The organism is Nocardioides lentus (assembly GCF_039529515.1).
GTDB lineage: Bacteria > Actinomycetota > Actinomycetes > Propionibacteriales > Nocardioidaceae > Nocardioides > Nocardioides lentus.
On sequence record NZ_BAAAMY010000003.1, the window covers coordinates 12,202 to 62,433 of the forward strand.

Sequence of the window (50,232 nt, forward strand, 5' to 3'; positions counted from 1 at the left end):
GCCGACTCGGTGTCGGTACGACGTGCCCGGGCCGACCGGGCGCGGACGTCGCGGGTGCTCGTGCCGGGTCAGCCGGTGGCGCGGGCGGCGCGACGGGCGGCAAGCTCGTCGCCCGCGCTCGGGGCCGCCGGGGCCTCGACCACCGGGTCCTCGGCGGTGCGCTCGCTGGGCAGGTCGGCGAGGGTGCCCTCGATCTCGCGCCAGACGCCGCCGATGGCGATGCCGAAGACGCCCTGGCCGCCCTGCAGCAGGTCGATGACCTCGTGGTCGGAGGTGCACTCGTAGACCGAGGCGCCGTCGCTCATCAGGGTGACGCGGGTCAGGTCGTCGGTGCCGCGCTCGCGCAGGTGCTGCACGGCCGCGCGGATCTGCTGCAGCGAGATGCCGGCGTCCAGCAGTCGCTTGATCACCTTGAGGAGCAGGATGTCGCGGAAGGAGTACAGACGCTGCGAGCCGGAGCCCTTGGCGCCGCGCACGGTGGGCTCGACGAGCCCGGTCCGGGCCCAGTAGTCGAGCTGGCGGTAGGTGATGCCGGCGGCGTTGCACGCGGTCGGGCCGCGGTACCCGGTGTCGCTGGGCAGGGGCGAGACGTCGTCGGTGAACAGCAGACCCTGCTCGTCGGCGGCCGCGGCGGCGCTCTCGATCTCCTCGGTGCCTGCCTGCGCGGCCGTCTCGGCCGGCTGGTCCTCGGTGCCCACGGGGTCCTCCATCGTTGTCCCTCCGTGTGGCGTCACTCCCGGGAACCGCGCGGCGAGGGGTCGAACCACGGCGGTGGAGTTACAACGGAGACTCTTCAAGGTAGGCCGGGGGGCGGAAGGGGTCAACGCGGGGACCCGGCGTGTCGGTCACGAGTCTCACCCTGAAGTTGAGGGTGAGACCGGTGGTGCCACCGGGGCGGCGCCGTCGCTCAGGACTCGAAGTCCTCCGGCGTGACCTGGTCGAGGAACTCGCGGAACTTCTCGACCTCGTCCTCCTGCTCGGCGGGCACGGCGAGCCCCGCCTCGTCGAGCACGGACTCGGCGCAGACGATCTTGGTGCCGGTGCGGAGGGCCAGGGCGATCGAGTCGGAGGGCCGCGCGCTCACCTCGGTGCCGCCGTCCAGCACGAGGGTGGCGTAGAAGACGCCCTCGCGCATGTCGTCGATGCGGACCTCGGTCAGGGGCCGGCCGGTCGCCTCCAGCACGTCCTTGAGCAGGTCGTGGGTCAGCGGGCGCGGCGGCACGACGCCCTGCTGGGCGAAGGCGATCGCGGTGGCCTCGACGGCCCCGATCCAGATCGGCAGGTACCGCTCGCCCGTGACCTCGCGCAGCAGCACGATCGGCTGGTTCGACGGCATCTCGACCCGCACCCCGATGACATCGACCTCACGCATGCCCCGACCCTACCCCGGGCCGGTGCGGCCTAGGTCCGGCGCAGCCCGGCCTTCACCAGCGTCGCGTGGAGCCGCACCGAGAGCGCGGCGACCTGGCCCAGGGTCTCCTCCGTGCGCGCCCGTGCGCCGGCGTCGCGGCCCGCGCGCAGCGGGGCGAGGACCTGCTCGACCAGGCCGACCTCGCGGTCCGCGGCCGTGCGGAACGCGCGCAGGTGGCGGGGCTCGAGGCCGAACTCCGCGAGGTCGCGGGCCGTGCGCGCCACGAGGACCGCGTCGGTGTCGTAGAGCGCGGAGCCCGTCAGCGGCCGGACGAGGCCGTGCTGCTCGAGCTCGGCCAGCAGCGCCTCGTCGACCTCGGCGACCTTGAGCAGCTCGCGTCGCGACAGCCGCAGGCCGTCGGCGCGCGTGAACGACTCCGGGCTCGGCATCCCGTCCTCGGACAGCGCGACCACCGGCACGCTCGGCACCGCGGTCTCCGGCACGACCGGGTCGAGGCCCGCGTCCATCGCGTCCAGCTGCTCGCCGATCACGCGCAGCGGCAGGTAGTGGTCGCGCTGCATCCGCAGCACGTGGCGCAGCCGCTCGACGTCGGCGTCGGAGAACTTGCGGTAGCCCGACGCCGTGCGCTCGGGCTTGACCAGACCCTTGTCCTCGAGGAACCGGATCTTGGGGATGGTGACCCCCGGGAAGTCCCCGCGGAGCTCCTCCAGGACCTGCCCGATGGTCATGCGGGGGCCCGGGGAGGCCGCCTCGGACGAGCGTGCGGGCATCAGCCCTGCGGCTGGCCGGTGAAGAACACGAGGCGGTACTTGCCGATCTGCACCTCGTCGCCGTCGGTCAGGTCCAGCTCGTCGATCCGGTCCCGGTTGACGTAGGTGCCGTTGAGGCTGCCCACGTCGCTGACCCGGAACGTCGTCGCCGTGCGACGGAAGTCGGCGTGGCGTCGCGACACCGTGACGTCGTCGAGGAAGATCTCGCTCTCCGGGTGGCGACCGGCGCTGACCAGGTCCTGGTCGAGCAGGAAGCGGCTGCCGGCCCCGGGGCCGCGCTGGACCACGAGCAGCGCGCTGCCCGGCGGCAGCGCGTCGACCGCGGCCGCGTCGACGGGGCTCAGCTGACGGTCCGAGCTCTCCTTCTCGGGAGCGCCGAAGGTGATGGTCGCGGTGGCGTCGACCGGCTCGGCACCCGGCGTCACGGGGGCCGTGGCGGGGTGGCTGCCGGTGGCGGTGACGTCCGTCGCCAGTCGGGTGCCGCACTGGGCGCAGAACCGGGCGTCGTCCGGGTTCTGGCGACCACAGGCTGTGCAGAACGGCATCGGTGTGTCTCCTGGTGTGCGGGTGTCGGTGCAGGTGTCGACGTCGCGGGGACCCCGAACCTACCAGTCAGGACGAGGTGGTCCCCGCGTACGTCGCGGCGTCCATCAGGTCGCCCATGGAGGCCTCGTCCGCGAGCCGGACCTCGAACAGCCAGCCCTCGCCGTACGGGTCGGAGTTGACGAGCTCGGGGGTGGCCTCGAGGGCCTCGTTGACCGCCGTGACGGCCCCGGTGACGGGCGCGTAGACGTCGCTGACCGACTTGGTCGACTCGAGCTCGCCGCAGGTGCTGCCGGCCTCCAGCTCGGTGCCGACCTCGGGCAGCTCGGCGAACACGATGTCGCCCAGCTCGCCCTGCGCGAAGTCCGTGATCCCGATCCGCACGGTGCCGGCCGAGTCGGGCCCGCGGACCCACTCGTGCTCGGCGGTGTAGCGGAGGTCCTCGGGCGTCGTCGTCATGTCGCGCAGGCTAGTCGACGCCGACCGCGACGTCGGGCGCGGCGTCGTCCACCACGCTGTCGACCTCGACCGACTCCAGCTGCTCGACCACGATCGTCGCCCCGTCGTCCTCCAGCGAGTCCTCGGGTCCGCCGGGGAAGCTCAGCGCGCCACGCAGGCCCGACGGCTCACCGATCGCCTCCAGCACGTACGGCGGGCCGAGCAGCTCGCCGTCGACGACCAGGCCCGCCTCGGTCGCCTCGAAGGAGGACTGCGCCACGAGGCGCACCCGGTCGTTGACCTCCAGGGCCTCGGCACCGGCGCTGCGCAGCTCCTGCACGAGGTCGAGCATCGAGTCGATGCTGACCGTGCCGTCGATCTCGATCCGGACGCCGGGCCCGCGGACGGGCACCAGGCCGGCGAGGATCGCGAGGGTGTCGGACTCCTCCTGCGCCTGCTCGAGCGCCGAGCGGCGGCTCTCGCTGCGGTCGAGCAGGTCGCTGCGCGACTCCTCCAGCCGCGCGATCTCCGAGCGGGCCCGCTCCGAGGCCCCGGCGAGACCGGACAGCACGTCGATGAGGTCCTGCTGGCGGTAGCCGGTGTAGGAGTCGTCCTCCTCGGTGGCGTTGACCTGGGTGACCGCGCCGAAGCCGACGGCCGCGAGCAGCACGGCCACCACCACCTGCCCGCGTCCGGGGCTGCGGAACGCCTCGCGCAGCCGCTGGCGCCCGGTCGGCTCCGCCGCGGGGCGCTCCCCGGCCCGCTCCCCGGCCTGCTCGTCCGGCCGCTCGTCCGGCCGCTCGTCCGGCTGGTCGTCCGGCCGGTCCTCGGGCTCAGGCATGGAACAGGTGGCGGCGGATGGCCGCGACGTTGGAGAAGATGCGGATCCCGAGCACGACGATCACCCCGGTGGACAGCTGGCCCCCGACCCCCAGGCGGTCGCCGATGTAGACGATGCCGGCGGCGATCACCACGTTGGAGACGAACGAGACCACGAAGACCTTGTCGTCGAAGATCCCGTCGAGGAAGGCGCGCAGGCCGCCGAAGGCCGCGTCGAGCGCGGCCACGACCGCGATGGGCAGGTAGGGCTCCAGCCCGACGGGCACGTCGGGCTGGAGCACCAGGCCCAGCAGGACGCCGCCGAGCAGGCCGAGCACGGCGATCACGAGCCGCTCCTCTCTGGGAGGTCGTCGTCGGGGGCGAGCAGCGGGCGGGCCGTGAGCCCGCTCGGCGCCGTGGCGGCGGGCAGCTCGACCTCCTCGACCCCGGTGATCTCGAAGCCGAACAGCAGGGTGTCGGCCAGGGCGGTGAACGCCGCCCCCGAGCTCGACTCCGCGAACCGGGCCTGCAGCGTGTCCGGGTCGCCCACCACGTCCAGCTCGTACGGCGGGACCAGGCTGCGGCCGTCGAGGCTCACCGCCGGCCCCGTGCTGGCGACGCGGGTCAGCGCGGTGATGCGGCGGCCGTCGACGGCGATGCCCTCCGCGCCGGCGTTCCACAGCCCGTCGAGCAGCAGCGTCATGTCGTCGGCCGGGTCGCCGCCGGGCGGCTCGTCGACGTCCACGCGGATCCCGGGTCCGCGGACGGCGCCGTAGCCCGTGATGGTGCGGAGGCGGCGCAGCCGGTCGTCGACCGACTCCTGCCGCTCCGCGAGGTCGGTCAGGGCGGCGCTCTCGGCCAGGTTGGCGTCCCGCAGCTCGGCGAGGCGGGTCTGCTGGTCGGCCAGCAGGTCGCGGCGCGAGCGCGCCTCGGCCACCAGCGACGCCCGGCCCTGCTCGCGGGCGCCGCGGTCGGCCGACGTCTCCACGGCCGCCACCGCCAGCAGCAGCCCGAGCACCGCCACCGCGGCGAGGGCGGGCACCCCCGCCCGCCGCGACGGCCCGGGACGGACCCCTGCGTCGGCGCGACGCTCGGCCGCGCGGCGGTAGTCCTCCTCGAGCGCCTGCTCGGTCACCAGCGACAGCAGGGGCGTCGTGACGTGCCGGGGCAGGGGCCCGGCCGACCCGCGGGGCGTCCCGCTCCCGCCCTCAGCCACGGCCGGTCACCCGTCGCTCGGTGGTCTGCAGGAGTCGGCGCACCTGCCAGGCGTACAGGATCCCGGCCCACCAGTACAGCCCGATCCCCCACAGCGCGAACGCCCACCCGAAGACCAGGGCGAGCGTCGCGACGACGCCCTCGCCGTCGCCGAGCAGCAGCAGCGGGAACGCGTAGAGCAGGTTGAACGTGGCCGCCTTGCCGAGGAAGTGCACCGGCAGCGAGCTGTAGCCGCGGGTGCGCAGCAGCGGGACCAGACCCCACAGCAGCGCGTCGCGCAGCGGCAGCGCGATCGCCACCCACCACGGGATCACGTCGCGCAGCGCGAGGCCCACGATGACGGCGAGGATGTAGAGCCGGTCGGCGACGGGGTCGAGGATCTCGCCCACCGTCGAGTGCTGGCCGAGGCGGCGGGCGAGGTAGCCGTCGAGGAAGTCCGTCACCCCGGAGACGGCCAGCACCAGCAGCGCCCAGCCGTCCGCCTCGGGCACCAGCACCAGCCAGAGGAACAGCGGCACCCCGGCGAGGCGGAGCATGCTGAGGACGTTGGGCACCGTCCACACGCGATGCGTGCGCGTCACCTCGTCCTGCTGTCCCTCGACCACGGCTGAACCCTACGGCGCCGTGACCCCGCGGCTCCGACCCCCGCGAGCCGAGCGCGACCCGCCCGCCGACGGCGCCGCGTCCGGCGCCCTCCGCTTGCGGGGATCTTGAGGCGATCCGAGGACGGCGAGGGTGGTGCGGACCTAGCCTCCCTGCTATGAGCTCCCCCCTCGCGCCGAGTCGTCGGACCCTCGTCGCCGGGGCCGGCGGAGCGGCTCTCGCCGGGGCCGGCGGGGCCGTCGTGCACGCCGCCGCACCGGCCGCGGCCGCCCGGTCGACGTACGCGCCGGCGACGTACGCCGCGACCCCGGTGCTGCCCGCGGCGCAGCGCCACCTCGTCTCCCGGTTCTCCTACGGCCTGACCCCGGCGCTGGCCGCCCAGGTCCGCCGCTCCGGCGGGGCGGCCGCCTGGTTCGAGAAGCAGCTGCGGCCCTCGGCGGTCGCCGACGGCATGCCGTCGGGCTTCGGGTCGTGGTGGCCGTCGCTGTCGCGCGGCCCGAAGGAGCTGTGGGACCGCCAGGCGCAGGAGGTCGAGGGCGGCTGGGTGGTGATGCAGAACTACCAGCGGTGGGTCCTGATGCGCCGCACCTTCACCCAGCGCCAGGTCGCGGAGGTGATGACCGAGTTCTGGGAGAACCACTTCAACGTCCCGGTCAACGGCGACCTCGCCTTCACCCACCGCGCGGCCTACGGGTCGGTCGTCCGCGCCCGGGCGCTCGGCCGCTTCGAGGACCTGCTCCTCGCCGTGACCACCCACCCGGCGATGCTGATCTACCTCGACGGCGCCCGGTCGACGAAGGCGCGCCCCAACGAGAACCTCGCCCGCGAGCTGCTGGAGCTGCACACCGTCGGCCGCGGCACGTACGGCGAGGACGACGTCAAGGCGTCCGCGCGCATCCTCACCGGCTGGTGGGTCGACCTGTTCGGGTCCTGGGAGGCGGGCTACCGCACCGAGGCGCACGCCACCGGTCCGGTGCGGGTCATGGACTTCGCCGACGACAACGCCTCGCCCGACGGCCGCGACCTGACCCGTCGCTACCTCTCCCACCTCGCGCACCACCCGGCCACCGCCGCGCGGATCTGCCGCAAGCTCGCGCTCAAGTTCGTCAGCGACGAGCCCTCCGAGGCCCTCGTCGCCTCGCTGGCGCGGGTCTACCTCGCCAACGACACCGCGATCGTGCCGGTGCTGCGCGCCCTCGTGGCCAGCGCGGAGTTCCGCGGCTCCGCGGGCCGCAAGGTCCGCGACCCGGGCGAGGACGTGGTCGCGACCTACCGCGCGCTGGGGCTGAAGGTGGGACCGCCCACGCAGGGCGACGCCGCCGTCAACGCCATGCTGTGGCAGGTCGCCAACCTCGGCACGACGCCGCTGGCGTGGCCCCGGCCCGACGGCGCCCCGCTCACCGGCGACGCCTGGTCCTCGCCGTCGCGCGTGCTCGCGTCCTTCGAGGCGCACTGGGTGCTCGCCGGCGGCTGGTGGCCCAAGGTCGGCGTCACCTACCGCCGCCCACCCGCCTGGGTCCCCCGCTTCCCGATCACGTTCCGCCTGCTGGTCGACCACCTCAGCCGCACCGTGCTGCAGCGACCGTCCACCGCGGCCCTGCTGGAGGCCTGCTGCCTGGCCACCGGCATCGCGCCCGGCGAGCGGATCACCCGCGACCACCACCTCGTGCGGTGGAACATGCACCGGCTCCTCGCCACGCTGCTCGACTCCCCCGCCCACCTGACCCGGTAGGAACCGCCATGACCGCCGACCCCGTCGGGGGCGCCGCCCCCTGCTGCGACGAGTACGCCCGCCTGTCCCGCCGCGGCCTGTTCCGCTCCGCCGCGTTGCTCGGCGCCACCGCCACCTTCGGCTCGGCGGTGGTGACCACCAGCGGGTCGGCCCCGGCCGCCGCGGCCACCCGCTCGGCCCGCAACGTGCTGGTGGTGCTGTCGCTGCGCGGGGCCTGCGACGGCCTGAACCTGGTCGTCCCGCACGCGGACCCGGCGTACTACACGGCGCGGAAGCGGATCGGGGTCCCCAAGGAGCGGCTGCTGGCCGTCGACGACATGTTCGGCCTGCACCCCGCGCTCGCCCCCCTGCTGCCGCTGTGGGACTCCGGGCGGCTCGCCGCGGTCCACGCCACCGGGCTGCCCGCGCCCAACCGCTCCCACTTCTCCGCGATGGAGGAGATCGAGGACGCCGACCCCGGCTCCGCCGTCCGCTCGGGCTGGCTCAACCGCTTCCTCGGCGCCGACTCCTACACCTCCCCGCTGCAGGGCGTGCACGTCGGCGGGGGCGTGCCACCCGCCTCGATGTACGGCGCCCACGACGTGATGAGCGCCCGCAACGTCGACTCGGTGGGCATCGCCGGCGACGACCAGTGGGTCGTCGACGACGGCCGCAAGCGCTCGCTGGACCTGCTCTGGCGCGGCAACGCCGGCCCGCTGGGCCGCACCGTGCGCAGCAGCTTCGCCGCGGTGGCCGACTTCGCCCCGGTCCACGCGGTCCCGTCGGGGCCCCGCAACGGCGCCCGCTACCCCCAGGGCGACCTGGGCTCGGCCATGAAGGAGGTCGCCCGGGTGCTGCGGGGCGACGTCGGCGTCGAGGTCGTCACCGTCGATCACGGCGACTGGGACATGCACTCCGACATGGGCAACCTGGAGTGGGGGCGGATGAGGAGCAACACCACCGAGCTCGCCGAGGCCGTCGCGGCCTTCTTCACCGACCTGGGCCCCGCGGCCGCCAACGTCACCCTGGTGACGCTCAGCGAGTTCGGGCGGCGCGTCCGCGAGAACGACAACTGGGGCACCGACCACGGCTTCGGCAACGTCATGTTCCTCGCCGGCGCGGGGGTGCGGGGCGGCCGCTACCACGGGCGCTGGCCGGGCCTGACGGACGCGCCGGACGCCGACCTCCTGGTCACCACCGACTACCGCAGCGTCCTGTCCGAGGTCGTCTCCCGACGCTTCGGCACCAGCAGCGCGCAGGTGTTCCCCGGCTTCAGCCCCGAGACCGTCGGGGTCATGGCCTGAGGGTCCCCGCCGGGGCGGCCCCGCGATGATGGACGGGTGAGCGGCACCCCTCCCCCGGAGCCCCTGCCCCCCGGCGTCCGGATCGTCGGCCACCTCGTCGACCGCGTGCCCGGGCTGCGCGTCGCGTCGCTGTCTCCCGAGCGGCTGACGCGGATGCAGGACCGCGGGCTGCCCGACCGCGGGCCCGCCGGCTGGGCCGTCGGGCTCGCCGTGGGCCACCGACGGCGGGGCACCGTGGTGCAGCGGACCGCGGTGAGCACGCCGGCCGGGCCGCTGCCGGTGCGGGTGCACCGTCCCGCCGGCCCGGCGCGCGTCCCCCGACCGGTCGTGCTCGCCCTCCACGGCGGCGGGTTCGTCGTGGGCAGCGCGCGCCAGTCCGACTTCACCGCGAGCTGGGTGGCCCGCGCGCTGGGGGCCGTCGTGGTCGCGCCGGACTACCGGCTCGCACCCCGCCACCGGTTCCCCGCCGCGGTCGAGGACTGTCGGGCCGCGCTGGGCTGGACCCACGCGCACGCCGCCGACCTGGGCGGGGACCCCGAGCGGCTGGGGGTGCTCGGGGAGAGCGCGGGCGGCAACCTCGCCGCCGTCACCACCCTGTCCGCCGCTGCGGAGGACGGCCCCCGCGTGCGGGCGCAGGCCCTGCTCTACCCCGCCACGGACCTCACCGAGGACGTCGGCGCGACCCCGTCGTACGTCGAGCACGCGTCGGCGCCGGTGCTGACCGCCGAGGGCCTGCGGTTCTTCCGTGACAGCTACGTCGGTGACGACGGCGACCCGGCCGACTGGCGCTTCTCACCCGTGCGCTCCCCGGACCTGGCGACCCAGCCGCCGACCCTGGTCGTGCTCGCCGGCCACGACCCGCTGCGCGACACCGGCGCGGCGTACGCCGACGCCCTCGCCGCGGCCGGCGCCGACGTCGCGGTCCGCGAGTTCCCCGCGATGCCCCACGGCTTCGTGGGCTTCCCCTACCTCGCCCGCGACGCGACCACCGCCCTGCGCACCGTGGTCGCCCACCTCCGCACCCACCTCGCCTGACCCGGCCCCGCAGGTCGTGGCGGCTCAGCCCTCGGGCAGCCGGGGCGCCTCGAGACCGCACTCGTCCCGCGCGTGGGCGGCGATGGCCTCGTTGGCGTCGGCGAAGTCCTCGGTGTTGAGCGCCTGGAGGTCCGTGCCCAGGGTGGTGAGGTCGTCCTCGGTGGTGCCGTCGGGCAGGTCGCCCCCCGGGCCGAGGGACGCGAGGTCGCTCCACGTGAGGCCCGCGTCGGCGAGCACCTGCTCGCGCTCGTCGAGGTTGTCGTTGACGACCTGCCAGTCGTCCGCGACGGCCTCGGGCGCGGCGTCGCCGAGGTCGCGGAAGGTCGCGATGCTCGACTCGATGGCCGCGGCGTCGGGCGCGGCGTCGCCCTCGCCGGTGATGCCGGCGAAGTCCTGCTGGGCGGTCTCCAGGTCCGCGCAGTAGGCCTCCGTGCCACCGCCGACGACACCCTCGACGGCGCCGCAGCCCGCCAGCAGCGCCCCGGCCGCCAGCACGGTCACCACCGGTCCCGTCGTGCGTCGCATCGCGTCGTTCCCTCTCGTCGGTCGTCGCCTCCAGCATGCCGGAGGCTCCCGTGGCAGGCTGGAGGCCCCTGTCGAGGAGGTTGCATGTCCATCTCGGGACCCACCCAGCCCACCCGCCGCGGAGTGCTCGCCGGCACCATGGCCGGCACCACCGTCGGCGCCGCCGCCGCGCTCGCCCCGTCCGCGCAGGCCGCGCCCGCCGACGGTCGCTCCCCCGGCCCCGGCCGCGACGACGACTGGCCGGCCGGGCCCGGCCGCCGGCTCCGACCGCAGCCGGTCGACCGTGAGCTGCGGGCGATCCTCCGTGAGGTCGACCCACGCCGCATCGAGCGCACCGTCCGCCGGCTCGCGGCGTTCGGGACCCGCCACACCCTGTCGTCGCAAAACGACCCGCAGCGCGGCATCGGCGCCGCCCGCGACTGGATCGCCGAGCAGATGCGGGGCTACGCCCGCGCCTCCGGCGGCCGGATGACGGTCACCCTCCCGTCGTACGTGCAGGAGCCGGCGCCCCGGATCCCGGTCCCGACCCGCATCAGCAACGTCGTGGCCCGCCTCGAGGGCAGCACCGACCCGGGCCGCGTGTACGTCGTCTCCGGCCACTACGACTCGCGCGCCACCGACGTGATGGACGCCGAGAGCGACGCCCCCGGCGCCGACGACGACGCCTCGGGCGTCGCGATCGCGATGGAGCTGGCCCGCATCATGGCGACCCGACGGCCCGCGGCGACCATCCTGTTCGCGGCCGTGGCCGGCGAGGAGCAGGGCCTGTACGGCGCGGCCTTCCTCGCGCGCAGCCTCAAGGCGGAGGGCGTCGACGTGCAGGCGATGTTCACCGACGACATCGTCGGCGCCAGCCGCGCCGACGACGGCACCCGCGACCCGCGCAGCGTGCGGCTGTTCGTGCAGGGCCTGCCGAGCTCGGAGAGCGCCGAGGAGATCGAGCAGCGCGGCACGCTCGGCGGCGAGAACGACTCCCCCGCGCGCCAGCTGGGCCGGTTCGTCACCGAGGTCGCCGACCCCGCCGCGACCGGGATGCAGGTCCGGCTGGTCTACCGGCTCGACCGCTACCTGCGCGGCGGCGACCACCGCCCGTTCCTCGAGGAGGGCTATCCCGCCGCCCGGTTCACCGAGCCGAACGAGGACTACGCCCACCAGCACCAGGACGTCCGCGTCGAGGACGGACAGCAGTACGGCGACCTGCCCGAGTTCTGCGACTTCGAGTACATCGCGCGGGTCGCGAGGGTCAACGCGGCCGCCGTGTGGTCGCTGGCCCAGGCGCCGGGCACCCCGGTCGACGTCACCGTCGACACCACCCAGCTCACCAACGACACCACGCTGACGTGGTCGCCGGGGACGGGGGGCGCGACCTCCTACGAGGTGGTGTGGCGGCCCACCGAGGAGCCGCTGTGGGAGAAGGTCATCGACGTCGGCGACACGACGACCGCGACCGTCGACCTGTCGAAGGACAACGTGGTGTTCGGCGTCCGGTCCGTGGGCCCCGGCGGCCACCGCAGCCCCGCCGTGTTCCCCGTCCCCGGCTGACCCGTCCCGGCCGAGCGGCCCGCGGCTCAGCCCAGCCGGGTCAGCCCAGCCGGGCGCGGAGCCGGTCCGCGCCCGGACCCGTCAGCTCCGCCGCGACCCCGCGGCGACCGGCGAGCGTCATCAGCACGGCCTCGCCGGTCCCGCGGGCCTCGGGGCCCCGGCCGTGGGCGAAGTCGACGTCCGTGGCCACGACCCGGACCCCGCGCACGGCCCAGAACCCGCGCAGCGGCGGGGCGGTGACGGCGAAGCCGAGGCAGTGACGCAGGCGCGGCGCCGGGATCGCGCGCGGTCGGGCCAGCGGTCGGCGGACGTCCTGGGCGTGGATCACGCCGTCGACGAGGCCGACGCTGCCGCCGAGCGCGGCCGTCAGCCCGGTCGGGCGCGGGAACGCGTCGAGCCGGGCGCGCAGCTCGGCGGGCCCCGCGTCCGCCCAGCGGGCCAGGGCGACCGCGTTGGTGCCGGCGACGGTCCGTCCGCGCAGCAGCGTGGCCGCGACGACACGCGGGCCGAGGCCCTCGAAGGACAGCAGGTGGGCGACCACGTCGCGCACGGTCCACCCGGCGCACAGCGACGGGGCGGCCCACTCCCCGTCGTCCAGGTCGGCGAGCAGCGCGGCGAGGTCGCGCCGCTCCGCCTCGGCCTCGGCCATCACGTCGATGTCGGTCACGGGCGCCGCCGGCGGTCTCAGAGGTGGTCGGGGACGATCAGGGCGTCGGGGTCCTGGCGCACCGGCATCGCCGCGACCGCGGCGCGGGCCAGGCGGGCGGTGACGGCGACCAGGCGCTTGCGGGCCTTCGGGGTCTGCTCGCCGCGGGCGTCGGCCGCCTCGCCCGCCGCGGCGTCGTACTCCTCGGCGGTGAAGGCCGGCGTCGCCCCGACGGTGGGTCGCTCGGGCAGCGCGAGGAGCACCGGCAGCACGAGGTCGCCGGCGGCCGAGAGCTTCTCGTAGCGCTCGATCGGCGCCAGCCGGTCCCAGCGGGCGTCGACGCTGCCACGCCCCAGGGGGCGGGTCGCGAGCATGAGCTGCTGTGCGACGGCCTTGACGGCGACGGTCATCTCACGTTCGGTGAACTTCATCGCGCGCCAGTATGACGGTCCAGGCGCCCGTCGGCCGGCCGGAGCCGCCCGCGGTGGCCGCGCAGGAACGCCTGGACGTCGTCGACGAGGGCCGCCGGCTGCTCCAGCGCGGCGAAGTGGCCACCGACCTCCATCTCGGTCCAGCGCCGCAGGTCGTAGCGCGGCTCGGCGGCCTCCCGGGACGCGGCGAAGGGCTCCGCCGGGAAGTGCGCCACGGCCGTCGGCACCGTGACCGGTGGCAGGGCCCGGGCCTGCTCGTCGCGGGCGTGCTCGAGGTAGAGCCTCGCCGCGCTCGGGGCGGAGCCGGGGACCCAGTAGAGCATCAGGTTCGTCACCAGGTCGTCGACGTCGTACGTCGCGAGGAGGTCGCCGCCGTCGAGGTCGCTCCAGCCGTGGAACTTCTCGAGGACCCACGCCGCGAGCCCGGCGGGCGAGTCGTGCTGGGCGAGGGTGAGCGAGTCGGGCTTGGTGCGCTGCACGTGGTGGTACGCCGACTCCCGCGCGCGGTGCTCGCGCATCCGGCGCTGCCGCTCCGCCTCCTCCGGCGAGGGGTCCGCGGGCGCGGGGGCGACGGGCATCGTCGTGTGGAGCAGCCGACAGGAGTCGGGGTGCAGCGCCGCGAGCTGCGAGCCGACGATGCCGCCCCAGTCACCGCCGTGCACGGCGTAGGCCTCGTGGCCGAGGCCGCGCATGAGCGCGTCGAGGGCGTGCGCGATCCGTGTCGGACCCCACCCTCGCTCGGCGGGCGCGGAGGAGAAGCCGAAACCGGGCAGCGAGGGGACGACCAGCTCGACGGCGTCCCCGGCGTCGCCGCCGTGGGCGGCGGGGTCGCTCAGCGGCCCGAGGAGCCGCACGAACTCCCACACCGAGCCGGGCCAGCCGTGCAGCAGGAGCAGCGCCGGCGGTGGAGGCCCGTCGGCGGGGCCGACGCCCGGCACGCGGAGCAGGTGCAGGTCGACGCCGTCGACGGCCACGAGGTGCTGCGGCACGGCGTTGAGCACGGCCTCGGCGGCACGCCAGTCGTAGTGGTGCCGCCAGTGCTCGCAGACCTCCCGGACCACGCCCAGGTCCGCGCCGTGCTCCCACCCGACGCCCGGGACCTGCGCGGGCCACCGGGTGCGGTCGAGACGCTCGCGGAGGTCGGCGAGGACCGCCTCGTCGACGTCGACGGTGAACGGTCGCAGCTCGAGGGCCGCCACCTCAGGTCCCGCAGTATGTCGTGTACGCCCCGAAGGACGCCGGGGCCGGCTCGCGGTAGCGCGCGTCGACGTCGCCCACCTCGTACGGCGAGGTGACGGCCTCGAGCAGCCGCCGCAACGGGTCGAGATCCCCCGCGGTGGCGGCCTCCAGGGCCTCCTCGACGAGGTGGTTGCGCGGCACGTGGACGGGGTTGGCCCGGTCCATCGCGTCGGCGTCCGGGTCGAGCGCCCGCCAGGTGGCGACCCACTCGTCGAACGCCGCGACGTCCAGCACGCGGTCCCGCGCCGGCGCCACGTCGCCGCGGGCGGCGGCGGAGAGGTCGCGGAAGAAGCCGGTGTGGTCGACCGGCGGACCGCCCTCGCCGCCGCGGACGAGCGCCATCAGGTCCTCCCCCAGGGGCGCGAGAGCGTCGTCGGACAGGCCCGCGGGCAGGCCTAGCTTGGCGCGGAGCACGTCGTGCCAGGCCGCGGCGTACGACGTGGCGAACCGCGAGAGCGACGCGGTGGCGAGCTCGACCGCGCCGTCGGTGTCCACCCCCGCGTCCTCGGCGATCAGCGGCAGCAGGCTCTCGGCGAGCCGGGCCAGGTTCCAGCCGGTGACCGCGGGCTGGTTGCCCCAGGCGTAGCGGCCCTGGTGGTCGATGGAGCTGAAGACGGCGCCCGGGTCGGCCGCGTCGAGGAACGCGCACGGCCCGTAGTCGATGCTCTCCCCCGAGATGGTGACGTTGTCGGTGTTGAGCACGCCGTGGACGAACCCGACCCCCATCCACTGGGCGACCAGCCGCGCCTGGGCGTTGCGGACGGCCTCGAAGAGCGCGAGCGCCGGCGCGTCGGACTGCGCGGCCGCGGGGTGGTGGCGGGCGATCGCCTGCTCGGCGAGCCGGCGCAGCAGGGCCGGGTCGTCGAGGGCGCGCGCGTACTGGAAGGTCCCGACGCGGAGGTGGCTGCGCGCGACCCGGGCCAGCACCGCGCCCGGGAGGGTGCCGTCCTCGCGCACCACCGGCCGGCCGGTCGCCACGACCGCCAGCGAGCGGGTCGTCGGGATACCGAGGGCGTGCATCGCCTCGCTGACGACGTGCTCGCGCAGCATCGGGCCGAGGACGGCCCGTCCGTCGCCGCCGCGGGCGTACGGCGTGCGTCCGGACCCCTTGAGGTGCAGGTCGCGCAGCGCGCCGTCCTCGGTGGTGATCTCGCCGAGCAGGAGCGCCCGGCCGTCGCCGAGCCGCGGCGAGTAGCCGCCGAACTGGTGCCCGGCGTAGACCTGCGCGACCGGTCGTGCGCCGTCGGGCACGTGGGCGCCGAGCAGGAACCGCACGCCCTCCTCGCCGCGCAGCCACGCCGGGTCCAGCCCGAGCGAGGCGGCGAGGGGCTCGTTGAGGACCACAAGACCCGGGTCGAGGGGCTCCTCGGCCCGCCAGTCCGTCACCAGCTCGGGCAGCGCGTCGGCGTAGGTGTGCCCCAGCCGGGGCTCGGCGCGGGTGGAGGTCGTCACCCCTCCACGCTACTGAGGCGTCCCACCGCGCGGGGGCCGGTCGCGGGCCGACCCCGCCGGGGGCAGGATGGGCCCATGAGCGCCTACTGGATCGCCCTGTACCGCGAGATCTCCGACCCCGCGAAGGTCGCGGCGTACGCCGAGATCGCCGGGCCCGCCATCAAGGCCGGCGGCGGCCGATTCGTGGTCCGCGGCCTCCCGGAGCAGGTCTACGAGGCCGGCGTGACCGAGCGCTGCGTCGTCATCGAGTTCGACTCCGTGGAGGCGGCCCGCGCCACCCACGACAGCGACGAGTACGCCCGTGCCCTCGAGGCGCTCGGCGACGGCGCCGTGCGCGACATGCGCATCGCGCCCGGCACCGACTACTGAGACCGACGACCGGGACGGACTACCGGGAGCGGCCCGTCCGGATCTCCTCGGCGTCGCCCGCGATCGCGCACCGCACCAGCGCGGCGCCGAGCACCGAGAGGTCGTCGTCCCCGGTCGCGTCGGCCAGCCCGCGGGCGGTGTGCGGCAGGTGCAGGTCCCGGGCCGCGTCGGCCATCCGGTCGTCGCAGCACGGGCGCAGCCCGGGCCACACCGCTTGCGCCTCCCGGCAGAAGATGGCGGCGCCGACCTCGCCGATGCCGGGCATCGCGGTGACCAGGTCGGCGACCCCCGTCGCGGTGCCGTCGGAGGTGTCGCGCAGGCGCCGCAGGTCGCCGTCGTAGTCGTCGACCACCAGCGCCGCCGTCCTCCCGAGGAGCTCGGCGGTCCGGCGCTTGCGCAGGAAGCGGGCCTCGCTCAGCACCGCGTGCCGGTCGTCGTCCGAGGCCGCGGCCATCGCCTCGGCCGTGCGGTACTGCCGGGTCATCGCGCGGGCGGCCCGCACCCCGAGGTCGGCCGAGAGGTTCGCCGAGAGCAGGTGGGCGAGCACCAGCAGCCCGAACAGCGGCGCCGGGGTGTCCCTCAGCCGCAGGCCGGCCTCGTCGGCGTACGTCCGCCCGTGGCGGTCGAGGAGGCGGGCGAGGACGTCGTCGTGGCTCACGCGCGGCCCGGTACCCCTGGGCGCGGCAGGCGATCCTTGGCATCATGCGCCGGGTGAGCGACGACCTGCCTGCGGGCGGTACCGGGCAGGGACCGTCTCGATGAGGATGGACGAGGTCACAGCCCGCGACCGACTCGCCGCGCAGGTGCACGGCGTGCTGTGCACGCTGCACCCCGAGCGCGGCCCGGACCCGCAGCCGGTGGTCTACGCCGTGAGCGCCGACGGCCACGTCGGGGTGCCGATCGACACGGTCAAGCCCAAGTCGCGCTCCCGGCTCCAGCGCGAGGACAACCTCGACGCCGACCCGCGCGGTTCTCTGCTGGTCGACCACTGGGACGCGGTGGACTGGTCGCGGCTGTGGTGGGTGCGCGCCGACCTCGAGCACGTCGGGTCCCCGTCGCAGGAGCTGCTCGACGAGCTGGGCGACCGCCTGGCCGGGACCGTGCCGCAGTACGCGGACAAGCCCTTCCACCGGGTGCTGGTGTGCCGGATCGTGAACCTCCGGGGCTGGGCTGCGAGCGAGGACTAGGACGTGGACGGTCCCCGGCCGGTCATCCTCGAGCTCGCCGTCAACGGCTCGACGCCGCGCAGCGCCAACCGCCACGTGCCCCGCACGCCAGCGGAGGTCACGACGGCGATGCTCGACGGCGTGGCGGGCGGCGCGTCCGTGCTGCACAACCACACCGACGACCCCATGTTCACCGCGTCCGGCGTCCACGCCCTCGCCCCCTACCTCGAGGCGTGGACGCCGGTCCTCGAGCGCCACCCCGGGGTGCTGCTCTACCCGACGATGGCCGCGGGCGCCCGCGGCGTCGCGGTGACCGAGCGCTGGGGCCACGTCGAGGCGCTGGCGCCGCTGGGCGGGCTCGCCCTGGTGGACCCGGGCTCGGTCAACGTCGGTCTCACCGAGGACGGCGAGGTGCCCGACGACGCCGCGCCCGGGCCGTACGCCAACTCCTACGCCGACACCGCCCACATGTTCGCGCGGGCCGCGGCGCTGGGGGTGGGGTCGAGCATCTCGGTCTTCGAGCCGGGGTTCCTGCGCACGACGCTGGCCTGGCAGCGGGCGGGCCGGCTCCCGGCCGGGGCGATGGTGAAGCTCTACTTCGGCGGCCGGCTCGCGTTCGGGCTGCCGCCCACGGTCGCCGGGCTCGAGGCCTACCTCGAGCTGCTCGAGCCGTCCGGCCTGCCGTGGTCGGTGGCCGTGCTGGGCGGCGACGTCGTGGCGTCCGGTCTCGCCGCCCTCGCGCTGGAGCGGGGAGGCCACCTGCGGGTCGGGCTCGAGGACCACGCCGGCCCCGGGGAGCCGACGAACGCGGAGCTGCTCGCCGACGCGGTGGCCCTGGTCGAGGACCACGGCCACCGCGCCGCCACGCCGGCCGAGACACGGACCCTGCTGGGCCTGGCCCCGGCCTGACCCCGGCCTGACCCCGGCCTGACCCCGGCCTGCGAGGGTCTCAGCCGGCCTGGCCGCCGTGCGCCTCGAGGGCGACCGGCTGCCACTCGCGCCAGGTCGCGAGCCGCTGCTCGTAGTCCGCGGTCGCGACGTCGAGCGGCGCCCGGCCGAAGAACACCCGCAGCGGCGGCTGCTCGGCGTCGACGACCTTGAGGATCGCCGAGCGGGTCGCGGTCGGGTCGCCGGGGTCGTTGGCGGTGGGCCGCTTCGAGGCCGCCTCGCGGACCTCGGCGTACGCCCCGATCTCGTCGCTGCGGACCGCGGAGGGACCGGACCAGTCGGTGGAGAAGCCGCCGGGCTCCACCAGCGTCACGTGGATCCCGAAGCCGGCGACCTCCTGCGACAGCGACTGGGAGAGCCCCTCGAGCGCCCACTTCGACGCGTGGTAGGCGCCGACCGTCGGGAAGGCGCTGATGCCGCCGATGCTGGAGACCTGCACGACGTGCCCGGAGCCCTGGGCGCGCATCACCTCGACCGCGGCCTGGGTGACCCAGACGGCGCCGAAGAAGTTGGTCTCCATCTGGGCCCGCAGCTCGGCCTCGGAGACCTCCTCGACCATCCCGAAGTGGCCGTACCCGGCGTTGTTGACGACCACGTCGAGGCGCCCGAAGTGCTCCGCGGCGCGGGCGACGGCGGCGCGGTCGGCCTCGCGGTCGTCGACGTCCAGCTGCAGCGGCAGGACCGCGTCGCCGTAGACCTCCACGAGCGCGTCCAGGGTCTCGGGCCGACGTGCCGTAGCGGCCACGCGGTCACCGCGCTCCAGGGCGGCCTCCGCCCACTCGCGCCCGAAGCCCTTCGACGCCCCGGTGATGAACCAGACCTTGCTCATGTCACATCTCCTCGTCTCGTCCCACGTCCGTACGGCAGGTCCAACATCGCCCGGGCGCCCGGACTTCCGCGCCCCGGCGCCCGCGGGCACCCTGACGGCGGCGGAACCCCCTCCTCGGGGGGCGACACCCGGGGAGGACCGACCTACCCTGGACGCAGGAGCACCGCCGGTCGGGGCTCCACTCGACGATCGGGCGCGGGTGTGCACTTCCACGTGAGGGAGCAGGTCGTGGGTGAGTCGTCCCACGAGCTCGGGGGCGCGCGCGCCTTCGACTACCCGAGCCGTCGCCCGGCCTTCGACTGCGTCGACGACGCGCAGCGGGCCGTCGGCTCCGCGGCCCACGCGCACTGGGGCGCGGCGGCGGAGCTGCACGTGGAGTTCGCCCTCGCACAGGCGCTCCGCGACGCCAACGTCGACGGCCACGAGGGCGCGCTCACGGGCTGGTGGGAGTCCGACAGCGAGGGAGCCGTGTGGGCGCTCGACGCCTGCGACTGCGCCGACGGTGCCTTGGCGCAGCTGTTCAGCACCGGGCGCAACTGACCGGGCGGGGCGACCCGCTCGCACGGCCCTAGCCGACCGGGTCGGGCCCGCCGCGAGCGCGGGGCAGCCGCAGCGTCACCGCGGCGCCGCCCTCGGGGGAGCCGTCGATCTCGAGACCGCCGTCGTGGGCCTCGACGATCTCGCGGACCAGGGCGAGCCCGAGGCCCAGACGGTGCTCCCCCTCGCCGTCGGGCACCAGCCCGCGCGCGAAGCGCCGCGTCAGGTGGTCCGCCTCGGCGGGGTCCAGGCCGGTGCCGTCGTCGAGCACGGCGAGCCGGGCGCCGTCCGCGTCGACCACGACCCGGAGCCGCACCGAGCCGCCGGCCGAGACGTGGGCCAGCGCGTTGTCGACCAACGCGGTGACCGCCCGTCGCAGGGCCACCGGTGCGCCCGCGACCTCGACGACGCGGTCCTCGGCCTCGACCCGCAGGTCGACCCCGGCGTCCGCGGCGGTGGCGGCGAAGGCGTCGCGCACGGCGCGGGCGACCGCGACCAGGTCCACCGCCTCGTACGTCGGGCGCCGGTCGCGCAGCCGCGTCACCAGCAGCAGGTCGTCGACGACGTCGCCCATGACCCGGGCGTCCTGGACGAGCAGCCGCAGCTCCTCGTGCTGCGGGTCCTCGGCCGGCGTCGTGCGGGCGAGCATCTGCGCGCGCGTCTGCAGGATCGCCAGCGGCGTCCGGAGCTCGTGGCTCGCGTCGGCGACGAAGCGGCGCTGCAGCGACAGCGCCGCACCGAGCGGGCGGACCGCACGGCGCGCGGACACCCACCCGAGCGCCGCGGCGGCGAGGACGCCCACCAGCCCCGCGAAGAGGGACAGCTGCGCCAGGCGTCGGGTCTCGTCGCGCTGCTCGACGAAGCTGACGACGGCCGCGGTGCGCGCGCCGTCCGCCTCCTCGACGTAGCCGAGGAACGGCCCGCCGCAGACCTCGAACCAGGTCTCCCCGACCCCCAGCCCGTCCGCCGCGGCGTCGACCTCGCTCTCCGGGCACTCCGAGGGCAGGCCGTCGGCGACGACGGAGCCCGCCTCCCCCGCCGCGAGGGCGGCGGCGACCTTGCCCTGCGCCTTGGACTCCGTGGCGTCGCGGCGGGCCTCGAGGCTGGTCAGGTAGACCAGACCCACGACGACGGCGACGACGACCGCCACCGCCGCGCCCGTCTGGACCGCGACCCTGCGCGTCGCGCGCCGCAGCAGCCTGCTGTCGTCGTCGCTCACACGGCCCCCATCTGGTAGCCGAGGCCCCGCACGGTCCGGATCACGTCGCGCCCCAGCTTGCGGCGCAGGTAGTAGACGTAGGTGTCGACGGCGTTGTCGCTGTCGGTCTCGGCGAAGACCAGCGCGCGCAGCTCCTCGCGACCGAAGACCCGGCGGGGGCTGCCGGCGACGACCTGCAGCAGCTCGCACTCGCGCGCCGACAGGTCGACCGCGCCGGCGCTGTCGAGCACGACCCGACGGCTGGCGAGGTCGAGGTGGCCGCCGCCGAGGTCGAGCACGTCGGCGGTGTCGGTGTGACGACGAAGGAGTGCACGCAGACGCGCCAGCAGCTCGTCGAGGTCGAACGGCTTGACCAGGTAGTCCTCGGCGCCGGCGTCGAGGCCGGTGACCCGGTCCTCGGGCTCGCCGCGCGCCGTGAGCAGCAGGATCGGCGCCACCACCCCGCGGGAGCGCAGGCGCCGGACGAGGTCCACGCCCTCGACGGCCGGGAGCATCCGGTCGAGCACGAGGAGGTCGAAACGCGCCGAGAGCCCCTGGTGCAGCCCGGCCTGGCCGTCGTGGACGACGGTCACGTCGTACCCCTCGCCGGTGAGGAGGCGCTGCAGCAGTCCCGCCATCCGGCGGTCGTCCTCGACGAGCAGCAGCCGGGGCGCGCCGGCGGCGGTCTCCGCCGCCTCGACCCCGGTGTCCGCGTGCCTGTCGACCATGCCGCGGATCCTCGCACGCACGCTCTGAGGTGGCTCTGAGGTTCGCGGCCCAGCCTGGAGGGACCCACGCACCATCCCCTCCGTGCAGGAGCCCACGATGACCGACCAGCTCGACCCCCTCGACATGCTCGCCGTCCCGACACCGCCGGCGGGTGACGTGGAGCTCGTCGCGCTGGGCGGCGAGCACGCTCGCTGGGTGGCCGCCACCCACGTCGCCGAGCTGCCCCACGGCCTCTTCCCCCGGCTCGGACGCGGCTTCGTGCGCCGCTGGCACGCCGCGCACGTCGCCTCCCCGCACGGCACGGCGTACGTCGCGCTGCGCGGGGGCGAGCCCGTCGGCTTCCTGCTCGGATCGACCGACCGCCGGGCCGGGGTCGCCTGGCTGCTCGAGCACCGCCGCGGACCACTGGTGCGCGCGGCGGCGCGGGCGTTCGCCACTCGACCGCGCCTGCTCGCGGAGTTCGCGGCCACCCGGGCGGGCCGCTACCTGAGGCGGCTCCGGGGTCGCCCCGCCGCGGGCACCGCGGGGACGCCCTCGGCGGAGCGGATCGCCGTCCTCGAGGCCATCGTGGTCGCGCCGTCGGCCCGGGGCAACGGGATCGGTACCCGGCTCGTGGCCCGCTTCCTCGACGACACCACCACCGCCGGTGCGGACCGCGTCGAGCTGGTCACCAAGGCCGGCGCCGAGGGCGCGGCCGCGTTCTACGAGCGGGTCGGCTGGACCCGTGTGGGCAGCCACGTCGACCGCGACGGCGACACCGTGCTGACCTACCGCGCCCCGGCCGTCGCGGGTCGATGACGCGCGCAGCTCGCGCCTGGACCCGGCGGGGCCTGCTGGTCGTCGGCGGCCTCGGGCTGGTGGGCTGCGCCGGCATCGGGGACGGCGACCCGGGCGCCCGGCCCTCCCCCGCCGGGTCCGGCGCACCGGCGGCACCGCGCGACCCGTCGAGCGACCCGTCGAGCAGCCCGGCGCCCTCCGGACCGGAGCCGCTGCCGCGGGCGACACCCTGGCGGCCGACCTCCGAGGAGGTCGAGCCGGACGCGAAGGTGGTCGCGGCCCGCGAGGTGGAGCGTCGCGGACGCGGCCGCGGCCGCGGCCGCGTCACCCAGGTCGTCTACCCCCAGTACGGCGGGCTGGAGGCCACCACCGCCAGCGTCATGGTCGTCGCCCGCGAGACCCGGCGCGACGGGGCGGCGCTGCGCCGCACCCTGCGCACCACCGACGTCCGCCTCGCCCGCGGGGGCACGGGATGGCGCGTGACCGAGGTGATCCCGGCGCCCGACCGTCGGGCCGGCCGCCTCGGCCGGTCGGCCCGGCGCCTGGTCGACGACCCACGGGTGCAGCTGCCGGCGCCCGCCGTCGCGGACCTGCGTGCGGGGACCGTCGAGCCCCTCGTCGTGGACGTGCTGCTGGGCCTGGCCGAGGAGTTCTCGATGTCCGTCGCGGTCTTCGCCTCCGGCCACCCGCCGACCGTGTTCGGCACCGACGGGCTGTCGAACCACACCCGGGGGCGGGCCGTCGACGTCTGGGCCGTGGACGGCCGGCCCGTGGTCGAGATGCCGCTCGACGACCCCCTCCTGATCCGGTTCCTCGACGCCGCCCGCGAGCTGGGCAGCACCGAGATCGGCGGCCCGGTCGTCCCGCCGGGCGACACCGGCGTGCACTTCGCCAACGCGCTGCACCGCGACCACGTCCACGTCGGCTTCGACCTCTGACCGGCCCCGGTCGCGCCACCGCGTGGCGCCGTTGACCCGCGACCCGCGGTCGCCGATGATGCAACCGTGGTTTCACCTCCGGACGTCACGTGGGTCTGCCTGGTCTACCGGGTCCCGCGCGAGCCGTCGACGCCCCGCATCGCCGTGTGGCGCCGCCTGCGCGCCCTCGGGGTCGCGCAGCTCGGCGACGGGGTGGTCGCGCTGCCGGAGGACCCCCGGACCCGCGAGCACCTCGAGTGGGTGGCCGACCGGGTGCTCGGCGCCGGCGGCACCGCGCTGCTGCTGCAGGCGCGGACGCTGACCCGGCACGACGAGCGGGAGCTGGCCCGGACGATGGCCCGCGCCCGGGCGCAGGAGTACCGCGACCTCGCGCGCGAGGCCGACGTCGCCGCGCGGACCGGTCTGGTCGCGGGCGACGCCACGCGCACGGCGACGCGGCTGCGGCGGGCGCTGCGTGCCGTCCAGCGTCGCGACTACTTCCCCCCACCCGAGCGGGACGAGGCGGTCCGCGCCGTCCGCGAGGCCGTCGACCTGCTGCGGGAGCCCGTGACCCCTGCGGCCGCCCGGAGCACGCCCGGCGCCGGCGGTCCCGCGTGAGGTGGGCGACCCGCGCGGGCATCCACATCGACCGCGCGGCCTGCGCCTGGCTGATCCGCCGCTACGTCGACGACGAGGCGGAGTTCGTGTTCGTCGACGACCGGCACGACGTGCCCGCCGACGCCACGCCGTTCGACATGCGCGGCGTCGAGTACGGCCACCACGGCGACGACTGCACCTTCGAGACCATCCTGCGCCGCCACGACCTCGACGACCCGGTCCTGTGGCGCATCGCGGCGATCGTGCACGAGGCCGACCTCGAGGACGACCGCTACGACGCGCCCGAGGCCGCCGGCCTCGACGTCGTCCTGCGCGGGCTGTCGATGACGCAGGACGACCACACGGTCCTCGCCCTCACCGGATCCGTCTTCGACGGGCTCCGGCACTACTACCGCCGCGGCTTCATCCTCGACAGGAGCGCACCGTCATGAGCCAGGGCACCGCCCCGCGTCCCTCCCACGACGTCGTCCCGCTGCGGGAGGCCACCCGTGCGTGGTTCGCGATCTCGCTGCAGACCTTCGGCGGGCCCGCTGGCCAGATCGCCGTCATGCAGCGGACCCTCGTCGACGAGAAGCGCTGGATCGGCCAGCAGCGGTTCCTGTTCGCCCTGTCCTACTGCACCCTGCTGCCGGGGCCGGAGGCCCAGCAGCTCGCGACGTACGTCGGGTGGCTGCTCAACGGCGTCCGCGGCGCGCTCGTCGCGGGCGTGCTGTTCGTGCTCCCCGGCGTGGTGGCGCTGCTCGCGCTCTCGGGTGTCTACGTCGCCTACGGCGAGACCACCGTCGTCCGCTCGCTGTTCCTCGGCCTCGCCCCCGCGGTGATCGCGATCGTCCTCGAGGCGGTGATCCGCGTCAGCCGCAAGGGCCTGGGCCACCCCGCTCTGGTGGGACTGGCGGTCGCCTCGTTCGTCGCGCTGACCGCCTTCGCGGTCCCGTTCCCCGCGGTGATCGCGGTGGCCGCGGGCGCGGGCTGGCTGCTGGGGCGGCTCATCCCGGACCTGACCCGTCCGGCGAAGGCCGCCGCCGCCGACGGGCCCACCCCGCTGATCAGCGACGACGCGCTGCACAGCGCACGTCCGTCCGCCCGGCGCAGCGCCAGCACCCTGGTGGTCGGGCTGGCCCTGTGGGCGGCTCCCGTCGTCGCCGCGGCGGTCGTGTTCGGCCGCTCCAGCGTGTTCGTCGACCAGGGCCTGTTCTTCTCCGGCGCCGCGGTGATCACCTTCGGCGGCGCCTACGCCGTCCTCGCCTACGTCGCCCAGCAGGCCGTCGAGGTGTACGGCTGGCTGGCTCCCGGGGAGATGGTCCGCGGTCTGGCGCTCGCCGAGACCACCCCCGGTCCGCTCGTGATGGTGGTGCAGTTCGTCGCCTTCGTCGGCGCCTACCGCTCGCCCGGCGACCTCGACCCCTGGGTGGCGGCGGTCGTCGCCGCGCTCGTCACCACCTGGGTGACGTTCGTGCCCAGCTTCCTGTTCATCCTGCTCGGGGCGCCCTACGTCGAGCGCCTGCGCGGCAACCGCACGCTCGCGACGGCCCTGACCGGGATCACCGCCGCCGTCGTCGGCGTCATCGGCAGCCTCGCGGTCTTCTTCGCGGTGCACACCCTGTTCGCGGGCACCGGCCGGCTCACCTCCGGCCCGCTCGACCTGGAGTACCCCGTCCTCGACACGGTGCAGTGGGCCCCGCTGGCGATCACCGTCCTCGCCTGCGCCCTGGTCTTCTGGCGCGGCTGGTCGGTGCTGCGCACCCTCGGCGCCTGCGCGCTCGTGGGCGTCGCCGCGGGGCTGGCCGGCCTCGCGTGAGCGCCCGCGTCCGTCGGACGCACGACGGGCCCCTCACCTGCGATGACAGGTGAGAGGCCCACTGTCGGGCTGACAGGATTTGAACCTGCGACCCCCTGACCCCCAGTCAGGTGCGCTACCAAGCTGCGCCACAGCCCGAGGCACTCGTCTCCGAGCGCGTGGGAACACTATCCCAAGCGGGCGCGAGCCCCGAAGTCGGCCCCGGACCCCGGCGTCCGCCCTGAGCGGAACGCCGCGACCGGACCGGCCGGGACGCCTACGGTCGGGCCATGGGAGACGTCGTCCACCTCCGGGCCCCGCAGGTCGAGCCGCTGTGGCGGGAGGTCGCGGGCCGCGCCCTGCGCCGTGCCCGTCAGGAGCGGGGCCTGAGGCTGCGCGAGGTCGCGGGTCGCTCCGGGGTCTCGATCCAGTACCTCTCCGAGGTCGAGCGCGGGCTCAAGGAGCCCTCCTCCGAGATCCTCGCGGCCGTGGCCGGGGCGCTCGACCTGACGCTGCTCGACCTCACGGTGGCGGTCGGCCGGACGCTCGTCGCCGAGGCCGCCCCCGGCCGGGTCGGCGGCCCGCGGGCGATGACGGGCTGACGCCACCGCCGGCACCGCCGTCCGTGTCGACGGAGGAGCCGGAGGCGCGGGCCGGGCGCTCAGCGCTTGCGCTTCTCCCGCACGCGCTGCTGGAGCACGATCGGCGTGCCGACGAAGCCGAACTCCTCGCGCAGCCGGCGCTCGATGAACCGCTCGTAGCCGGCGTCGAGCTTGCCGGAGGTGAACAGCGCGAAGGTCGGGGGCGACGTGGTGGCCTGGGTGCCGAACAGGATCTTGGGCTGCTTGCCCGAGCGGACCGGGTGCGGGTGCTCGGCGACCAGACGCCCCAGGAAAGTGTTGAGCGCGCCGGTCCCGACGCGCGTCTCCCAGCCCTCGAGCGCCGCGTCGAGGGCGCGCACGACCCGATCGACGTGCCAGCCGGTGCGGGCGGTGATGTTGATCCGCGGCGCCCAGGCGACCTGCACGAACTCCCGCTCCACCTCGCGCTCGAGGAAGTGACGGCGCTCCTCGTCGACGAGGTCCCACTTGTTGAAGGCGATCACGAGCGCGCGGCCGGCCTCGCGGACGGTCTGCACGATGCGCAGGTCCTGCTCGGAGATCGACTGGTCGGCGTCGAGCACGAGGACCGCCACCTCCGCCCGGTCGATCGCGGTCGTCGTGCGCAGGGAGGCGTAGTACTCGTGGCCCGAGGCCTGGTTGACCCGCTTGCGGATGCCGGCGGTGTCGATGAAGCGCCAGGTCCGCCCGTCGAGCTCGACCAGCTCGTCGACCGGGTCGACCGTCGTGCCGGAGGCGTTGTCGACCACGGCGCGCTCGGAGCCGGCGAGCCGGTTGAGCAGCGAGGACTTGCCGACGTTGGGCTTGCCGACGATCGCGACTCGGCGCGGGCCGCGCTCGGAGGCCCAGTCCTCGTCGGGCGGCTCGGGCAGCGCCTCGAGGACGGCGTCGAGCAGGTCGCCGGAGCCGCGGCCGTGGACGGCGCTGACCGGGTGGGGCTCGCCGAGGCCCAGGTTCCACAGGCCCGCGGCCTCCATCTCCTGGCGCTGGTCGTCGACCTTGTTGGCGGCCAGGACGACGGGCTTGCCGGCCCGGCGCAGCACGCGGACGACGGCCTCGTCGGCGTCGGTGATCCCGATGGTGGCGTCGACGACGAAGAGCACGGCGTCGGCGAGCGTCACGGCGATCTCGGCCTGGGCACGGATGGCCTCCGCCAGCCCGCGGGCGTCGGGGTCCCAGCCGCCGGTGTCGACGACGGTGAAGGACTTGCCGTTCCAGTGGGCGTCGTAGGAGATCCGGTCGCGCGTGACGCCCGGGATGTCCTCCACGACCGCCTCGCGGCGGCCGATGATGCGGTTGACCAGCGTCGACTTCCCGACGTTGGGCCGTCCGACGACGGCCAGCACCGGCACGGGGCCGGTGGTCTCGTCAGGGGTCTCGCTCATGGTTCTCCTCGCAGGATCAGACCGGTGTAGGGATCGTCCTCCAGCTCACCGGGAGGCATCGGGCCGGGCAGGTCACGCCCCGTCAGCACGCGCGCCTCGTCGATCAGCGCGAGCATGTGCTCCCTCACCAACAACGACGCGTCGGCCACCTGTTCCCTCGTCCGGGGCCACCGCGTGGCTCCCAGTGTGACGGGCTCGCCGTAGACGAGGTCCACCACGTCCCCCCGACCCGGGATCGAGGCGGCGCCGCCCCCGGGGGCACGGGTGCCGAGCACGACCACCGGGACCACCGGCGCGCCCGTCACCAGGCCCAGGTACGCCGCCCCGCGGTGGAAGCGCTGGAGGTCGCCGCCGCCCCGGCGGCCCTCCGGGAAGATGCCGACCGCTCCCCCGCCGCGCACCACGCGCAGGCAGGTGCGGACCGCGGCCGGGTCGTACTCGAAGCGGTGCAGCGGCACCTGGCCGCACGTGGTCAGGAAGGCCCCCAGCGGACCGACGAACATCTCGGCCTTGGTCAGGGTGTGCACGGGCCGCGGGCTGAAGATCGACAGCAGCGGCCCGTCCATGAACCCGATGTGGTTGCTCGCCAGGACCGCCCCGCCGCGCCTCGGCACGCGCTCGGCGTGGTGGACCCGCACCCCGAACCGGCGACGGATCAGCCAGCGCGAGGCAGGACGGCCGCCGTGGAGCAGCCAGCGGCGCGGGTGCGCCACGTGGTCGCTGCGCGGGACGTCGACCACCACGGCGGGCAGTGCCCGGTCGCTCACCGACCCACCAGGGCCACGAGACGGTCCACGACCTCCTCGAGCGTGTACGGCGTGGTGTCGAGGTGGACGGCGCCGTCGGGCATCGTCAGGGGCGCCGTGGCGCGGCCGGAGTCGATCTCGTCGCGGGCCAGCAGCGACGCGCGGACCGCGGCGACGGCCTCCTCGCCGGCACCGCCCTCCTCCGCCGCCCGCCGTACGGCGCGGGCCCCGGCGTCGGCGGTCAGGTACACCTTCAGGTCGGCGTCGGGCGCGACGACCGAGCCGATGTCGCGGCCCTCCACGACGATCCCACCCGCCGCGGAGGCGGCCGCGATCTCGGCGCGCTGGAGGTCGAGGAGCCGGGCGCGGACCGCGGGCACGGTGCTGACGGGGCTGACCGCGCCGGTCACCGCGCCCGTGCGGATCGCGGCGCCGACGTCGTGGCCGTCGACGTGGATCGTCGGGGCGCCCGGGTCGGTGCCCGAGACCAGCTCGGGCTCCGCGCAGCGGGCGGCCACGGCGTCGGCGTCGTGGACGTCGACCCCGGCCTCGAGCATCCACCAGGTCACGGCCCGGTACATCGCACCGGTGTCGAGGTAGCGCAGCCCGAGGCGCTGGGCGACGGCCCGCGAGGTGCTCGACTTGCCCGACCCCGAGGGTCCGTCGACGGCGATCACGAGGGGCCCACGGGTGCTGCTCACGGGGCAGCACCCTAGCGGTGGACGGTCCAGCCCCTCGACTCGAGCGCGGAGCGCAGCACCTCGGCGTGGCTGTCGCGCACGGCCAGCTCGACCAGGCCGACGGGGCGCCCGGGGTCGTGGTCGATGCGCACGTCCTCGATGTTGACGCCGATCTCGCCGGCGTCGGCGAACAGGCGCGCGAGCTCGCCGGGATGGTCGGGGACGGCGACGTACACCGGCGCCACGGGGGTGGGCGTGCCGCCGTGCTTGCCGGGGATGGCCGCGACCCCGGCGCGGCCGGCCTCGAGCAGCGGCTCGAGGGGGGCGCCGGTCTCGACGGCGGCGAGCAGCCCGTCGAGGTCGGTGCGGACCTCGCGGAGCAGCTCGGTCAGGGCGCCGGCGTTGGCGGCCACGATCTGGCGCCACAGGGCCGGGTCGCCGCCCGCGACGCGGGTCACGTCGCGCACGCCCTGCCCCGACAGCGCCAGCTGCTCCGCGGGGGCCCCGGCCAGGCGCCCGGCGGTCAGGACGGCCATCAGGTGCGGCAGGTGGGAGGTGCGGGCGACGGCCCGGTCGTGCTCGTCGGGGGTCATGCGCACCGTGATCGCCCCGCACGCGGCGGCGAGCGCCTCGACGGTCTCGACGGCCTCGGGCGCGGAGCGGGCGTGCGGGGTGACCGCCCAGGGCCGGCCCTCGAAGAGGGACGCGGTGGCCGCGAGCGGCCCCGAGCGCTCGCTGCCCGCCATCGGGTGGGAGCCGACGTAGCGGCGCCCGTCGGCGACGTCGGGGACCCGGGCGGCGACGTCGACCAGCGGAGCCGACTTCACGCTGCCCACGTCGGTGACGACGGCCTCGGGGTGGGCCCGCAGGTGCGCGGCGACGACCTCGCCGAGCAGCGCCGGAGGGCAGGCGACGACGACGAGGCACGGGTGGGGGTCGCCCTCGCCCGCCGGGCGCCCCGCGCCCAGCCCGGAGGCGGTGCGCACGTGCTCGGGCTGGGGGTCGCTGAGCCGGACGTCGACGCCGGCGCGGCTCAGCGCCAGGCCGACCGAGGTGCCGAGCAGCCCGACGCCCGCCACCAGGACGGTCCCGCGCAGCCCGGCGGGCGCCTCAGGAGGCATCGTCGGGCAGCGCCTGCACCCGGGTCAGGTCGCGGCGCAGCGCCGCCGCTCCGTGCAGGTAGACGTGGGTGATGTCCGCGCGCGGCAGCGTGGTCTCGACGTGCGCCATCATCCGTACGACGCGGGGCATGGAGCGCTCGATCTCGAGCTCGCGGGCGCACATCAGCGGCACGTCGCCGAACCCGAGCTGACGGGCGGCGTACGCCGGGAACTCCGAGGTCAGGTCCGAGGTCGAGGTGAAGATCACGGAGATCACGTCGTCGACCTCGAGGGCGTTGGCGGCCATCACCTTGGTGACCATCTCGGCGACCCGCTCCAGGAGGTGGTCGCGCTCGTCGGCGTCGAGCTGGGTGGCCCCCCGGACGGCCCGCACCCTCACGGCGGGGCTGGGGGTCGCGGCGCTGTCGGACATGCGGCTCAGGCTAGTGCGCCCGGCTCCCCGCTCGGCGGGGACCGGTCGTGCGAGCCGCGCTCAGCCCGCGGCGTCGAGGAGCTGGCCGAGCTCGTCCGCGCTCAGCTCGCGCGACTCGCCCGGCTTGAGGCCGCCGAGGTGCAGCGGACCGAACCGGGTCCGGGCCAGCTGCAGCACCGGGTGGCCGACCTCCTCGAGCAGCCGCCGCACGATGCGGTTGCGACCCTCGTGGATGACCAGCTCGACGATGGAGCGACCGGGCGCGCCCTGCTTGATCTTGGCCCGACGCACCTCCACCGGCCCGTCCTCGAGCTCGACGCCGGCCAGCAGCCGCTTCTTCACGTTCGGGTAGACCTGGCCCTCGACCTCGGCGACGTACGTCTTCTCCACCTCGTACGACGGGTGCGCCATCCTCTGCGCGAAGTCGCCGTCGTTGGTCAGCAGCAGCAGCCCCGAGGTGTCGGTGTCGAGCCGTCCGACGTGGAAGAGGCGCTCGGGGCGGTCGGCGACGAGGTCCGACAGCGTGCGGCGGCCCTGCGGGTCCGACATCGTCGAGACGACGCCGGTGGGCTTGTGCAGGACCAGGTAGACGTGCTCGGAGAGCGGCGGCAGCCGCTTGCCGGAGACGTGGACCGCCGCCGTGCGCGGGTCGACCTTCGTCCCGAGCCGGGTGACGACCTCGCCGTCGACGGTGACCTCGCCGGCGAGCATCAGCTCCTCGCAGCGTCGCCGCGACGCGACCCCGGAGCGCGCCAGCAGCTTCTGCAGGCGCACCAGGCCGTCCTCGTCGGGCTCGATGTCGATGTTGGTGACGGGGCTCGCGCCGGCGTCGGTCGGGGGGTGCTCGGGGTCGGTCACGGGGTCGGTCACGGGGTCTCCTCACCCAGCTGCGGGTCGGCGGCACGCGGCGTCGCCGCCTCGGGGACGGGGCCCGCGCCGAGGTCGTCGCCGAGGTCCTCCATCGCGGGCAGGTACGGCGCGAGCTCGGGCAGGTCGTCGAGCGAGTCGACGCCGATGCGCTCGAGGAAGTAGGTGGTGGTCCGGTAGAGGTGGGCCCCGCTGGTCGGGTCCTGCCCGGCCTCCTGCACCAGGCCGCGGGCCAGCAGCGTGCGCATCACGCCGTCGACGTTGACGCCGCGCACGGCGGAGACCCGGGCCCGCGAGACCGGCTGCGAGTAGGCCACGACCGCGAGCGTCTCGAGCGCGGCCTGCGTCAGCCGCGCCTGCTGGCCCTCGAGCACGAAGGACTCGACGACGTGGGCGAAGTCCTCGCGGGTGTAGTAGCGCCAGCCGCCGGCGACGCCGCGGAGCTCGAACCCGCGGTGCTGCTCGTCGTACTCGGCGGCGAGCGCGGCCAGCGCGCCCTCGACCTCGACCACCGGGTAGCCGACCGCGGTGGCGAGCGTCGTGGCGTCGAGGGGCTGGTCGGCGACCATGAGCAGGGCCTCCAGCGCCGGTCGCAGCTCGGACAGCGGCACCTCGAGCGCCTCGTCGGGCGGGGTCTCGCTCACGCTCCGCCTCCTGCCTCACCCGGGGCCGCCTCGGGCGCACCCTCGAACTCGTCGATCGTCTCCAGCGCGTCGATCTCCTCGACGCCCTCGCCGCCCGTCCACCGCACGCCGAGCTCGGCGAACGAGTCCGCCTGCTCGAAGGCGACCACGCCCTCGCGGTACAGCTCCAGCAGGCTGAGGAACCGGGCGACCGTGGTCATCGTGTCAGGTGCGTCGACGCACAGCGCACGGAAGGTCAGCGTGCCCGAGCGTCGCAGCCGGTCGGCGACGACCGCGGCCTGCTCGCGCACGCTCACCCGCGTGACGTGGATGTGGTCGAGCGCCACCTCCGGCGCCGGTCGGGGCTCCATGGCGCGGGCGGCGAGCCGGGCGAACTCCTCCAGCCCGATCCCGATCAGCACCTCGGGCAGCAGGGTCGCGAACCGCTCCTCGAGCCCCACCGCGCGGGGGTGGCGGCGGGCCTCGTCCTCGAGCCGGGTGGCGAGCACGCCGGCGACCTGCTTGAACGCCCGGTACTGCAGCAGGCGCGCGAACAGCAGGTCGCGCGCCTCGAGCAGCGCCAGGTCCTCGGCGTCCTCGACGTCGCCCGCGGGCAGCAGCCGGGCGGCCTTGAGGTCCAGCAGGGTCGCGGCGACGAGCAGGAACGACGTGGTGCGCTCGAGGTCCCACGCACCGCCACCGTCGGCGGCGGTGCCGACCTTGACGTGGGCGATGAACTCGTCGGTGACGCGCGACAGCGCGACCTCGGTGATGTCGAGCTCGTGCTTGGCGATCAGCGAGAGCAGGAGGTCGAACGGGCCCTCGAAGTTGTCCAGCCGGACGCTGAACTCAGGGGCGACCGGTGCGCCCTCCGCGCCCTCGACCCCCTCCGACGGGCTCACTCCGGGGCGAGCCTGCGCACCAGCTCGGCCTCGTCGCCGTGCTCGTCGAGGTCGGCCAGCGCCATCGCGATCGCGGCGCGCACGAGGCGGCCGCGGTCCACGGCCAGCCCCCGTCGCCGCAGGGCGAGCCGGGCCTCCTCGAGGTCGAGCAGCTCGCCGGCGGTGACGTAGACCGTCATCTTCTCGTCGTGCCGCACGCGCCCGCTGGCGCGCCGGGTGCCGTCGGGCTCGGGGGCCGCGGCGAGACGCCGCTTGTCCTCGGCCGCGCGCGGCGTGTCGTCGGTCGGGCGGAACAGGTCGTCCGCCGCCGGCATGCTCACCCGCCGTGGCACCGGGCCACCACCTCCTTGGCGAGCTGGCGGTAGGCGCCCGCCCCGGCGGAGCTGGAGGCGTAGTTGGTGATCGGCTCCCCCGCGACCGTGGCGTCGGAGAACTTCACGGTGCGCCGGATGACGGTGTGGAAGACGGTGTCGCCCCACGCCTGGACGAGACGCTCCATGACCTCGCGGCCGTGCAGGGTGCGACCGTCGTACATGGTGCCGAGGACGCCGTCCACGACCAGGTCGGGGTTGAGGCGCTCGGTGACCTTGTCGATGGTGGTCTTGAGCAGGGCGACGCCGCGCAGGGCGAAGTACTCGCACTCGAGGGGCACGATCACGCCGTGCGAGGCCGTGAGCGCGTTGACCGTCAGCAGGCCCAGGGAGGGCTGGCAGTCGATGAGGATGAGGTCGTAGTCGGCCAGCGCGGGACGCAGCACCCGCTGCAGCGTCTGCTCGCGGGCGACCTCGTGGACGAGCTGGACCTCCGCCGCGGCCAGGTCGATGTTGGAGGGCAGCAGGTCCATGCCGGGCACGCCGGACGGCACGATCACGTCGTCGAGGGTGACGTCCCGCTCCATGAGCAGGTTGTAGATCGTCATGTCCATCTCGTGGGGGTTGAGCCCCAGCCCGACGGACAGCGAGCCCTGGGGGTCGAAGTCGACCAGCAGCACGCGCCGGCCGAACTCGGCCATGGCCGCGCCCAGGTTGATGGTGGTCGTCGTCTTGCCGACGCCACCCTTCTGGTTGCACATCGACACGATGCGCGCCGGGCCGTGCCCGTCGAGCGCGGGAGGCTCGGGCAGGTGCGGCATCGGGCGGCCGGTCGGACCGATCTCGACCGTCGGGGGGATCGGCAGCGGGTCGGCCGCGTGGAGCTCCTCGCGCGAGGGCCGCTGGGGCCTCTCGAACGGGAGCGGGTCGCTCGGCCCGGGCGCGTGCACGGGCTGGCGCATCGGTGGGCGGGGTGGCATGGCGGGTGCGGGACCGGCGGGCGCGTTCACGTCTCCGACGCTAATTGTCGACTCGGAGACATGGGGGACGCCGCTCGGCGTGTCGCAGCAGTCCCACGACCCACTCGTGTCACAATCCTCAACTCTCCAGTGACACTTGAGACTCCCGACGGCCTGGATGCGCACCTCACTCGGCGCTCGCGTGCACCGCACGACGGCCCAGTCGGCGCTCCCGTGCACCGCACGACGGCCCAGTCGGCGCTCCCGTGCACCGCACGACGGCCCAGTCGGCGCTCCCGTGCACCGCACGACCCCGAGTCGGTAGTTGTGTGCACCGCACGGGCGCATCCGGGCCGACTCGACCCACTGGGCGCGCACACCACTGCCGACTCGGGCCATCGACGGCGCACACCACTGCCGACTCGGGCCCTCGACAGCGCACCGCACTGCCGACTCGCCGCACCCCTGCCGGCCCGGTCGGGCCGGTTCAGAGACGGCGCAGGGCGGTGGTGAGGACGACGGCCTCGCCGACCTCGTCGGAGGCGTCGAGGTCGACGGTCGCCTCCAGCACCCAGTCACGGTGGCCGGCCGGGTCGAGCAGGGACTGGCGGACCCGCCAGGTGCGGCCCTCCGGCTCCACGGTGAACAGGTCGGGGCCCCGCGCGTCGCCGTCGGTGCGGACCTCGTCGTGCTCGTCGTAGTAGTCGCCCAGGGCGGCGTCCCAGTCGGCCTCGCCCATCACGACCTCTGCGCCACCGGCGGGCACCGACTCGGCGGCGGCGACCTCCAGCGCCGTGAGCCCGGCGACGTCGTCGCGGGCCGCGAGCTGGACCCGGCGGAAGACCGCGTTGCGGACCATCACCGTGAAGGGGCGGGTCTGCTCGCTCAGCGGGCGGGGCGGGGGCGGCGGGGCGCCCGGCTCGCCGTCGGCGAGCGGGGCCAGCCCGGTCAGCGCCTCCCACTCGTCCAGCAGCGAGGAGTCGGTCTGGCGGATGGTCTCGCCGAGCCACTCCTCGACGTCGGCGAGCGCCTCGGTGCGGTGCGCGTCCGGCACCACCTGTCGCAGCGTCCGGTAGGTGTCGGACAGGCAGCGCAGCACGAGACCCTCGGAGCGCGCCAGCCCGTAGCGCGCGACGAGGTCCGTGAACCCCATCCCCTGCTCGACCATGTCGCGCACCACCGACGCGGGCTCGAGCGCGTCCTCGGGCAGCCACGGGTGCCCGAGCCGGTAGTCCTCGTAGACAGTCCCGAGCAGGTCCGCCAGCGGCTGGGGCCAGGTGACGTCCTCGAGCAGCACCATGCGCTCCTCGTACTCGATGCCGTCCGCCTTCATCCGCGCGACGGCCTCGCCGCGCGCGGCGTGCTGCTGCGCCATGAGGATCGCCCGCGGGGTCGCGACGATCGCCTCGACCACGCTGAGCACGTCCAGCGCGTGGGTGCGGGCGGCCACGTCGTCGGAGTCCACGTCCGCGGTCGGCAGCACCTCCAGCGCGCGCAGGGCGAAGTGGGACAGCGGCTGGTCCAGCCCGAAGTGCTCCGGGAGGTCGACGGTGAGCACGAACCGCCGGCCGTACGCGTCCGGCTCCGCCAGACGGGTCAGCACGCCGGTGTCGACCAGGCTCCGCACCAGCCGTACGGCGCGGCGCGCGAGGCGGGCACGCTCGCGGGGGCGCTGGTCGTGGTTGTCATAGACCAGCCGCCGGACCACGGCGGTGGTGTCCTCCTCGCGCGCGGCGACGTTGACGAGCACGGCGTTGTCGACCTTCATCCGCGGCACGAGCGCCTCGGGCGTGCCCTCGACGAGCTTGGTGAAGGTGTCCTCGGTCCACACGACCGCGCCGTCCGGCGGCTTCTTGCGCTGCACCTTGCGGCGCTTCTTCGGGTCGTCGCCGGCCTTGGCCAGCATCCGGGCGTTCTCGATGACGTGCTCGGGGGCCTGGACGACGACCCGGCCGCGCACGTCGTAGCCCGCGCGTCCCGCCCGCCCGGCGATCTGCTGGAACTCCCGCACCTTGAGCACCCGCTCGCGGCGCCCGTCGTACTTGGCGAGGGCGGTGAACAGCACGGTGCGGATCGGCACGTTGATGCCGACGCCCAGCGTGTCGGTGCCGCACACGACGACCAGCAGGCCCGCCTGCGCGAGCTGCTCGACGAGGCGGCGGTAGCGCGGCAGCATGCCCGCGTGGTGCACGCCGACGCCGTGGCGCAGGAGCTTGGCCAGCGCCTTGCCGAAGCCGGCGGCGAACCGGAAGCCCGCGAGGCGCTCGGCGATCGCGTCGCGCCGCTCGCGCGAGGCGACCTGCGACTTCAGCAGCGTGGTCGCGTGCTGGACGGCCGCGGCCTGGGTGAAGTGCACGACGTAGACCGGCGCGTCGTCGTCCTCGACGAGCTCGGTGACGGTCTCGGCCAACGGCGTCATGGCCCAGGTGAAGCTCAGCGGGACCGGACGCTCGGCGTCCTTCACGACCGCGCACTCCCGACCCGTGCGACGGGTCAGCGCGTCGGTGATCGGCGTCGTGTCGCCGAGGGTGGCCGACATCAGCAGGAACTGCGCCCCGGTCAGCTCCAGCAGCGGCACCTGCCAGGCCCAGCCCCGGTCGGGCTCGGTGTAGTAGTGGAACTCGTCCATGACGACGCGGCCCACGTCGGCGCCCGCGCCCTCGCGCAGGGCGACGTTGGCCAGCACCTCCGCGGTCGCGCAGACCACGGGGGCATCAGGGTTGACCGAGGCGTCGCCGGTCAGCATCCCGACGTTGTCGGGGCCCAGGAGGCCGACCAGCTCGAAGAACTTCTCGCTGACCAGGGCCTTGACCGGGGCCGTCAGCCAGGCGCGCTCCCCTGCGGCCAGCGCCGCGAAGATGGCCGCGGTCGAGACCAGGGTCTTGCCGGACCCGGTGGGGGTGGCGAGGACGACGTGACGGGCGTCGAAGAGCTCGATCATCGCCTCCTCCTGGTGCGGGTAGGGCTCCAGGTCGCGGGTGCGCACCCACCCGGTGAACGCGTCGTACAGGGCGTCGGCGTCGTCGCCCCGGCCGGCGTCGCGCAGCTCGGCGGCCAGCGCCGCGAGGGGGGTCACGCCCGGGCCCGGGGGTGTGCGGACGCGAAGACCTCGCGCAGGTTGTCCACCGTCACCAGCGTGTAGACCTGCGTCGTGGTCACCGATGCGTGGCCCAGCAGCTCCTGCACGACACGCACGTCGGCGCCGCCGTCGAGCAGGTGGGTGGCGAACGAGTGGCGCAGCGTGTGCGGCGAGATGCCCTGGGCGAGCCCGGCGCGCTCGGCGGCGCGCGACAGCACGGCCCACGCGCTCTGCCGCGAGAGCCGACCGCCCCGCGAGTTCAGGAACAGGGCCGGACCGCCGCCGGCCGCGAGGGCCGGTCGTCCGCGGACGAGGTAGGCGCCACTCGCCTCGAGGGCGTAGCGGCCCACCGGGACCAGCCGCTCCTTGCCGCCCTTGCCGCGCAGCAGCACGGTCGCCTCCTCCGGGTCGGCGCCCGGGTCGAGGTCGTCGACGTCGAGGCCGACCACCTCGGAGATCCGGGCGCCGGTGCCGTAGAGCAGCTCCAGCAGCGCCCGGTCGCGCAGCGTCAGCGGCGTCTCGTCCTCGCCGGGCGACCCGGCGGCGGCGAGCAGCGCCTCCACCTCGCCGAGCGGGAGCGCCTTCGGCAGCCGCTTGGCCGGTGTCGGAGGCCGGACCGCACCGGCGGGGTCGGCGGCGGCCAGGCCGTCGCTGAGCGCGAAGCGGTGGAAGCCGCGGACCGCGACGACCGTGCGTGCGGCCGACGAGGACCCGAGCGGCGGGTGGTCGTCGTCGCCGGTCCGCAGGGCGACGAGGAACTCCGTGACGACCTCCTCGGTCACCTCGTCGAGGTCGGTGACGCCCGCCGCGCCCAGGTGCGCGAGGTAGCGACGCAGGTCGCGCCGGTACGACGTGAGGGTGTTGGCGGCCAGGCCGCGCTCCACGCCCAGGTGGTCCAGGTAGCCCCGGACGGCCTCGGTCGGCTCAGCCCCCACCCGGCACCGGACCCCTCACGCGGACGTCACCACAGCCCGGCGGGGTCCGTCGCCGGGAGGTCGTGGGCCTCGGCCACCGGCGCCGACAGCAGCGCGCCCTCGTGCGTGGACAGGCCCTTGGCGAGGCTGGCGTCGGCCGCGCACGCGTCGCGCCAGCCCCGGTCGGCGAGCGCCACGGCGTAGGGCAGCGTCGCGTTGGTCAGCGCGTAGGTCGAGGTGTGGGGCACGGCGCCCGGCATGTTGGCCACGCAGTAGAACGTCGAGCCGTGCACGGCGTACGTCGGGTCGGCGTGCGTCGTGGGGCGGGTGTCCTCGAAGCAGCCGCCCTGGTCGACGGCGATGTCGACGAGCACGGAGCCGGGCTTCATCTCCGCGACGAGCTCGTTGCTCACGAGCTTGGGCGCCCGCGCGCCCGGGATCAGCACGGAGCCGATCACGAGGTCGGCGGCACGGACCTGGTCGCGGATCGCGAGCGCGGACGACGCCAGCCCGTGGATGCGGTTGTTGTAGCGCCAGAACGACATGCGCAGCTTGTCGAGGTCGGTGTCGAGGAGCGTGACGTCGGCACCCATGCCCATGGCGATGTTGGCGGCGTTCTGGCCCGAGACGCCGGCGCCGATGATGACGACCTTAGCGTTGGCGACGCCGCCGACGCCACCCATGAGCACGCCACGGCCGCCCTGGGCCCGCAGCAGCGCGTGGGCGCCGACCTGGGGCGCGAGGCAGCCCGCGACCTCCGACATCGGGTACAGCAGCGGCAGCCCGCCCGAGGGCAGCTGCACCGTCTCGTAGGCCAGCGACGTGACCCCGCGGTCCATCAGCTCGCTGGTCAGCGGCCGATCGGCGGCCAGGTGCAGGTAGGTGAACAGCGTCAGGCCCTCGCGCAGCCGGTGGTACTCCTCCGCCACCGGCTCCTTGACCTTCAGCACCAGGTCCGCCTCGCCCCACGTGGCGTCGGCGTCGTCGGCCGTCCGGGCCCCCGCGGCGACGTACTCGGAGTCGGGGATCCGGGACCCCTCGCCCGCGCCGCGCTGGACGACGACCTCGTGGCCGCGACGCACCAGCTCGTGCACGCCGACCGGGGTGATCGCCACCCGGTACTCGTGGTTCTTGACTTCCTTCGGTACGCCGATCCTCACCCGCGGCACCCTACTCACCCCCGCCGACGGCGACGCGCCGCCCGTGGCGGTCCACGGTCACAGGCGTCCGCGGCGTCGCAGCGCGTCGTAGGCGAGCACGGCGGTGACCAGCGGGCTGGTCCCGACCCGGCCGTCGAGCGCGGCGTCGAGCAGCTCGTCCAGACCGACCCAGAAGACGTCCATCTCCGCCTCCTCGCCGTGCAGCTCGAAGTCGCCGCGGTCGGCGTGCGAGAGCCCGCGGGCCAGGTAAATCAGCTGCACCTCGGCGGAGATCCCGACGCTGGGCTTGAGCGTGGCCAGCGGCTGCCAGTGCTCGGCGGCCAGCTCGGCCTCCTCCCGCAGCTCGCGCTGCGCGGTGAGCAGGGGGTCCTCCCCGTCGGCGTCGCGCAGGCCGGCGGGCAGCTCGACGTACCAGCCGGGGCCGGCGTGGCGGTACTGGCGCAGCACGCAGACCCGCGGCGCGTCGGGGTCGGTGTCGTCGACGGCGAGCACGACCACGGCCCCGGGGTGCTCGACCACGAGGCGGCGGTGGGTGTCGTCGTGGCCGGGGCGCCGCACGACGTCCTCGCGCAGCGCGACGATCCAGTCGTCGCGGTGCAGGTCGCGCGTGCCCACGACCTCCCAGGAGCCCTCGCGGTCGGCGAGCGGGGCGTCGGCGGGGTCGCGCCCGGCTGGCATCAGGCCTCCGCCTCGACCCAGCGGCGCTCGAGCCCGGTGTCGTCGATCGAGAGCCGCAGCTCGCGCTGACGCTCGATGGCCGCGCCGATGAGGCCGGCGAACAACGGGTGCGGTCGCGTGGGTCGCGAGCGCAGCTCGGGGTGGGCCTGCGTGGCGACGTAGTACGGGTGCACCTCCCGCGGCAGCTCGACGTACTCCACCAGCCCCCCGTCCGGGCTCAGGCCGCTGAAGACCAGCCCGGCCTCCGCGAGGCGCTCGCGGTAGGAGTTGTTGACCTCGTAGCGGTGGCGGTGGCGCTCCTCGACCCGGGCCGCGCCGTACACCTCCCGCACGAGCGACCCCGCGGCCAGCTCGGCGGGGTAGAGCCCGAGCCGCATCGTGCCGCCGAGGTCGCCCGCGCCCTCGACGAAGGCCTCCTGCTCGGCCATGGTGGCGACGACCGGCTCGGGGGTGTCGGGGTCGAACTCGGTCGACCCGGCGCCGGCGAGCCCGGCGACCTCGCGGGCGTGCTCGATGACCATGCACTGCAGCCCCAGGCACAGCCCGAGCGTCGGCACGCCGTGGGTGCGGGCGTAGGTGAGGGCGCCGAGCTTGCCCTCGATGCCGCGGATCCCGAACCCGCCGGGCACGCAGACGGCATCGACCTCGGCGAGCTCGCGGGCGGCGCCCGCGGGGTCCTCGCACGCGTCGGAGGGGATCCAGCGCAGGTGCACCTTCGCCTCGTGGGCGAAGCCGCCGGAGCGCAGCGCCTCGGCGACCGACAGGTAGGCGTCCGGCAGGTCGACGTACTTGCCGACGAGACCGACGGTCACGTCCTCACGCGGGTGGTGGACCCGGCGCAGCAGGTCGTCCCAGGTCGTCCAGTCGACGTCGCGGAAGGGCAGGTCGAGGCGGCGCACGACGTAGGCGTCGAGACCCTCGCGGTGCAGCACCTTGGGGATGTCGTAGATCGAGGGCGCGTCGGCGGCGGTCACCACGGCCTCCTCGTCGACGTCGCACATCAGCGCGATCTTGCGCTTGATGCCCTGCGGCAGCTCGCGGTCGGCGCGGCAGACGATCGCGTCGGGCTGGATGCCGATGGAGCGCAGCGCGGCCACCGAGTGCTGGGTGGGCTTGGTCTTCAGCTCCCCCGAGGGCCCGATGTAGGGCACGAGCGAGACGTGGACGAAGAAGCAGTTGCCGCGACCGACGGTCTGGCGGACCTGGCGGGCGGACTCCAGGAAGGGCTGCGACTCGATGTCGCCGACGGTGCCGCCGATCTCGTGGATGACGACGTCGACCCTGTCGGCGCCGGTGCCGCCCATGGCGAGCATCCGGTCGCGGATCTCGTCGGTGATGTGCGGGATCACCTGGACGGTGTCGCCGAGGTAGTCTCCGCGGCGCTCCCGGGAGATGACGGTCGAGTACACCTGGCCCGTGGTGACGTTGGCGATCTGGTTCAGGTCGGTGTCGAGGAACCGCTCGTAGTGGCCGATGTCGAGGTCGGTCTCGGCCCCGTCGTCGGTCACGAAGACCTCGCCGTGCTGGAACGGGTTCATCGTCCCGGGATCGACGTTGAGGTAGGGGTCCAGCTTCTGCATGGTGACCCGCAGCCCGCGGGACTTCAGCAGGCTGCCGAGGCTCGAGGCGCTCAAGCCCTTCCCGAGCGAGGAGGCGACGCCCCCGGTCACGAACACGTGCTTGGTCGGAGCGTCATCCTTCACGGAACTCCAACCTACCCCAGGTCGACGCCGCGGGCGGGACCCACGCCTCAGCGGGGCGCCCGGGGCAGCGCCCCGTCGGCCCCGGAGGTGCCCCAGTCGCCCGCCACGCCGTCGACGCCCTGCACGAGCGCGAGGGCGGCGAGGACGCGTCCGCTGGCGCGCTCGGCGCCGTCGACGCTGCTCCAGCCGCGGTCGCCGGCGGACCCGGTCGCCCGCAGCCGCTGCAGCGAGCCCTCGGCGCCGGAGGCGGTGCTGCCGGCCACGACCGTGGCCACCGAGCGCTCGCCGAGGCCGGAGAGGAGCCCGGAGGCGACGGCGTCGCCGGCGGCCTCAAGCTCGGCGTCCGCGGGCGGCTCGGAGCCGAGCACGACGAGCACGAGGGGGGCGCGGCGGCGCGGCTCGGTGGGACCGTCGACGAGGTCGGCGGTGCGCAGGGACTCCGCCACCGTGCGGGTCGCCGGGACCGGCTCCTGGCCCGTGGGACGGGTGCTGGCCACGGCCACGCCGAGCAGGCCCCCGAGACGCTCGTACGCCGGGGCGTCCGCGTCGACGGGCAGGTTCGGCTGCTGCGCCAGCAGGCGGCGCCCGAGGCTGTCGACCAGGGCGGTGCCGCCGGAGGCCAGCAGGGCGTCGCCGACCTCCCAGGTGGCGGTCACGACGGCGCCGGCGGCGTCGGCCTGGCGACGCAGGCCGTCCACGACCTCGGGGTCGGCGCCGGGCATCACGACCAGCGCGACCCCGGTGTCGGCGAGGGCGTCGTCGTAGAGCCCGGGGGCCGCGGCGACCGCCAGCTCGTCGCCGGCGTCGAGGGCGCGGCGGGCGGTGGCGTCGGTGATCGTCTCGCCGCCGGTGCGGGCGGCGAGCTGCTCGGTGCCGGTGCCGACGTCGGAGAGCGGACCGGCGCCGACCGCGATCCCGACGGCGAGGGCCAGGACCGCGGCGGCCGCCGGGGCGAGACGGCGCCGGACGCTGACGGGTGCGGGCATCAGGAGGTCCCTCCGGGCAGGGCGCGGAGGAGGTCCGCGAGGCGGTCGGCGGGCAGCGCCCCGGGCAGGCGGGCGGCGAGCCCGCGCACGGCGTCGACCGCGGCGGCGTACCACTCCTGGCCGACCGGGGTGACGAGGACGGCCACGAGCAGCGCCACCAGGCCGACCAGCAGGACCGCGAGGAGGTGGCGCACGCCGACGCGCCCGGCGTACACCCCGGGCAGGGCGGTGGCGTCGACGAGGCGCGGACCGATCTCGAGGCGGGTCAGGTAGCCCCCGGCCAGGCCGGGGCGGTCCCCGTCGAGCATCTCCTCGAGCGTGCCGTGCAGGCCGACCCCCACGATCGCGGACGCGCCGCGGTGGTGGGCGAGCAGGAGCGCCGCGTCCTCCGGCGCCGCGGCCGTGCGGACCGCGGCCGGGGTGACGCCGAGGCGGGACAGCCGCTCGTCGGTGTCGTCCGCGGTGCCGCGGGGCCGGCAGACGACGACGTCGTGGGCGCGGCGCAGCACGGCGGCCGGAGGCAGGCCGCGACCGGAGCCGGTGTCCGTGCCGGCCTCGGGCCCACCGAGGACCACGACGTCGGGCGTCATGCCGACGTCGCTCGCGACGACGGCACCGGTGCCGACCGCGACGACGACCGGACGCTGCTCCTTGACGAACGCCCGCACGGCGCGCAGCTCGGCGCGGTGCTCGTGACCGGCTCCGACGACCACGACGGCACGCCCGGCCATGGCCGTGCGCAGGTCGGGCAGTCCGCTGCCGTGCAGCAGCAGGCGGTGCTCCCGCTTCAGGAAGTCGCCCGCGTTGAGGGTCAGTGAGTCGAGGTGGGCGCTCATCGAGCTGCGGGCCTGGCCCTGCAGCTCGACGACCCGGCTGGGGTCGAGGAGACGGCCGGGTCCGACCTCGCCGTCCTCGGCGTGGACGGTGGCGTCGTGCACGCGCACGGGCTGGCCGTGGCGCACGGCGTCGAGGAGCCGGGCGCCCAGCCGGTCGACGTGGACGATCCCGGCGTCGGCGAGCATCCCGGCGCCGAGGGTCGGGAAGCGGCCCGAGATCGAGGAGGAGGTGTTCAGCACCGCGGCGACCCCGGCGTCGACGGCCGCCTGGGCGGTGGCGCGGTCGAGGTCGGTGCGGTCGACGACCAGCACGTCACCGGGTCGGGGTCCGCGGGCGCCGGTGACGACGTCGCGTCGGCCGACCACGTGGGCCCGGGCCGTCAGGCCGGGCTCGGTGTCGGTGCGGGGGGTCGCGCGCAGGGAGAGCCTCATCGGTCGACCATGCTCGCAGCCGGTCGCGGGCCCCGACGGCACCTCGCGCGGCGCGTCGCCCCCGGGGTGGCCGGGCGCGCCCGCCGGCGGCCTCAGACCGCGCTGCGGGCGGTCTCGAGCAGCTCGCGGGCGTGGGCGAGCGCCGAGGAGGAGTCGTCCACGCCGGCCAGCATCCGCGACAGCTCGCGCTCGCGGTCGCCCTCGTCGAGCACGGTCAGGCCCGAGGTGGTCACGGAGCCGTCGCTGGACTTCTCGACCACCACGTGGCGGTCGGCGTACGCCGCGACCTGGGGCAGGTGGGTGACGACCAGCACCTGGGCGGTGCGGGCCAGCCGGGCCAGGCGCCGCCCGACCTCGACGGCGGCACGACCCCCGACGCCGGCGTCGACCTCGTCGAAGACGAACGTCGGCACGGGGCTGGTCTCGGCCAGCGACACCTCGAGCGCGAGCATCACCCGGGACAGCTCGCCGCCGGAGGCGCCCTTGTGGAGGGGCCGGGCGGCGGCGCCCACGTTGGCGGCGAGCAGCAGCTCGACCTCGTCGAGGCCGGTGGCGGTGTGCTGGAGCCACCGCTCCCCCACCCGCAGCGGGGCGCCGGGGACCGTGTCCTCGGGCTCCCCCGCCCCGGTGACCTCGTGCTGGCGGACGGCGACCTCGACGGAGGCGTGCGGCATCGCCAGCAGCGTGAGCTCGTCGCTGACCTGGGCCGACAGCCGCCCGGCAGCGGCCGTGCGGGCCTCCGACAGCGCGACCCCGGCATCGGCGAGCTCGGCGCGCAGGCGGTCCCGCTCGGCGCGCAGCCGCTCGATCTCGTCGTCGGTGCCGTCGAGCTCGAGCAGGCGCACGGACGCACCCTGCGCCCAGGCGAGCACCTCGTCCAGCGTGTCGGCGTACTTGCGCGTCAGGGCCGACAGCGCGGCCCGGCGATCGGAGACGGCCGCGAGGCGGGCGGGGTCGACGTCGAGCCGGTCGGCGTAGGAGGCGACGTCGGCGGCGAGGTCGGTGAGCAGGTAGCCGACCTCGGCGGCGCGGTCGGCCAGCTCGCCCGCCTCGGCGTCGTGGTCGCGCACCCCGGCGAGCTCGGAGCGCGCGGTGGCCGAGGTGGCGAGGGCGTCGGGGGCGCCGGAGTCGCTGGAGAGCGCCTCCCGCGCGCGCTCGGCGGCGGTGCGCAGCTCCTCGGCGTGACCGAGGCGGGCCTCCTCCGCCGCGAGCGCGTCGTCCTCCCCGGGGCTGGGGTCGACGGCCTCGATCTCGGTCAGGCCCGCCCGGAGCAGCTCGGCCTCCCGGGACCGCTCGCGGGCGGTGCCGACGACCTCGGCGAGGCTGCGCTCGGTCGTCGACAGCTCCGCGTGCAGCGTGCGCCACCTCGCCAGGGCCGCGGCGACCTCGGCGCCGCCGAAGCGGTCGAGGGCCTCACGCTGCGCGGAGGCCCGCAGCAGGCGGTGCTGGTCGGACTGCCCGTGCACGGCGACCAGCGGCTCGGCGAGCCGGGCCAGGACCGCGGCGGGCACCGAGGCGCCGCCCACGAAGGCCCGGCTGCGGCCCTCGGCGGAGATGGTGCGGGCCAGCAGCACCGTGCCGTCCTCGACCTCGCCCCCCGCCTCGTCGACCTCCGCGGCCAGGCCGGCGGTGGCCTCGTGCCCGGCACCGCCCGTCCCCGCGTCGGTCGTGGCGTCGGTCGTCGTGGCGTCGGTCGTCGTGGCGTCGGTCGTCACCCGGACCAGACCCTCGACGCGGGCGCTACGCCGCCCCGACCGCACCGCACCGGAGTCGGCCCGACCCCCGAGCAGGAGCCCGAGGGCGGTGACGACCATGGTCTTGCCGGCGCCGGTCTCGCCGGTGATCACCGTCAGCCCCGGGCCGCTGCCGAGCTCGAGCGTCGAGGCGTCGATGACGCCGAGACCGGTGATGCGGATCTCCTCGAACACGTGCTCAGCCCCCGGTCCGGGGCCCGGCGGGCTGCACGCCGCGCCACCCGTCGACGGGGAGGCGGAACTTCGCCACCAGGCGGTCGGCGAACGGCGCGGTCTGCAGCCGGACCAGGCGCAGCGGGCGGCTGCCGCGTCGCACCTCGACACGGGCGCCCGGCGGCAGGTCGACCGTCCGGCGACCGTCGCACCACAGCACGCCCGTGCCGTCGGGGCGCTCGGCGACCTCGACCGCGAGCACCGAGGTGGGGGCCACGACGAGGGGCCGGGCGAAGAGCGCGTGGGCACTGATCGGGACCAGCAGCATCGCCTCGACCTCGGGCCAGACCACGGGGCCGCCGGCACTGAAGTTGTACGCCGTGGACCCCGTCGGGGTGGCCATGACCACGCCGTCGCAGCCCCACCGCGACAGCGGGCGGTCGTCGACCTCGACGACGAGCTCGAGCATCCGCTGGCGCTCGGACTTCTCGACGCTGGCCTCGTTGACCGCGAAGGTCTCGGCGACGACGTGCTCGCCGTGGCGGACCCGGACGTCGAGGGTCAGCCGGTCCTCGATGGTGTAGCGCCGGGCCACCACCGCGTCGATGGTGTCGCCGACGTCGTCGTACTCGGCCTCCGCGAGGAAGCCGACGTGGCCGAGGTTGACCCCGAGCAGGGGGATCCCGCTGGCGCGCGTCAGCTCCGCGGCGCGCAGGATGGTGCCGTCGCCGCCGATGACCACTGCCAGCTCGCAGCCCGCGCCCGGGCCGGCCGCGACCTCGGCGTCCTCGGTCGGCGCCCACACCTCGTGGCCCGCCGGGGGCGGGCCGTCGGGGTGCAGGTCGGCGGCCTCCTCGGGCAGCAGCCGCACGACCAGGCCCTGCGCGGCGAGGGCCGCGCCGCAGGCCTGGGCGACCTCGCAGGAGGCGGCGCGCCCGGTGTGGGCGAGCACGAGGACCCGTCGCGGGTCCGGGGTGGTCGGACCCTGGTCGGGGGCGGGCTCGTCGGTCACGGCGTCAGCCTCTCACCCGGCTCCGACGGCGACGCGGCGCCGGGGCCGCGGCGCACCTCGTCCGCGACCAGCCGCTCGAGGGCCTCGGGGTCGGCGACGGCCGCGCCGCGGCGCAGCCACACGAAGAACTCGACGTTGCCCGACGGGCCGGGCAGCGGGCTGGTGGTGACCGCACGCAGTCCCCAGCCCAGCCCCGCGGCCTCGGCCACGACGCCGAGCACGCTCTCGGCGTGGAGCGCGGGGTCGCGCACGACACCGCCCTTGCCGACCCGGTCCTTGCCGACCTCGAACTGCGGCTTGACCATGAGCGCGAGATCGCCGTCGGGATGGGTGACCCCGACCAGCGGCCCGAGCAGCAGCCGCAGCGAGATGAAGGACAGGTCCCCGACGACGAGGTCGACGGCGCCCCCCACCCGGTCCGGCGTCAGGTCACGCACGTGGGTGCGGTCGTGCACCTGCACCCGCTCGTCGCTGCGCAGGCTCCAGGCCAGCTGTCCGTAGCCGACGTCGACCGCGACGACCTCGGAGGCCCCCTCGCGCAGGAGCACGTCGGTGAAGCCGCCCGTGGAGGCGCCGGCGTCGAGGCAGCGTCGGCCCGCCACCTGCAGGCCGAGGGGCCCGAAGACGGCCAGGGCGCCGGCGAGCTTGTGGCCCCCACGCGAGACGTACGCCGGGTCGCCCGGGTCCTCGCGCACCACGAGCGCCACGTCGAGGGTCACCCCGGTGGCGGGCTTCGTCGCGGGTGCTCCGGCGACGGTGACGCGCCCGGACTCGACGAGCCGGGCGGCCTCGGTCCGCGAGCGGGCGAGGCCTCGACGGACGAGCTCGGCGTCGAGACGCTGACGGCGGGGGCGGGCGTTGCGGGCGGCCATCAGAGCTGGAGCGCGGACCTCAGCTCGCGGTGGGCCTGCTCGAACGCGGCGAGGTGCTCGCCGACCGGCAGGTCCTCGAGCCCGTCGAGGGCGGCCAGGGCCTCCGGCACGGTCGGCTCCGCGTCAGGGGTCTCGCTGTGGTCCATGCCCCCGACGCTACCGGGTCGCGGGCGGCTCGACCCCGTCCACCGAGGCCGGCTCGCCGGTGGCGTCGCGGTGGTCCCACAGCGCGCAGGCGGCGGCCCGCCACCAGGCGTCGTCCCCGCCGGAGCCGGTGACCTCGAGGACGCCGTCGGCGACCCGCGCGGTCCACCCGTCCAGGTGCCAGCCGTGAACGTCGCCCTCGGGCGGCTCGTGGGCCGCCGTGAGACCACCGAGGTCGAGGGCGAGGTACGTCGGGCGGTGCTCGGGCGCGGCGTCCGCCAGGTCGACGAGCCCGGTGACGCCGGTGAGGACCAGGAGCGAGGGGACGTCGACGGCGTGGGCGCCCTCGATGTCGGTGTCGAGGCGGTCGCCGACCATCAGGGGCCGCTCGCCCCCGACCCGACGGATGGTCTCGGTCAGCAGGGGCGTCGAGGGCTTGCCAGCGACGTCGGGCGACACGCCGGTGAAGCGCGACAGCATGTCGACCAGCACCCCGTGGCCCGGGGCCGGGCCGCGGGAGGTGGGGATCGTCCGGTCGGTGTTGGACGCCACCCAGGGCAGCCCGTCGGCGACCTCGACGGCGGCCGCCATGACGTCCTTCCACGCGACGTCCGGTCCGTAGCCGGTCATGAGCACGACCGGGGAGTCGCCGACCGCGACGGCGACGAGGTCGGCGGCCGCCGCGGCGGCGTGCAGGCCCTCGCCCCCGAGCAGGTGCACCCGGGCTCCGGCGCCGTAGCGGTCGGCGACGAGCCGCGCCGCGGCCTGCGCGGAGGTGACGACGTCCTCGACCTCGGCGGGAACGCCCATGGCGGTGAGACGCTCCGCCACGGTCGCGGGCGGGCGTGAGGCGTTGTTGGTCACGAAGGCGAGCCGCGCCCCGGCGTCGCGGGCGGCGGCGAGGTGGTCAGGCGCGCCGGGCACGGCGTCCGGCCCGACGTAGACCACGCCGTCGAGGTCGAGCATGACGAGGTCGTGGGCCTCCACGAGCGGACCCTGTCGTCCCAGCACCGGTCTCCTCCTTCTCCTGGGTGGGCCACCCCTACGATCGGAGGGTGGACGAAGCGACGCTGGTGAGCCCGCCCCTGGTGGCGTCGCCGCTACGGCTGCTGCCGTTCCACGCCATCAGCCTGGACACCGGACGCACCGGTGGCCGCACGGTGGCGCGGGCACTCGCCCGACCCTACCGATCGGTGACCGACCGTCTGCGCAGCTGGGAGCGCCGCGGGCGCCTGCTGCGCGACCCCGAGCCCGCCGTCTACGTGCACGAGTACACGACGTCGGGGATCACGGTGCGCGGTGTCGTGGGCGCCATGGACCTCTCCCGTCGTGCCGCGGACGACGGCGCGCGCGCCGTGCTCCCCCACGAGGGGGTCCACACCGACCAGGCGCGCGAGCTGGCCGAGCGGATGTACGAGATGCAGGTCAACCCGGCGCCGATCCTCATGGTCCACCGGGCCCGCCCCGCGACCCGCGCCGCGGTCTACCGCGCGATGGCGGCCGAGCCCTGGCAGACCTTCGAGGACCACGACCACCAGCGGCACCGCATCTGGGCGGTCCGCGACCCCGAGGCACTGGCCCAGCTGCAGCAGTCGCTCAGCGACACGCGTGCGGTCATCGCCGACGGCCACCACCGCTACGACGCCTACCTGCGGCTGCAGGAGAGCCACCCCGGCACGGCCTGGGACCGCGGCCTGGCGATGCTCGTCGACCAGGACGACACCCCGCTCTTCCTGGGTGCGATCCACCGCCTGCTGCGGGGCACCTCCATGGACGACGTCCGTCGGGCCGTCGAAACCTCCCGCGGGCTCGTGTGGTCCGAGGTCGGGGAGACCGACGCGGTCGCCGCGCTCGGTCCAGGTGCGCTGGTCGCGACCGACGGCCGGCGCTGGGCGGTCGCCACGTTCACCGGCGCCTCCGTGGAGGCGCCCACGTGCCGTGCTGCCGTGGAGGTCCTCCACCACGACATCGTCCCCCGCCTCGACCCGGCACCGACGTCCACCGAGTACGGCCACCGGGTCGATGTCGTCCTGCGCCGAGCCGAGCCGGGCCGCGCGGTGGCGGTGCTGCTGCCGGCGCCGGGGTTCGACGTCGTGCACCGGATCGTCGCCGAGCAGGGTCTCCTGCCCGAGAAGGCCACGTCGTTCCAGCCGAAGCCGACCACGGGCGTGATCATGCGCTCGGTCGCCGACGGCTGAACGACCCCCCGCACCCCAGGGCGCGCTCGTGGTGACGACTCCCTGAGAATGCGAACAATGGGAAATGCGAACGAGGGGCCACTCATGAAGAGTGACCCCTCGTCGCTAAAAGGATGTCCGGCGGCGTCCTAGTCTCCCACAACCTCTCGGTTGCAGTACCATCGGCGCTGAAAGG

At 75.5% G+C, this 50,232-nt stretch carries 55 protein-coding genes and 1 tRNA gene; 15 read left to right on the forward strand and 41 right to left on the reverse strand.

Annotated features, from left to right (window positions below):
• Window positions 1-68: 68 nt before the first annotated feature.
• The 9 genes from ABD158_RS06505 to clsA form a co-directional block, all read right to left on the reverse strand.
• A complete protein-coding gene (locus tag ABD158_RS06505) occupies window positions 69-710 on the reverse strand; it encodes a MerR family transcriptional regulator (RefSeq protein ID WP_344005342.1) in 642 nt (213 codons plus the stop codon).
• Between the two features lie 197 nt (window positions 711-907).
• Window positions 908-1,372, reverse strand: a complete 465-nt coding sequence (locus ABD158_RS06510) for a bifunctional nuclease family protein (RefSeq protein WP_344005344.1) — start codon at window positions 1,370-1,372, stop codon at window positions 908-910.
• Between the two features lie 29 nt (window positions 1,373-1,401).
• Window positions 1,402-2,100 (reverse strand): transcriptional regulator FtsR, encoded by a 699-nt coding sequence (gene ftsR, locus ABD158_RS06515; protein WP_344005346.1) that lies wholly within the window; start codon window positions 2,098-2,100, stop codon window positions 1,402-1,404.
• A 41-nt stretch (window positions 2,101-2,141) separates the two neighbouring features.
• Entirely contained in the window at window positions 2,142-2,687 is a 546-nt protein-coding gene (locus tag ABD158_RS06520) for a double zinc ribbon and FHA domain-containing protein (RefSeq protein WP_344005348.1), read from the reverse strand.
• Window positions 2,688-2,754: 67 nt separating this feature from the next.
• Entirely contained in the window at window positions 2,755-3,144 is a 390-nt protein-coding gene (gene gcvH, locus ABD158_RS06525) for a glycine cleavage system protein GcvH (protein ID WP_344005350.1), read from the reverse strand.
• A 10-nt stretch (window positions 3,145-3,154) separates the two neighbouring features.
• On the reverse strand, window positions 3,155-3,964 hold the full coding sequence (locus ABD158_RS06530) for a DUF881 domain-containing protein (protein ID WP_344005352.1): 810 nt from the start codon (window positions 3,962-3,964) through the stop codon (window positions 3,155-3,157).
• On the reverse strand, window positions 3,957-4,289 hold the full coding sequence (locus tag ABD158_RS06535; RefSeq protein ID WP_344005354.1) for a small basic family protein: 333 nt from the start codon (window positions 4,287-4,289) through the stop codon (window positions 3,957-3,959). Before ABD158_RS06535 ends, ABD158_RS06530 begins: the two co-directional genes overlap by 8 nt.
• The gene (locus ABD158_RS06540; protein WP_344005356.1) at window positions 4,286-5,158 is read right to left on the reverse strand and encodes a DUF881 domain-containing protein; all 873 of its coding nucleotides are present in this window, start codon (window positions 5,156-5,158) and stop codon (window positions 4,286-4,288) included. The genes ABD158_RS06535 and ABD158_RS06540 overlap by 4 nt, the downstream gene beginning before the upstream one ends.
• The gene (clsA, locus tag ABD158_RS06545; protein WP_344005358.1) at window positions 5,151-5,762 is read right to left on the reverse strand and encodes a cardiolipin synthase ClsA; all 612 of its coding nucleotides are present in this window, start codon (window positions 5,760-5,762) and stop codon (window positions 5,151-5,153) included. Before clsA ends, ABD158_RS06540 begins: the two co-directional genes overlap by 8 nt.
• A 155-nt stretch (window positions 5,763-5,917) precedes the next feature.
• Between clsA and ABD158_RS06550 the strand changes: the two genes are divergently transcribed.
• Genes ABD158_RS06550 through ABD158_RS06560 form a run of 3 tightly spaced genes read left to right on the forward strand, consistent with a single transcriptional unit; the run spans window position 5,918 to window position 9,810 of the window.
• The gene (locus ABD158_RS06550) at window positions 5,918-7,492 is read left to right on the forward strand and encodes a DUF1800 domain-containing protein (RefSeq protein ID WP_344005359.1); all 1,575 of its coding nucleotides are present in this window, start codon (window positions 5,918-5,920) and stop codon (window positions 7,490-7,492) included.
• Window positions 7,493-7,500: 8 nt separating this feature from the next.
• On the forward strand, window positions 7,501-8,775 hold the full coding sequence (locus ABD158_RS06555) for a DUF1501 domain-containing protein (protein ID WP_344005360.1): 1,275 nt from the start codon (window positions 7,501-7,503) through the stop codon (window positions 8,773-8,775).
• A gap of 36 nt (window positions 8,776-8,811) precedes the next feature.
• Complete coding sequence (locus ABD158_RS06560) at window positions 8,812-9,810, forward strand: alpha/beta hydrolase (RefSeq protein ID WP_344005361.1); 999 nt, start codon at window positions 8,812-8,814, stop codon at window positions 9,808-9,810.
• A 24-nt stretch (window positions 9,811-9,834) separates the two neighbouring features.
• On the opposite strand, the gene ABD158_RS06565 is transcribed toward ABD158_RS06560, so the two are convergent.
• Window positions 9,835-10,335, reverse strand: a complete 501-nt coding sequence (locus ABD158_RS06565) for a hypothetical protein (RefSeq protein ID WP_344005363.1) — start codon at window positions 10,333-10,335, stop codon at window positions 9,835-9,837.
• Between the two features lie 84 nt (window positions 10,336-10,419).
• On the opposite strand from ABD158_RS06565, the gene ABD158_RS06570 reads away from it, so the two are divergent.
• On the forward strand, window positions 10,420-11,877 hold the full coding sequence (locus tag ABD158_RS06570; protein WP_344005365.1) for a M28 family metallopeptidase: 1,458 nt from the start codon (window positions 10,420-10,422) through the stop codon (window positions 11,875-11,877).
• Window positions 11,878-11,917: 40 nt separating this feature from the next.
• Here ABD158_RS06570 and ABD158_RS06575 read toward each other — a convergent pair whose 3' ends face one another.
• From ABD158_RS06575 to ABD158_RS06590, 4 genes are read right to left on the reverse strand one after another with little or no spacing between them, the layout of a single operon-like run.
• The gene (locus ABD158_RS06575) at window positions 11,918-12,544 is read right to left on the reverse strand and encodes a maleylpyruvate isomerase family mycothiol-dependent enzyme (protein ID WP_344005367.1); all 627 of its coding nucleotides are present in this window, start codon (window positions 12,542-12,544) and stop codon (window positions 11,918-11,920) included.
• A 17-nt stretch (window positions 12,545-12,561) separates the two neighbouring features.
• A complete protein-coding gene (locus ABD158_RS06580; RefSeq protein WP_344005369.1) occupies window positions 12,562-12,954 on the reverse strand; it encodes a hypothetical protein in 393 nt (130 codons plus the stop codon).
• Complete coding sequence (locus tag ABD158_RS06585) at window positions 12,951-14,153, reverse strand: epoxide hydrolase family protein (RefSeq protein ID WP_344005371.1); 1,203 nt, start codon at window positions 14,151-14,153, stop codon at window positions 12,951-12,953. Before ABD158_RS06585 ends, ABD158_RS06580 begins: the two co-directional genes overlap by 4 nt.
• Before the next feature lies 1 nt (window position 14,154).
• On the reverse strand, window positions 14,155-15,645 hold the full coding sequence (locus ABD158_RS06590; RefSeq protein ID WP_344005373.1) for a protein adenylyltransferase SelO: 1,491 nt from the start codon (window positions 15,643-15,645) through the stop codon (window positions 14,155-14,157).
• Between the two features lie 75 nt (window positions 15,646-15,720).
• On the opposite strand from ABD158_RS06590, the gene ABD158_RS06595 reads away from it, so the two are divergent.
• Window positions 15,721-16,014: a DUF1330 domain-containing protein gene (locus ABD158_RS06595; RefSeq protein WP_344005374.1), complete on the forward strand. Its 294-nt coding sequence runs from the start codon at window positions 15,721-15,723 to the stop codon at window positions 16,012-16,014.
• Window positions 16,015-16,033: 19 nt separating this feature from the next.
• On the opposite strand, the gene ABD158_RS06600 is transcribed toward ABD158_RS06595, so the two are convergent.
• Window positions 16,034-16,672: an endonuclease gene (locus tag ABD158_RS06600; RefSeq protein WP_344005376.1), complete on the reverse strand. Its 639-nt coding sequence runs from the start codon at window positions 16,670-16,672 to the stop codon at window positions 16,034-16,036.
• Window positions 16,673-16,778: 106 nt separating this feature from the next.
• On the opposite strand from ABD158_RS06600, the gene ABD158_RS06605 reads away from it, so the two are divergent.
• A complete protein-coding gene (locus ABD158_RS06605; RefSeq protein ID WP_344005377.1) occupies window positions 16,779-17,201 on the forward strand; it encodes a PNPOx family protein in 423 nt (140 codons plus the stop codon).
• Window positions 17,202-17,204: 3 nt separating this feature from the next.
• A complete protein-coding gene (locus tag ABD158_RS06610) occupies window positions 17,205-18,089 on the forward strand; it encodes a beta-keto acid cleavage family enzyme (protein ID WP_344005379.1) in 885 nt (294 codons plus the stop codon).
• 40 nt (window positions 18,090-18,129) lie between these two features.
• Here ABD158_RS06610 and ABD158_RS06615 read toward each other — a convergent pair whose 3' ends face one another.
• Window positions 18,130-18,957, reverse strand: coding sequence for an SDR family oxidoreductase (locus tag ABD158_RS06615; RefSeq protein ID WP_344005381.1), 828 nt, complete (start codon window positions 18,955-18,957; stop codon window positions 18,130-18,132).
• Window positions 18,958-19,185: 228 nt separating this feature from the next.
• On the opposite strand from ABD158_RS06615, the gene ABD158_RS06620 reads away from it, so the two are divergent.
• A complete protein-coding gene (locus ABD158_RS06620) occupies window positions 19,186-19,497 on the forward strand; it encodes a hypothetical protein (RefSeq protein ID WP_344005383.1) in 312 nt (103 codons plus the stop codon).
• A 28-nt stretch (window positions 19,498-19,525) separates the two neighbouring features.
• On the opposite strand, the gene ABD158_RS06625 is transcribed toward ABD158_RS06620, so the two are convergent.
• Window positions 19,526-20,713, reverse strand: coding sequence for a sensor histidine kinase (locus ABD158_RS06625; protein WP_344005385.1), 1,188 nt, complete (start codon window positions 20,711-20,713; stop codon window positions 19,526-19,528).
• The gene (locus ABD158_RS06630; protein ID WP_344005387.1) at window positions 20,710-21,420 is read right to left on the reverse strand and encodes a response regulator transcription factor; all 711 of its coding nucleotides are present in this window, start codon (window positions 21,418-21,420) and stop codon (window positions 20,710-20,712) included. Before ABD158_RS06630 ends, ABD158_RS06625 begins: the two co-directional genes overlap by 4 nt.
• An 82-nt stretch (window positions 21,421-21,502) precedes the next feature.
• Between ABD158_RS06630 and ABD158_RS06635 the strand changes: the two genes are divergently transcribed.
• From ABD158_RS06635 to chrA, 5 genes are all read left to right on the forward strand, one after another.
• Window positions 21,503-22,219 (forward strand): GNAT family N-acetyltransferase, encoded by a 717-nt coding sequence (locus ABD158_RS06635; RefSeq protein ID WP_344005388.1) that lies wholly within the window; start codon window positions 21,503-21,505, stop codon window positions 22,217-22,219.
• Window positions 22,216-23,136 carry a hypothetical protein gene (locus ABD158_RS06640; protein ID WP_344005390.1) on the forward strand — a complete coding sequence of 307 codons (921 nt, stop codon included), beginning with the start codon at window positions 22,216-22,218 and terminating at the stop codon, window positions 23,134-23,136. Before ABD158_RS06635 ends, ABD158_RS06640 begins: the two co-directional genes overlap by 4 nt.
• A 66-nt stretch (window positions 23,137-23,202) precedes the next feature.
• A complete protein-coding gene (locus ABD158_RS06645) occupies window positions 23,203-23,733 on the forward strand; it encodes a Chromate resistance protein ChrB (RefSeq protein ID WP_344005392.1) in 531 nt (176 codons plus the stop codon).
• Window positions 23,730-24,164: a chromate resistance protein ChrB domain-containing protein gene (locus ABD158_RS06650; protein WP_344005394.1), complete on the forward strand. Its 435-nt coding sequence runs from the start codon at window positions 23,730-23,732 to the stop codon at window positions 24,162-24,164. Before ABD158_RS06645 ends, ABD158_RS06650 begins: the two co-directional genes overlap by 4 nt.
• Entirely contained in the window at window positions 24,161-25,531 is a 1,371-nt protein-coding gene (gene chrA, locus ABD158_RS06655) for a chromate efflux transporter (RefSeq protein ID WP_344005396.1), read from the forward strand. Before ABD158_RS06650 ends, chrA begins: the two co-directional genes overlap by 4 nt.
• Window positions 25,532-25,595: 64 nt before the next feature.
• Here chrA and ABD158_RS06660 read toward each other — a convergent pair.
• Window positions 25,596-25,669: transfer RNA gene (locus tag ABD158_RS06660), tRNA-Pro, on the reverse strand.
• Window positions 25,670-25,800: 131 nt separating this feature from the next.
• Here ABD158_RS06660 and ABD158_RS06665 point away from each other — a divergent pair.
• Window positions 25,801-26,112 carry a helix-turn-helix domain-containing protein gene (locus ABD158_RS06665; RefSeq protein ID WP_344005398.1) on the forward strand — a complete coding sequence of 104 codons (312 nt, stop codon included), beginning with the start codon at window positions 25,801-25,803 and terminating at the stop codon, window positions 26,110-26,112.
• 59 nt (window positions 26,113-26,171) lie between these two features.
• Here the strand turns inward: ABD158_RS06665 and der are convergent, their stop codons facing one another.
• The 22 genes from der to ABD158_RS06775 all read right to left on the reverse strand — a co-directional run bounded on the left by der (window position 26,172) and on the right by ABD158_RS06775 (window position 48,870).
• Window positions 26,172-27,515 carry a ribosome biogenesis GTPase Der gene (gene der, locus ABD158_RS06670; RefSeq protein WP_344005400.1) on the reverse strand — a complete coding sequence of 448 codons (1,344 nt, stop codon included), beginning with the start codon at window positions 27,513-27,515 and terminating at the stop codon, window positions 26,172-26,174.
• Window positions 27,512-28,282, reverse strand: coding sequence for a lysophospholipid acyltransferase family protein (locus ABD158_RS06675; protein WP_344005404.1), 771 nt, complete (start codon window positions 28,280-28,282; stop codon window positions 27,512-27,514). Before ABD158_RS06675 ends, der begins: the two co-directional genes overlap by 4 nt.
• The gene (gene cmk, locus ABD158_RS06680; RefSeq protein WP_344005406.1) at window positions 28,279-28,962 is read right to left on the reverse strand and encodes a (d)CMP kinase; all 684 of its coding nucleotides are present in this window, start codon (window positions 28,960-28,962) and stop codon (window positions 28,279-28,281) included. The genes ABD158_RS06675 and cmk overlap by 4 nt, the downstream gene beginning before the upstream one ends.
• 11 nt (window positions 28,963-28,973) lie before the next feature.
• Complete coding sequence (locus tag ABD158_RS06685) at window positions 28,974-30,062, reverse strand: prephenate dehydrogenase (RefSeq protein ID WP_344005408.1); 1,089 nt, start codon at window positions 30,060-30,062, stop codon at window positions 28,974-28,976.
• Window positions 30,052-30,474, reverse strand: a complete 423-nt coding sequence (aroH, locus tag ABD158_RS06690) for a chorismate mutase (protein ID WP_344005409.1) — start codon at window positions 30,472-30,474, stop codon at window positions 30,052-30,054. The genes ABD158_RS06685 and aroH overlap by 11 nt, the downstream gene beginning before the upstream one ends.
• A 60-nt stretch (window positions 30,475-30,534) precedes the next feature.
• A complete protein-coding gene (locus ABD158_RS06695; protein WP_344005443.1) occupies window positions 30,535-31,278 on the reverse strand; it encodes a pseudouridine synthase in 744 nt (247 codons plus the stop codon).
• A 62-nt stretch (window positions 31,279-31,340) separates the two neighbouring features.
• Window positions 31,341-31,985: an SMC-Scp complex subunit ScpB gene (scpB, locus tag ABD158_RS06700; protein WP_344005411.1), complete on the reverse strand. Its 645-nt coding sequence runs from the start codon at window positions 31,983-31,985 to the stop codon at window positions 31,341-31,343.
• Window positions 31,982-32,866, reverse strand: coding sequence for a segregation and condensation protein A (locus ABD158_RS06705; RefSeq protein WP_344005413.1), 885 nt, complete (start codon window positions 32,864-32,866; stop codon window positions 31,982-31,984). The genes scpB and ABD158_RS06705 overlap by 4 nt, the downstream gene beginning before the upstream one ends.
• Window positions 32,863-33,198 carry a hypothetical protein gene (locus tag ABD158_RS06710; RefSeq protein WP_344005415.1) on the reverse strand — a complete coding sequence of 112 codons (336 nt, stop codon included), beginning with the start codon at window positions 33,196-33,198 and terminating at the stop codon, window positions 32,863-32,865. The genes ABD158_RS06705 and ABD158_RS06710 overlap by 4 nt, the downstream gene beginning before the upstream one ends.
• Window positions 33,183-34,157: a ParA family protein gene (locus ABD158_RS06715; RefSeq protein WP_425573161.1), complete on the reverse strand. Its 975-nt coding sequence runs from the start codon at window positions 34,155-34,157 to the stop codon at window positions 33,183-33,185. Before ABD158_RS06715 ends, ABD158_RS06710 begins: the two co-directional genes overlap by 16 nt.
• A gap of 466 nt (window positions 34,158-34,623) precedes the next feature.
• Window positions 34,624-37,212 (reverse strand): DEAD/DEAH box helicase, encoded by a 2,589-nt coding sequence (locus tag ABD158_RS06720; protein WP_344005417.1) that lies wholly within the window; start codon window positions 37,210-37,212, stop codon window positions 34,624-34,626.
• Entirely contained in the window at window positions 37,209-38,150 is a 942-nt protein-coding gene (locus ABD158_RS06725; RefSeq protein ID WP_344005419.1) for a site-specific tyrosine recombinase XerD, read from the reverse strand. The genes ABD158_RS06720 and ABD158_RS06725 overlap by 4 nt, the downstream gene beginning before the upstream one ends.
• Before the next feature lie 26 nt (window positions 38,151-38,176).
• Complete coding sequence (ald, locus tag ABD158_RS06730) at window positions 38,177-39,289, reverse strand: alanine dehydrogenase (RefSeq protein ID WP_344005421.1); 1,113 nt, start codon at window positions 39,287-39,289, stop codon at window positions 38,177-38,179.
• 57 nt (window positions 39,290-39,346) lie between these two features.
• Complete coding sequence (locus ABD158_RS06735) at window positions 39,347-39,967, reverse strand: NUDIX domain-containing protein (protein WP_344005423.1); 621 nt, start codon at window positions 39,965-39,967, stop codon at window positions 39,347-39,349.
• The gene (pyrG, locus tag ABD158_RS06740; RefSeq protein WP_344005425.1) at window positions 39,967-41,670 is read right to left on the reverse strand and encodes a CTP synthase; all 1,704 of its coding nucleotides are present in this window, start codon (window positions 41,668-41,670) and stop codon (window positions 39,967-39,969) included. Before pyrG ends, ABD158_RS06735 begins: the two co-directional genes overlap by 1 nt.
• Before the next feature lie 47 nt (window positions 41,671-41,717).
• Window positions 41,718-42,656 (reverse strand): copper transporter, encoded by a 939-nt coding sequence (locus ABD158_RS06745; RefSeq protein WP_344005427.1) that lies wholly within the window; start codon window positions 42,654-42,656, stop codon window positions 41,718-41,720.
• Entirely contained in the window at window positions 42,656-43,924 is a 1,269-nt protein-coding gene (gene steA / locus ABD158_RS06750; protein WP_344005429.1) for a putative cytokinetic ring protein SteA, read from the reverse strand. The genes ABD158_RS06745 and steA overlap by 1 nt, the downstream gene beginning before the upstream one ends.
• A gap of 92 nt (window positions 43,925-44,016) precedes the next feature.
• Window positions 44,017-45,852 (reverse strand): DNA repair protein RecN, encoded by a 1,836-nt coding sequence (recN, locus tag ABD158_RS06755; protein WP_344005431.1) that lies wholly within the window; start codon window positions 45,850-45,852, stop codon window positions 44,017-44,019.
• Between the two features lie 4 nt (window positions 45,853-45,856).
• Complete coding sequence (locus ABD158_RS06760; protein WP_344005433.1) at window positions 45,857-46,843, reverse strand: NAD kinase; 987 nt, start codon at window positions 46,841-46,843, stop codon at window positions 45,857-45,859.
• Window positions 46,840-47,715 (reverse strand): TlyA family RNA methyltransferase, encoded by an 876-nt coding sequence (locus ABD158_RS06765; RefSeq protein ID WP_344005435.1) that lies wholly within the window; start codon window positions 47,713-47,715, stop codon window positions 46,840-46,842. The genes ABD158_RS06760 and ABD158_RS06765 overlap by 4 nt, the downstream gene beginning before the upstream one ends.
• Window positions 47,715-47,861, reverse strand: coding sequence for a hypothetical protein (locus ABD158_RS06770; RefSeq protein WP_344005437.1), 147 nt, complete (start codon window positions 47,859-47,861; stop codon window positions 47,715-47,717). The genes ABD158_RS06765 and ABD158_RS06770 overlap by 1 nt, the downstream gene beginning before the upstream one ends.
• A 10-nt stretch (window positions 47,862-47,871) precedes the next feature.
• Window positions 47,872-48,870: an HAD-IIA family hydrolase gene (locus ABD158_RS06775; RefSeq protein WP_344005439.1), complete on the reverse strand. Its 999-nt coding sequence runs from the start codon at window positions 48,868-48,870 to the stop codon at window positions 47,872-47,874.
• Between the two features lie 44 nt (window positions 48,871-48,914).
• Between ABD158_RS06775 and ABD158_RS06780 the strand changes: the two genes are divergently transcribed.
• A complete protein-coding gene (locus tag ABD158_RS06780) occupies window positions 48,915-50,057 on the forward strand; it encodes a DUF1015 family protein (protein WP_344005441.1) in 1,143 nt (380 codons plus the stop codon).
• The last annotated feature ends 175 nt before the right edge of the window (window positions 50,058-50,232 follow it).

Excerpts from the sequence above, each read along its gene's own strand:
- ABD158_RS06505 (WP_344005342.1), bottom strand. The coding sequence starts at position 710 with ATGGAGGACCCCGTGGGCACCGAGGACCAGCCGGCCGAGACGGCCGCG.
- ABD158_RS06510 (WP_344005344.1), bottom strand. The coding sequence starts at position 1,372 with ATGCGTGAGGTCGATGTCATCGGGGTGCGGGTCGAGATGCCGTCGAAC.
- ftsR (WP_344005346.1), bottom strand. The coding sequence starts at position 2,100 with ATGACCATCGGGCAGGTCCTGGAGGAGCTCCGCGGGGACTTCCCGGGG.
- ABD158_RS06520 (WP_344005348.1), bottom strand. The coding sequence starts at position 2,687 with ATGCCGTTCTGCACAGCCTGTGGTCGCCAGAACCCGGACGACGCCCGG.
- gcvH (WP_344005350.1), bottom strand. The coding sequence starts at position 3,144 with ATGACGACGACGCCCGAGGACCTCCGCTACACCGCCGAGCACGAGTGG.
- ABD158_RS06530 (WP_344005352.1), bottom strand. The coding sequence starts at position 3,964 with ATGCCTGAGCCCGAGGACCGGCCGGACGACCAGCCGGACGAGCGGCCG.
- ABD158_RS06550 (WP_344005359.1), top strand. The coding sequence starts at position 5,918 with ATGAGCTCCCCCCTCGCGCCGAGTCGTCGGACCCTCGTCGCCGGGGCC.
- ABD158_RS06555 (WP_344005360.1), top strand. The coding sequence starts at position 7,501 with ATGACCGCCGACCCCGTCGGGGGCGCCGCCCCCTGCTGCGACGAGTAC.
- ABD158_RS06565 (WP_344005363.1), bottom strand. The coding sequence starts at position 10,335 with ATGCGACGCACGACGGGACCGGTGGTGACCGTGCTGGCGGCCGGGGCG.
- ABD158_RS06570 (WP_344005365.1), top strand. The coding sequence starts at position 10,420 with ATGTCCATCTCGGGACCCACCCAGCCCACCCGCCGCGGAGTGCTCGCC.
- ABD158_RS06580 (WP_344005369.1), bottom strand. The coding sequence starts at position 12,954 with ATGAAGTTCACCGAACGTGAGATGACCGTCGCCGTCAAGGCCGTCGCA.
- ABD158_RS06595 (WP_344005374.1), top strand. The coding sequence starts at position 15,721 with ATGAGCGCCTACTGGATCGCCCTGTACCGCGAGATCTCCGACCCCGCG.
- ABD158_RS06605 (WP_344005377.1), top strand. The coding sequence starts at position 16,779 with ATGGACGAGGTCACAGCCCGCGACCGACTCGCCGCGCAGGTGCACGGC.
- ABD158_RS06615 (WP_344005381.1), bottom strand. The coding sequence starts at position 18,957 with ATGAGCAAGGTCTGGTTCATCACCGGGGCGTCGAAGGGCTTCGGGCGC.
- ABD158_RS06630 (WP_344005387.1), bottom strand. The coding sequence starts at position 21,420 with ATGGTCGACAGGCACGCGGACACCGGGGTCGAGGCGGCGGAGACCGCC.
- ABD158_RS06640 (WP_344005390.1), top strand. The coding sequence starts at position 22,216 with ATGACGCGCGCAGCTCGCGCCTGGACCCGGCGGGGCCTGCTGGTCGTC.
- chrA (WP_344005396.1), top strand. The coding sequence starts at position 24,161 with ATGAGCCAGGGCACCGCCCCGCGTCCCTCCCACGACGTCGTCCCGCTG.
- ABD158_RS06665 (WP_344005398.1), top strand. The coding sequence starts at position 25,801 with ATGGGAGACGTCGTCCACCTCCGGGCCCCGCAGGTCGAGCCGCTGTGG.
- der (WP_344005400.1), bottom strand. The coding sequence starts at position 27,515 with ATGAGCGAGACCCCTGACGAGACCACCGGCCCCGTGCCGGTGCTGGCC.
- ABD158_RS06685 (WP_344005408.1), bottom strand. The coding sequence starts at position 30,062 with ATGCCTCCTGAGGCGCCCGCCGGGCTGCGCGGGACCGTCCTGGTGGCG.
- aroH (WP_344005409.1), bottom strand. The coding sequence starts at position 30,474 with ATGTCCGACAGCGCCGCGACCCCCAGCCCCGCCGTGAGGGTGCGGGCC.
- ABD158_RS06715 (WP_425573161.1), bottom strand. The coding sequence starts at position 34,157 with ATGCCACCCCGCCCACCGATGCGCCAGCCCGTGCACGCGCCCGGGCCG.
- ABD158_RS06735 (WP_344005423.1), bottom strand. The coding sequence starts at position 39,967 with ATGCCAGCCGGGCGCGACCCCGCCGACGCCCCGCTCGCCGACCGCGAG.
- ABD158_RS06745 (WP_344005427.1), bottom strand. The coding sequence starts at position 42,656 with ATGCCCGCACCCGTCAGCGTCCGGCGCCGTCTCGCCCCGGCGGCCGCC.
- steA (WP_344005429.1), bottom strand. The coding sequence starts at position 43,924 with ATGAGGCTCTCCCTGCGCGCGACCCCCCGCACCGACACCGAGCCCGGC.
- ABD158_RS06765 (WP_344005435.1), bottom strand. The coding sequence starts at position 47,715 with ATGGCCGCCCGCAACGCCCGCCCCCGCCGTCAGCGTCTCGACGCCGAG.
- ABD158_RS06770 (WP_344005437.1), bottom strand. The coding sequence starts at position 47,861 with ATGGACCACAGCGAGACCCCTGACGCGGAGCCGACCGTGCCGGAGGCC.